The sequence below is a fragment of the Polaribacter sp. Q13 genome, from assembly GCF_016858305.2.
GTDB lineage: Bacteria > Bacteroidota > Bacteroidia > Flavobacteriales > Flavobacteriaceae > Polaribacter.
Genome location: NZ_CP074436.1, coordinates 4345364 through 4403034, shown reverse-complemented (window position 1 = coordinate 4403034; position 57671 = coordinate 4345364). Strand labels below are relative to the sequence as shown.

Sequence of the window (57671 nt, the reverse complement as noted above, 5' to 3'; positions counted from 1 at the left end):
TTTACCATCTTTCATAAAACCAATAAATTTTATATGAAAAAACTTTTAATAGCAAACAGAGGAGAAATCGCCATTCGTGTTATGCGAACCGCAAAAAAAATGGGTATAAAAACCGTTGCTGTTTATTCTACTGCAGATAGAAATGCACCACATGTTCGGTTTGCAGACGAAGCTGTTTTAATAGGAGAAGCTCCTTCCAATCAATCTTATTTATTAGGAAATAAAATTATTGAAGTTGCTAAAAGCCTAAACGTAGATGCCATTCATCCTGGTTATGGTTTTTTATCTGAAAATGCCGATTTTGCAGAAGCCTGCGAAAAGAATAACATCATTTTTATTGGTCCGAAATCTAAGGCTATTAAAATAATGGGAAGTAAATTGGCGGCAAAAGAAGCTGTAAAAGCATACAATATTCCGATGGTTCCTGGCACAGAAGAAGCCATTACAGACATTCCAAAAGCTAAAATGATAGCAAAAGAAATCGGGTTTCCTATTCTAATAAAAGCATCCGCCGGTGGCGGAGGAAAAGGAATGCGTGTCGTAGAACACGAAATGGAATTCGAATCGCAAATGCAAAGAGCCATCAGCGAAGCGTTAAATGCTTTTGGTGATGGGTCCGTTTTTATAGAAAAATATGTTGCCTCACCAAGACATATCGAAATTCAGATAATGGCAGATACACTTGGCAATGTAGTACATCTTTTTGAACGTGATTGTAGTATTCAACGGCGTCATCAAAAAGTAATTGAAGAAGCTCCTTCTACTGTTTTGACTCCAGAATTACGTAAAAATATGGGAGAAGCAGCCATTAAAGTTGCAAAATCTTGTGATTATGTGGGGGCTGGTACGGTTGAGTTTTTACTAGATGATCATCATCATTTCTACTTTCTAGAAATGAATACACGCTTGCAAGTAGAGCATCCGGTAACGGAACTCATTACAAATACAGATTTAGTAGAATTACAAATTCGTGTGGCTCGTGGTGAAGTATTACCAATTACACAAGAAAACTTAAAAATTCATGGACACGCTTTAGAGTTACGTGTCTATGCAGAAGATCCTTTAAATGATTTCTTACCAAGTGTGGGAAATTTAGAGGTTTACAAATTACCAGAAGGTAAAAACATTCGTGTAGATAATGGTTTTGAACAAGGCATGGACATTCCCATTTATTACGATCCCATGTTATCAAAATTAATCACCTACGGAAAAACAAGAGAAGAAGCTATTGAATTGATGATTACCGCTATTCAGAATTATCAAATAGAAGGTATTGAAACCACTTTGCCTTTCGGTAGTTTTGTCTGTGAACATGATGCTTTTCGTTCCGGAAATTTTAATACGCATTTTGTTAAAAAGCATTATTCTGCAGAAGCCATAAAAAACAAGCAGCAACAAGAAGCTAAAATTGCAGCAATTATTGCCGTGAAAAAGTATTTAGAAGATCAGAAATTATTGAGGATCCCAGTTTCTAGTAGCAGTAGTCAGTAGCAGTATTCAGTATTCAGTATTCAGTATTCAGTATTCAGTATTCAGTATTCGAAAAAATAAAATTTAGATGTGTAAATTATTATTTTACAAAAAAGTAATTCAAATAAAGTCAACAAACACAAAACACTAGCAGCAAAACCTTGCGCCTTTGCGTCTTTGCGAGAAAACAAATACAATAATGGAATCAAAAATAAAAATCCTTAACGACAAACTTGCTCAATCCTATTTAGGTGGTGGACAAGATAAAATTGACAAGCAACATCAAAAGAAAAAATTAACCGCAAGAGAGCGTGTTTTATATTTATTAGATGACGGTTCTTTTGAAGAAATTGGCGCTTTAGTTACACACAGAACAAAAGAATTTGGTATGGAATATCAAGTTTATTATGGTGATGGCGTTGTAACTGGTTACGGAACTGTAAACGGAAGATTAACCTATATTTTTGCGCAAGATTTTACCGTTTTTGGTGGCTCTTTATCTGAAACTCATGCAGAGAAAATTTGTAAAATTATGGACTTGGCGCTGAAAGTTGGCGCTCCATTAATTGGTCTAAACGATTCTGGTGGTGCAAGAATTCAAGAAGGTGTGCGTTCTCTTGGTGGATATGCTGATATTTTTTACAAAAATGTACAATCCTCAGGTATCATTCCGCAATTATCTGCCATAATGGGACCTTGTGCTGGTGGAGCAGTGTATTCGCCGGCCATGACAGATTTTACCATTATGGTAGAGCACACCAGTTATATGTTTGTAACCGGACCGAGTGTAGTAAAAACGGTTACTAATGAAGAGGTAACAAGTGAAGAACTAGGTGGCGCAAGTACACATGCTACAAAATCTGGAGTGGCACACAAAACTTCTTCTAATGACGTAACTTGTTTAGAAGATATTAAAAAACTTTTAAGTTATCTACCTCAAAATAATAAAGAAACTCCTGCCCTATTACCTTTTAAATTACAAGATGAAATTAGAGAAGAACTTACTAGCATTGTTCCTTTAGATGCCAATAAGCCGTACGATATGCACAAAGTCATATCCGGAATTATAGATGAAGATTCTTTTTATGAAATCCATAAAGATTATGCTGAAAATATTATTGTAGGTTTTGCTAGATTAGGTGGAAGAAGTATTGGTATTGTTGCCAATCAGCCAAAAATTTTAGCAGGTGTATTAGATGTAAATAGTTCTAAAAAAGGTGCACGTTTTGTACGCTTTTGCGATGCTTTTAACATTCCTCTTTTAGTACTTGAAGATGTTCCAGGATTTTTACCCGGAACCGACCAAGAATGGAATGGTATTATTGTACACGGAGCAAAATTACTCTACGCTTTTAGCGAAGCTACCGTGCCAAGAGTTACCGTAATTACACGTAAAGCGTATGGTGGCGCGTACGATGTTATGAATTCTAAACATATTGGGGCAGACATGAATTTTGCATGGCCAGGTGCAGAAATTGCCGTTATGGGAGCTAAAGGAGCTGTCGAAATTATTTTTAAAAGAGAAATTAAATCGTCTGAAAACCCAGTAAAAAAATTAAAGGAAAAAGAAGCTGAGTATGCAGCACTTTTTACCAATCCATACAGCGCTGCACAACGTGGTTTTATAGATGAAGTAATTACACCAAAAGATACCCGAAGAAAGTTAATAAAAGCATTTTCTATGCTAGAAAATAAGGAGATAGTAAAACCAGATCGTAAGCACGGAAACATACCTTTATAAACCACAACTATTTAGCACAAAAAACAGCGGAATCATAAAAACCTAAATCGGATTTTGTAAATAAGAATCATGAACACTATTGCAAAACGCATCTCAGACTTTTTAAAGGACTTCCCTCCTTTTAACATGTTGCCAAAAGATGAATTATTGGCAATCAGTAAAGCTGTGGACATTCTTTATTTAGAAAAAGATTCCGATTTATTTATCACAGGAACACCCATAAAAAATCAATTTTACGTAGTAAAAGATGGTGCCATTGGTTTGTTTGAAGAAGAAACAAATACCTTAGTTGATGAATGCGATGAAGGTGATATTTTTGGTTTGCGCGCGCTCATACGTAAAGACAGTTACAAATTAACTGCAAAAGCCTTAGAGGAAAGTATTGTGTATAGTTTGTCTGCTGAATTATTTGAAAATTATATCACCACAAACTCAGAAGCGAGTGCTTTTTTAATGACGAGCTTTGTTTCTAACACACGTTATACAGAACCCAATTCTCAAAAACAACATCAATCTTCAGAGAAGATACAAGATTTTTTTGAAGAACAATCCATCGATTTTTCTAAAAACCCAATTCACTGTTCTCCAGAAACGAGCATAAAAGCGGCGGCAATTATTATGACGCACAAACGGGTTGGTTCTATCATTATTACCGAAAACAACAAACCTTTAGGCATTATTACCGATAAAGATTTACGGATTAAAATTGCTACAGGATTGGTTTCTATCGAAGAATCTGTTACTAAAATAATGTCTTCTCCTATAATTACATATCCAGAAAACATTACCGTTGCAGAAGCACAAATTGCCATGTTAAAATATAAAATTACGCATTTGTGTATTACCAAAGATGGCACACCAAATTCCGATTTAACAGGTATTTTATCTGAACATGATATTATTGTGGTAAGAGAAAATAATGCGTCTGCATTGGTAAAAGAAGTAAAACGAACCTCAACTCCCGAACAATTACATCAGATTAGAAAACGCGCAGAACAACTTTTAAAACGGTATATAAAACAGCAAATTCCTATTGCATTTGCAACAAAAATACTTTCTGCAATTAACGAAAGTATTACGCAAAAAATTATTGATCAAGCGATAAAAGAAATGCCAACCCCTCCTCCAACTGCTTTTGCATGGTTAGCCATTGGAAGTCAAGGTAGAGAGGAACAACTACTATTAACAGATCAAGATAATGCACTCGTTTTTAATGATGTTGATGAAAATGAGTATAAAAAAACACAACAGTATTTTTTAACACTTGCCCAAAAAATAAATCAAAAATTAGAAATTGTTGGTTTTGAATTGTGTCCTGCTAATATGATGGCAAGCAATCCTGCCTGGTGTTTATCGGTTTCTCAATGGGAACAACAATTTAAAAAATGGATTACAACGCCAGATCAAGACAACTTGATGTTGTGCTCTATTTTCTTTGATTTTGAATTTGTTTATGGTGATAAAAATTTAGTCAGCTCTTTAGCAGAAAGTATTTTTGAGTCTATAGAATCTCGTGATATTTTTTTAACGTATTTAGGTTTAAATGCTTTAAAAAATCCGCCACCGTTAAGTTTCTTTAGACAATTTTTAGTAGAACGAGATGGAGAGCACAAAGATCAGTTTGATATTAAAGCACGTGCAATGATGCCTTTGGTAGATGCGGCTCGTTTATTAATCTTATCAAAAAATATAAAAACACACAACAATACCATTGTTAGATATGAAAAATTAGCTGAATTAGAACCACAAAATAAAGAGGTCTTTTTGGCCTGTTTAGAAGCATTTAAAAACTTACTCTATTTTAGAACACAACAAGGTTTACTACATAACGATTCGGGTAGATTTATAGACTTACAAACATTAAGCAAAGCCAATCGTTTGGAATTAAAAAACTGTTTTAAAGCCGTAAAAGAGGTGCAAGATTTAATTCAGACTCGATTTAAACTTTCTCAATTTTTGTAGTATGAGTTGGTTCAGAAAAAAGAAGTATCCACCATTTTGGGAAACCTATAAAGAATGTTTCAAAGGGAAACAAAATGCTGAATTTGAAAAAATTCGTTTTGTGATTTTTGACACAGAAACGACAGGTTTAGACATCAAAAAAGACAGAATATTATCTATTGGAACCATCGCTGTTATTGATAAAAACATAAAAGTTTCTGACAGTTTAGAATCTTATCTTACACAAGATTTATTCAACGTAGAAACGGTAAAAATTCATGGTATTCTAAAGCAAGGAACTATACATAAAGTAACTGAACAGGAAGGGATCATTCAATTTTTGGAGCATATTAAAAATGCTGTTTTAGTAGCACATCATGCCGCTTTTGATGTTGCCATGATAAACCAAGCTTTAAAGCGTTTAAACCTACCAAAACTAAAAAATAAAGTGTTAGACACTGGGCATTTGTTTGTAAAATCAAAATTAGATACTTCTAAAAAACATTTTAGTTTAAATGAATTATCACTTCGATTTAACATACCTCAACATGATAGACATACGGCCTCTGGAGATGCTTATATTACCGCAATCTTATTTGTAAAACTACTTTGTGTTTTAAAGAAAAAGAATACCGTTCTTTCATTATCCTACTTGCAAAGAAGTAATGAAAGAATTGGACTATTATAATACATATATTCTATTTTTAGCATAAAAAAAAGGTAGCTCCAAATCTAATTTGGAGCCCCTACAAAAAAAACTAACTTAACAATTAGCAAATTAGACCATATTATTTTTTAAGCTTTTATAATTATTAAGGTGTTCTATATATAAATTTCTATTTTTTTTATGCTCATTGTAAAAAAACAAATCACATTCTAAATCAATACACTCTGTTGGCTTATTTAAGACATTTTTATATTCTAAAAGTGTGTTTCGGATCATCTTATTATTTTCAATAATAGTAGAAAACTCATTCCTTAAATTCATTTCTTTAAGACGTTCTAATTCAAGATCATTGCATTCACTTGAGATTTCACTCAGATCTAACATCCATCTTTTTACTTCATTTATACTTCTATTTTGAATTATTTGACTTTCAGATTGCTCATTATTTACCTGCATAATAATTTTTTATTTTGTTACAATTTCTTGTTGCATTACTTCTAACACCTTTAATTCTTTTGCTCCTCCCGGAAAATCCCATAAAATCAAATCACCTTTAGCATAGCCCAAAACTGCCGTACCCATTGGTAGCAATAATGAAATTTTATTTTCTAAAACACTTCCATTAGAAGGCACAACCAACTCAAAAGTTTTTTCCCATAAACCATCTAAAGAACTCACGGTTACAATAGAATTAAGCCTTACAACATCTTTAGGGAAATCTTTTTCCGCAACCACTTTAGTTACATTTCTTAACTCTTCTTGCAGTTTTAAAATATGACTCTTTACCGTTTTGGTTTCTATAATTTTATTTAAATTCAAGAGTTTTTCTATTATTGAAAACTCTTTTTCTTCAATAATTAATTGACCATACTTCATCTCATATACATTTTATTCTAAGGAAAAACACTACGTTAAACCTAGGTTCTTTTTAATCGTTCTATTATCAAAATAAAGTCCGCAGAACTTATGTCTACTTGTTTATTTTAGCAACATTTAATACTTTAAAAAACTTCTACGTATTCATTATCCATACTTACAGGAAAATGAATAATTAGTTCATTATTAGTAACACATAATATCTTTTTTGTCTTCGGATTTAAGTTTACTAATTCCGTAGCGTTTTCAAACTACTTCAATATGTTTTCTAACATGCCTTGTTTAGACTGTTTTTTTTGTTTTAATTCTTTTGTTAAAGTCGCCATAATTAAATAATTTCAAACTCTCTTTCACTTTCTGTGAAACTAAAGTTTGGCGTTAAAATAGGTGTTGAATTGGTTTTTATAAAACTCCTTTTTTCATACTCGCTACATGACCAAATAAAACTTTTATTTGATGTTAAACTGCAATCACTTGTGTGCAGGCAAGTAGTACATAAACTATTACAATTCATTTTCATAATTATATTTTTAATTACGATTACCTATATGCAAGCCATGTGCCATATTTTTCAAAAAGACACAAAATAAACAACAACCACCTATATATAAGTAACTTACACAAAATCTACTTATATAACAAAAAATAACAGCTGAGGAATATTTCCTCAGCTGCTACTATTTTACTCGTTTTTAAAAATGACTTATTTTAATTTCTCTCGAAGTGTTTTTCTATCAATTTGAAGAATTTCTGCTGCTTTTGTTTTGTTGTTATTGGTAGCTTGTAATACTTTTAAAATATAGGTTTTCTCAAACTCTTTTAAAGACAACAATTTATCCGTTTTAGTAAAATCAATTTGATACTTTATATGTCCTGGCAAATGCTCTACATCCACAATTCTATCCGACATAATAATAGCTCTTTGTATTACATTTTCTAACTCCCTTATATTACCAGGCCAATAATAATTTTTCAAAATTTGTAAAGCTTCTGGAGTCATTTTTAAATATCGGTCTTTGTATTCTATTCCGTATTTAAATAAAAATTTATCTACCAATAAAGGAATGTCTGAACTTCTTTCTAATAACGTTGGTACATTAATTTCTACAACTGTTAATCTGTAATATAAATCTTCTCTAAACCGTTTTTTTTCGATTAAATCTTTTAGTTCAATATTGGTAGCTGCAATTACTCTAACATCAATTTTTTCTGCTTTTTGAGAACCAACTCGTACCACTTCCTTTTCTTGTAAAACACGTAATAATCTTAATTGGGTTGCTAAAGATGCATTGCCAATTTCATCTAAAAAAATAGTTCCATTATTTGCTGCCTGAAAAAAACCTTTTCTATCTTTTTCTGCTCCAGTAAAAGCTCCTTTAACATAACCAAACAATTCTGATTCTAACAAATTTTCTGGAATGGCACCACAGTTTACCACAACAAAGGGCGCTGAGGAATATTTACCCATATAATGAATAGAACGCGCTACCAGCTCTTTTCCTGTTCCGCTTTCTCCATGAATAAAAACCGTTGCTTTGTTATTTTTTAAACGTTCTATAACGTCTGTAACTTTTTTCATTGCAGGAGATGCACCTATTAATTCTCCATAAGGCTTATGAATTTTATCTTCTTTTACTTTGGTAATTTTATCACCTTTAGGTTTCATTTCTAAAGATTTTAAAATTGCCGTTTTTAGTTCTTCTTTTGTAAAAGGCTTTGTAATATAATCTGCAGCACCAGACTTCATAACCTCTAAAGCACCTTGTATAGAAGGGAAACCTGTAACCACCAATTTTGGTATTTTAGGATAATGTGCAGACGCATATTTAATTAACTCCAATCCGTCTACTCCGGGCATTTGCAAGTCTGTAATTAATAAATCTATAGAGGTATCTTTTAAAATCTCTAAAGCTTCTTTTACAGAAATTGCTTTGTATGTATGGTAATTTAAGGACTGTAAATGTCTTTGTATGAGTTCTAAAATAAGAACATCATCATCTACAATTAGTATATTTTCTTTGTTTAGCATCTTTTAACTTTTAGGAAAACTAACAACAAAAATAGTACCTTTTGGCGAGTTTGGTTGATGAATTATGGTCCCTTTATGACTTTTAATAATTCCATGTACAACACTTAAACCTAAACCAGAACCATCTCCAATAGGTTTGGTCGTAAAAAAAGGATTAAAGATATTTTCTGAATTAACGGATTGAATTCCTTCTCCTTCATCAGAAATTCTGATTTGAATCTTTTTTGAATTCTCTAAAACATCAATGTTGATTTTCCCTTTAACTGGTGAAAAATAAATAGCATTGATAACCAAATTAAAAATTACTTGGGTTAACTGAATTTTATCAACTTTTAAGTAAATTTCATCACTAGAAAAAGTAATAGTACAATGAATGTTTTTTTTCTTAAAATTAGGATTCAACAAACTAATTGCCTCGTTAATAATTAAATTGATATTTACAGAAGTCATTTGCTGAGGCATTTCGCAAGAAAAAAACATTAATTTCTTTACCACCTCTCTAGAATAAATAGCACTATTAATTATTTTTTTTAAATCTTCACTTGCTACTTTATCGTCTTTATATTGTTCTTTTAACAATTCTGAAAAGCCCAAAATATTTGCTAAAGGCGTATTTAATTCATGTGCAATTCCTGCAGTAATTTCTCCTAAAATAGTAAGCCTTCCTGCTCTTTCAATTTGTCTTTTAGCAATTTCCTCTTTTTCAATTATCTGCTTTCGTTCTAAAAAGTCCCCAATTTCAGTAGCTATTTTATGCAACAATAATTTTTCTTCTTCTAAAAAAGAATTTTCAGAAAACTTTTGTTTTGAATACCCTACCGTTAAAGATCCTTTAATTTTACCAAAAGCCTTAACGGCTGAAATAATAAAAATAGCATCTTGTATTTTTCTTCCTTCTACAAAAACAAAATCTTCAATTTTAATTTCTACAAATGCTTCTTCCGGAAATCTTATGGCCTCCTTTACACTTGCTGCAATTTCCTTAAAAAGTGTGTTTATATCACTAAAATTATTATTATTATTATTACGAATTAAAGAGCTAACTTTATACAAACAAGTTAGCTCTTTAATACGTTCTTTTAATTTATCTTCAATAGTAATGTGACTTCCCATCAAAAATTATTTATTTTACAATCGATTCTCAATAATACCTTTTACTACTTCTGGGTTTAAAAGTGTACTTGTATCTCCTAAATTATCCATTTCATTACAAGCTATTTTACGTAAAATACGTCTCATAATTTTTCCTGAACGTGTTTTTGGCAATCCATCTGTAAATTGAATTTTATCTAATTTTGCAATTGGCCCAATTCTATCTGTTATCAATTGGTTAATTTCCTTTTGTAAATTATTATGATCTCTATATTCACCGGCATCTTTTAAGGTTATATATCCATACAATGCACTTCCTTTAATATCATGAGGGAAACCAACAATAGCCGATTCTGCAATTGCAGGATGTTCATTAATAGCATCTTCAATTGGTGCAGTTCCTAAATTGTGTCCAGATACAATAATTACATCATCTACTCTACCTGTAATTCTGTAATATCCAACCTCATCTCTAAGTGCTCCATCACCCGTAAAATACATGTCTTTATAGGCCGAAAAATAGGTTTCCTTATAACGTTGGTGATCTCCCCAGATAGTTCTAGCAATACTTGGCCAAGGATATTTTATACACAACCTTCCTTCTACTTGATTTCCTTTTAATTCGCCTCCGTCTTCATCCATTATAGCTGGTTGAATTCCTATAAAAGGTAATGTTGCATACGTTGGTCTTGTTGGTGTTACGTAAGGGATTGGCGTAATCATAATTCCTCCTGTTTCTGTTTGCCACCAAGAATCTATAATCGGACTTTTTCCTTTCCCTACATTATCATTATACCAGTGCCATGCTTCCTCATTAATCGGTTCTCCTACAGAACCTAGCACTTTTAAAGATGATAAATCATATTTTTCTATCAATGCTGTTCCTTGTTTTGCCAATGCTCTTATGGCGGTTGGAGCTGTATAAAATTGACTCACTTTATGTTTATCTACAATATCCCAAAAACGTCCAAAATCTGGATAACTTGGTACACCTTCAAACAATAGCGTGGTTGCTCCGTTTGCTAACGGGCCATACACAATATAAGAATGCCCAGTAATCCAACCGATATCTGCAGTACACCAATACACATCGTTTTCTCTATATTGAAATGCATTTTTAAAAGTATATGCTGTATACACCATATATCCTGCAGTTGTATGTACCATTCCTTTTGGTTTTCCTGTAGAACCAGAAGTGTACAAAATAAATAACGGATCTTCTGCGTCCATAATTTCTGCACTGCACTCTTTAGAAGCTTCATCTAACAAAGGTTGTAGCCATTTATCTCTTCCTTCTTTCATGTTGATAGCTGCATTGGTTCTTTTTGCCACCAAAACATTATTAACTCCCGGACATTTTTCTAAAGCTTCATCTACAATTCCTTTTAAATCGATAGATTTTTTCCCTCGATAAGAACCATCTGCAGTAATTACCATTTTACAGTCAGAATCATTAATTCTTGTTGATAATGCGGTAGATGAAAAACCTGCAAAAACCACAGAATGAATAGCACCAATTCTAGCACAAGCCAATAAAGAAATTGCCAATTCTGGAATCATAGGAACATAAATACAAACTCTATCTCCTTTTTGAACTCCGTGTTCTTTTAAAACATTGGCAAACTGATTGACTCTTTCAGACAATTGTTTGTAGCTAATATGTTCTGCGGGCTCATTTGGATCATTCGGTTCAAATAAAATAGCCGTTTTGTCTGCTCTCGTAGCCAAATGTCTATCAATACAGTTTTCTGTAATATTTAGTTTTGCCCCTTCAAACCATTTAATTTCTGGTTTAGAAAAATCCCAATCTAAAACATTATCCCATTTTTTTCTCCATAAAAAATGCTCTTCCGCTATTTCTTCCCAAAATACTTCTGGCTCTCTAATAGATTTTCTATAGACTTTAAAGTATTCTTCTAAGTGTTTTATGTGGTAATTACTCATAATATTTTTATTTAATTTTTATAAGGCATTTTACTATTAATGCCAAGTGTAACAAGTTGGTTTTATATACTTTCTTTATTTATGAATACCTATATGATGCCTCTGGTAAACGCTTTTTATTTCGTTTATAATTGCGATATCATCAATTGTTGAGGGTACATTATACTGCAGATCATCTGCAATATTTCGTAACAATTTACGAAGAATTTTTCCACTTCTAGTTTTTGGCAAGCGATTAACAACTAATACATCTCTAAAAGAAGCCACTGCACCAATTTCATGACGCACATCTTTTAAAATTTCTTTCTGAATTTTTTCTTCATTATAATCGTCACCCGATTTCAAAACCACTAAACCTAAAGGTTTCTGACCTTTTAAATCACAATGCACTCCAAAAACAGCACATTCTGCTACTGCTTTATGAGAAGCTACAACTTCTTCCATTTCTGCGGTAGACAATCGGTGTCCGGCAACGTTTATAATATCATCTACTCTCCCTGTTATAAAAACATAACCATCTTCATCTTTGTATCCTCCATCACCAGAGAAATAATATCCTGGAAAACGATTTAAATAACCCGCTTTAAAACGTTCTGGATTGCCCCAAAGATTCATTAAAGTTCCGGGAGGTAAAGGCAATTTCACGGCAACAAAACCTTCTACACTAGAAGCAACTTCTTCTCCCTCTTCATTTAAAATTCGAATATCATAACCACAAACCGGAAAACTTGCAGATCCGGGTTTTACTTCCTGCAAGGCTACACCCACCATATTTGCCACCATAGGCCAACCACTTTCTGTTTGCCACCAATGGTCTATCACCGGAACTTTTAAATGCTCTTTAGTCCAAGTTAAGGTCGCTACATCACAGCGTTCTCCTGCCAAAAATTGATATTTTAAACTCGATAAATCATATTTTTTAATCATCCTTCCGTTAGGATCTTCTTTTTTAATTGCTCTAATTGCCGTTGGAGCAGTAAACATCACTTTAACATTATGCTCACTAATTACGCGCCAAAAAGTAGAAGCATCTGGAGTTCTAATAGGTTTTCCTTCAAAAAGAATGGTTGTATTTCTATTTAATAAAGGTGCATACACAATATAACTATGCCCTACAACCCAACCAACATCACTTGCTGCCCAAAATACATCTCCTTTCTTAACACCATAAATATATTTCATAGAAAATTTTAAAGCAGTTGCATAACCACCAGTATCTCTAATAATTCCTTTTGGTTTCCCTGTCGTTCCCGAAGTATATAGAATGTAAGACGGATCTGTAGATGCCAAAGAAACAGCTTCAATAGAAGGAGATTTTTCAACCAAATCAATATAGTCTACATCGTAGCCTTTCTTTGGTACTTCTACCCCTAATTCTCTATCGAAAACAATTACCTTTTCTGGTTTATTTTGAGATTTCTCTATTGCTTCATCTACATAAGGTTTATACGGAATTATCTTTTCTATTTCTACACCACTAGACGCAGTAATAATCACTTTTGGTTTACAATCATCTATTCTGATGGCCAACTCATGTGGAGCAAAACCACCAAATACCACAGAATGAATAACACCTATCCGAACACAAGCCAACATAGCGAATAAAGCTTGCGGAATCATAGGCATATAAATAATACATGTATCCCCTTTTTTTAAACCTAAATCTTGCAATCCACCAGCGAGTTTAGAAACTTCGTGATGTAATTGATGAAAGGTAATATGTTGTTTTGTATTGGTTACTGGGGAGTCATAAATAATGGCATTTTGATCTCCAAAACCATCTTTAATATGTTTGTCTATGCACAAATAACTTAAATTAAGTTCGCCATCTGCAAACCATTGATGGTAGTTATAGGCATCTTTTGATAAAATAGTTGTTGGTGTTTTAAACCAATCTAATTTATTTGCATGCTTGCTCCAGAATTTTTCTGGCTGAAGAATACTTTTTTGATAAAATTCTTGGTATTTCATGATCTCGCTTTTTTAGAATTAAATAAGCCAAACCAATTAGGGTTTAATATTTTAAGTTTTATAAGTGCCCAAATAATAGTTACAAAAGAAAGACCTAAAACTACAGATAGTATAGGATCTATATTTCCACTATTTTCAAACTTAAACCTAAAATACAAGGTACTGATTGCATAAATGCTGATAAAAACATCTGATGCAAGTGCATTCAATTGATATTTCATGTCTTTAAATTTTAATTAAACATTGTTTGTTTGCACACAAAATCAATATTTAATAGCGATAAAGACTATCTTTTAAGCTAAAAGTTCCAATATTTCTGAAACTAGTTTTTTTACTGAAAAAGGTTTTGTTAAATACTTATCTGCTCCAAGTTTTAAACCTTTTTCAACGTCTGAAGCTTTATTTTTTGCAGTTAAAAAGACCACTTTGGTATCTTTTAAACTTTTATTTTTTTTGATCTCTTGTAAGGTCTGATAACCATCTACATTCGGCATCATAATATCTAACAAAACGATGTTAGGTACTTGATGTTTTAATATCTCTAAAGCTTCACTCCCATCTCTTGCAATAAACACTTCAAAATCTTGTTTTTTAAAAGCGTATTCTAACGACATTACAATATTGGGCTCATCATCAACAATTAAAATTCTATTCTTCATACTTTAAGGCTACAATTTACTTAAAAGGGATGGTAAAAACAAATGTTGCACCATTTTTTATACCTTTTTTAGCCCAAATTTTTCCTTGGTGTTTTTCTACTATTTGTTTGGTTATTGCCAATCCTAATCCACTACCCTGTGGTTTAATGGTGTTTTGATGTTTAGATTGATAAAACTTATCAAAAACAAATGCATGATCTTCTTCCGGAATCCCTTTACCATTATCGGTTACAGAGATTTCTACCAAGGCATTTCCTAATTTATAATCTATGTAAATTTTCCCGGTTTGTGGTTGGCAAAACTTAATGGCATTGGACAATAAATTGGTTAATACTTGTAGAATTCTATCTTCATCATAATTTATTTTAAAAGAATGCACATTATTCACAACGATTTTCACTCCTTTTTTCGCAGCAATTTGAGAAATACTGCCAATTGCCTTCGCAATCGTCTTTTGAATGTCTAAATATTCTAAGTCTAAATTTAATCTTCCTGTTTCTAGTTTTTCAAAATCTAAAATATTATGAATTAAACGCCCTAAACGCTCAGAATCTTGCAGAATATTCTTTAAAAACTGGGCTTTCATTTCTTGAGGCATATCATCATCTTCATCCATCAATAGCTCAGTAGCTGCACGAATCCCTGTAATTGGTGTTTTCAATTCATGAGCAACCGTATCTAAAAATTCATCTTTTTGCTTGTCTTTACTTATTAATTCTTTATTTGCATCTTTTAATTTTGATGACAATTGAGACAATTCATTCGATTTTTCTAACAAAACCTTATTATTTACAATGTTCTCTTTAGATTCTTCTAAAATTTTTAACACCTCAACCAAACTAATTTGCTCTTCTTTTACCACACTTGCAATCAATATTTTTGCGGATGCAGAACCAATACTACCTGTTAATAATTTTTCTGAAAAATTAATTAATCTAGCATCTCCCAATTGGGTATCTAAAGGCAATTTATGCTTGGTGAAAAATATTTTAAGAGCACGTGTAGCGCGTTCTTCACCTAAAAAACGAACTAAAACATTTTTAACATCTGAAACATAAGCCTCTCCTTTCCAAACAAATGCATTTTCTTGAAGTGAGGTAAAACTCTTACTGTCTACAAACATTTCTGCATAATTACGCTCTCTATAATTTCCTTTAGAAACTAATGAAAACACTAAATAACTCATTAAATTAAACGAAATACTCCAGAAAAATGCATGAGCAGGCGGACTTAAAAAATCGATGCCTAACAAAGCATTTGGTTTTAATGCAGCAATACCAAATAATCCGTGTTGCGTAAAATAATCTGTTCCGGTATAGGCTTGTAATGTAAAAGGTAAAACTAAAGTGTAAATAGCAATAAGAAAACCAATAATCATTCCGATAATAGCCGCTTTTGAAGAACCACGATTCCAGAATAAACCAATAAAAAAGGAAGGTGCTAATTGCGCTATAATAACAAAAGAGATTAATCCAATAGAATACAAAGAAAGCTCTTTTGAAAACGAAACATAGAAGAAATACGCCGAAATAATAATGGTAAAAATAGAAATACGACGAATGCTTTTAATATATTTTGAATTTCGTTCTGGTTGATTTTTAATAAATTTATCTAAAAACCCATACGGAATAATTAAGTTATTACTAACCATGGTTGATAATGCCAAGGTAGAAACTACCACCATAGAAATAACCGCAGAAAAACCTCCTAAAAAAACAAGCGTTGCTAAAAGTGAATTTCCGTGTTCTAACGGAAGTAATAAAGAATAATACTCTGCATTTTGAGTAGAACCAAAGGTTAATTTACCTGCCCAAGCAATAAAAATAACAAAAATATTAAAAAGCAATAAGTACAATGGAAACAACCAAATTGCTTTCTTTAAATGTTTTTCTCTATTGTTTTCTAAAACCATAACTTGAAACTGACGTGGTAATAAAAATATAGACATAAAAGATAAAGCAATCATAAAAAACCAATTAAAACCATCTTCTATACCACTTAGTGTAGTTAGCTCTTTAAAATTTTCTGTATTTGAAATTTTATCATAAATATCTGTTGTACCATCAAACAAGTAAAATGTAATATACCCACCAATAATGGTGAAGAAAACCAATTTTAAAACAGACTCAAAAGCAACTGTAGCAACAATTCCCTTATGTTTTTCTGATGCATCTGTATTTTGGGTTCCAAAAAAAGCAGCAAAAACAGCTAATAATAAAGCAACGTAAAAAGTAGAATCGTCAATAATTGATGTAGAAATATAACTCGTATCATCAGACATAATTTCAAATGTTTCAGAAACTGCTTTTAATTGTAAAGAAATGTAAGGCAAAGTACCAAAAAGGCAAATAATTGTGACCAAGGCTCCTAAAAAACGATTGTTTCCGTAGCGCAAAGAAATAAAATCTGCAATGGAAGAAATTTTATGCTGTTTAGAAATTCTAATAATTTTTCGAAGCACAATAATCCATAAAGGCGCCGCAATAACAGGCCCTAAATAAATTGGTAAAAAGTTAATTCCGGAATTTGCTGCAATTCCTACACTACCATAATAGGTCCATGCAGAACAAAATACAGCTAAAGACAAAGTATAGACATAAGGATTATTTACCCACTTACTTTGTCGTTTTTTTTCAGCAAGAAAAGCAATGTAGAACAACACCGCTAAATAAATAATTATAATGACTATTAAAGTAAAACTATTCATAATGACGATTTAAGACGATAAATGAAATTACAATAGACAATAACCAAATAGAAAATATTGAAAAATAAAATGTAGGAATCCCCCAAATTGCTCCTTCAAAATTAAAAACAAGGACAAAGGGTATATTAAACATTAAAAACAATGCAATTGATAATACAATTAACTTCTGCTCATGTCTTTTTTTCATTGATTTACTTTGAACCTTAAAAATAATAAAAAAATCAGCACTACAAGTTGTAATGCTGATTTCTAACTAACTTATTTAAAACTATATTTTATATTTTAAAAGAAAACATAAAAATGGTTCTGTTTAATGATCAGAAGCTTCTCCTGCTCCAGATGGTATTCTTATACTTTCTACCATTTCTTGCACATTTTGTGGTGGCGCTGCCGTAACTCTAGAAACGACTACAGAAATAACCACATTAACAAACATTGCAATAGTTCCAAAACCTTCAGGAGAAGTACCAAACCACCAATCTTCTTGTGTACCGCCGCCAAACATGTCTAATTTAAATTTCATCATGTAAAAAAGCATCAATACAATACCTACAATCATTCCTGATATCGCTCCTTCTTTATTCATTTTTTTATCAAAAATCCCCAAAACAATCGCTGGAAAGAAAGAAGCGGCTGCCAAACCAAATGCTAATGCAACCACGGCGGCGACAAACCCTGGCGGATTAATACCAAAGTACCCTGCAATTAAAATTGCTACAAAAATTGCTATTCTTGCTGCCATTAACTCTGCTTTATCTGAAATATCTGGTTTTAATTGTTTTTTAATTAAATCATGAGAAACGGATGTTGAAATTACCAGCAATAAACCTGCTGCTGTAGATAAAGCTGCTGCTAATCCACCCGCTGCAACTAAGCCTATTACCCAATTTGGTAACTGTGCTATTTCCGGATTTGCCAATACCATAATATCTCTATCTACATACAATTCGTTTTTAGCAGACATATTAGAATTTGAAATCAATCTTTCTCCAAATGTACCTCTATCTTCAGTATATATAGGTTTTTTACCATCTAAGGCATTCCCTGCAACATATTGAATTTTACCATCACCATTTTTATCTGTCCAAGAAATTAACCCTGTGTTTTCCCAGTTTTTAAACCATACCGGAATTTCTGAATATTCTTTTTCACTTACTGTTTCTATTAAATTGGTTCTAGAAAAAACTGCAATTGCAGGTGCTGTAGTATATAAAATAGCGATTAAAAGCAACGCATATCCTGCAGATTTACGTGCATCTTTTACTTTAGGTACCGTAAAGAAACGAACAATAACATGCGGTAATCCTGCTGTACCGGCCATTAATGCTAATGTGATTGCAAAAACATCCCAAGTAGATTTAGAACCAGAAGTATATTCTTTAAACCCTAATTGTGTGTGTAAAGCATCTAATTTATCTAAAAGATAAGTACCATCTTCTACAGTACTTCCCATTCCTATTTGCGGAATTAAATTCCCCGTCATTTGTACAGAGATAAAAAACGCTGGTACCATAAAAGCAAAAATCAATACACAATATTGAGCTACCTGTGTATAAGTAATTCCTTTCATCCCTCCTAAAAGAGCAAATACCAAAACTACTGTCATACCAATTAAAACGCCATAAATAATATCTACTTGTAAGAACTGAGAAAAAACAATTCCTACTCCTCTCATTTGTCCTGCTACATAGGTAAAAGACACAATTAAAGCACATATTACGGCCACTGTTCTTGCTGTGTTTGAGTAATACCGATCTCCAATAAAATCTGGTACTGTAAACTTACCAAACTTACGTAAATAGGGAGCTAACAATAGCGCTAAAAGCACATATCCACCGGTCCATCCCATTAAATAAACAGAGCCATCATACCCTGCAAAGGAAATAATACCTGCCATACTAATAAATGAGGCGGCACTCATCCAATCGGCAGCAGTTGCCATACCATTTGCTAAAGGAGAAACACCTCCGCCAGCTACATAAAATTCTTTTGTTGAGCCCGCTCGAGCCCAAATTGCGATTCCAAAATATAGGGTAAAAGAAATCCCTACTAATATCCATGTCCAAGTTTGTACACTCATAATATTTTATTTTATTTTTAGTTAAGGATTAGATTTACTCGTCGAAACCGTATTTTTTATCTAGCTTATTCATTAATCGTATGTAAACGAAAATTAAAATCACAAATACATAAATCGATCCTTGTTGGGCAAACCAGAAACCTAGTTTAAAACCACCAAGCCTTATGGTATCTAATGCTTCTCTAAATATTATTCCGCATCCGAAGGATACTACAAACCATATTATAAGTAGTATTGTTAAATACTTAATATTTTCTTTCCAATACGCCGAGGCGTTTTTTTGTTCATCACTCATATTGTTCGTTTTTATAAATAGATCATTGCTTGTAAGGTTACAGCACTTGTTGAAGTTCCGAAATCTTGATTTTTATACTCTAAGGTTAATTTAGAATTATGTCCGCTCATATAGGCATTAATACCTAATCCTAAAATGTTTCTATTGTTAGAAGTAGCATCGTAGCTATTACTACCATAAGAAGCATAAGGTTGAAATCTTGTTTTTGTTTTATCACCAGCAAAAACATATCCTATGTGTGTATACACCATATTACCAGTACCATAAGCACTGTATAAATAATTTTCTCCGTAGTCATTAGATTGATATGTAGCGTACGCAGTTAAAGCGCTTCCATCATCACCCAATGGAGCGTCATAAAAAGCGTCTATAGCAAAAATGGAAACATCTTCTCCTACAGTATTTCCACTTTCTATTTTCACAGTACCTTTTGGATGTAAGAAAAATCCGGCACCTATATTAAATACTTTTTTTCCACCAAGATACGTTCCTACCTTATAAGGTAAAAAGTTAGATTCTTGATCTAATAGGTTGTATTCAAAATACCCTGCAAAAGTTTTACCAGCTTCTTTAGTGCCCAATAAGTTTGCGCCTCCATACACCGCTTGTCCACTTACGGCAGGTCTAGCGTCTAACCCGTTTATTATTGCGTCATTTACGGCAACTCTATATTGTAGTTTCCCAAATTTACCTTTCATAAAAATCCCCACATGTCTTGCAAATTGATCTGACAACCCAATGGTAGCCCAAGATTGACGATTATTATCTAAGGTCATCATGTTTAAGGTACTTTGATTGTTTAATCTAGAGATACCATTAAAATAATGCAAACCTCCACCTATAGCATGGTTTTTACCTAAATTATATTGTGCCCAAGCCGCATGTAAGAAAAGTTGAGATACTTCTCCTTTACCTGTTGGTGAGAGTGAACCTGCGTTTAAACTATTTAAACCAAAATGTGTTAAGAGTAAAAATTTATCTGTAATTTGAGAAAACATGAGAACACGCGCTCTTCTTAAATTAAAACTTGTTTTACTAGAAGTTGCAGGTGCATCATTATTATAAGTTGCTTGTACTTGCGCCCAAGAAATTAAACGAAGGTATTTTTTGCCGTCCTCATCAAATTTAATTTTTAGTCCGCCATTATAGTCTGGAGACCCTTGTGCTATAAGAAACTGAAAGGAGGCTAGAAAAAATCCTAGCAATAGTAATCTTTGCTTTTTCATGAAATTAATTGTTTAGTTAGTGAATCATTGATTTTGTGTGCACTGCTAAACTCCTAAAAACAATCTGTTTAAAAAAAATTACTATATTTTTATGTTAATTTTATATACTAATCTTTAAAACGCTCCCATTTAATAAGCATAAACTTGTCCCCTAACTCGGTGACTACAACGCCAGCTCCCTTTATATTTTCTGAATTACTAAAATAAACACCTAGTTCTCTTGCATTTAAAATCTTATACGTTGAATGATATTTAGAATTATAAGGTCTTTTAATATTATATTTTTTTACCCAATTCATAATACTTACGTGAGAAACTCCTAAAATTCGCTCAATTTCCCGATAGGTTAATCCCTCTAGATATAGCTGTAAAGATTTGTTAACATAATAGTCGTCTATCTTTTTACCAATCTTATTTACAGTAAAAAAGTAATTACATTTTTTACATTTATATCGCTGTCTATTATTAATAATACCACTTTTAATGTATTTATCTGAATTACAATTTGGACAACAATCTATCATAACATATATCAATTTAGCATAAATATAGTAATTTAGCAATATAAAATCAACATATTTGTTAAAAATTTAATTATTTAAAACAAAAAAAGCCCTACAATAATGAATATCACTAATTACTAAGACTTATTTTACTAAATTGAAAAAACAGGAAAATTAGCTTTGTATACATTTACAACGACTGCTACTTCATATAGTAAAACAAAGTTTTTTTAAATGTTAGTAATGTTTATAAAAATATCTGTAATAATTTCATCAATATTTATACTACCTTTATTTTTATTTAAAATTAAATAAAAACTACGAAACATCTAAACTTACAATTTGTTAATAGACTCATTTTTTACTTATTGGCACATTATATTATTATTTTTTACGGTAGCCATTTTATATTCTTCCGTAGGTTTTGGTGGTGGCTCTAGCTATTTAGCTATTTTGGCATTAACAGGAATCGTTTTTACACAAATTAGAGCAACTGCTTTGTTGTGTAATATTGTTGTAGTCTCTGGAAATGTATTTTTATTTTATCATCAAAAGAAAATTGATCGGAAAAAAGTAATTCCTCTTATATTACTTAGTATTCCGTTTGCTTTTTTAGGTGGAAAATTAAAAATTAGTCAGCATTTCTTCTTTATTCTTTTGGGCTTCACCTTATTATTTGCTGCAATAACCATGTGGATTTCTAAAAAAATTATTTCTTCGGATGAAAAAAAAGTCAATCTAAAACCTATTAAAAATGCTAGTTTTGGTGGAATTATTGGTTTTATATCTGGAATGGTTGGCATTGGTGGAGGCGTATTTTTAGCTCCACTTCTACATCTTACTAACTGGGATACCCCTAAAAAAATTGCCGCTACAGCTAGTGTTTTCATTTTAGTAAATTCTATAGCCGGTTTGTTGGGTCAATATTCAAATCCTGATTTTATAATTGACTGGAACTTAACTTCCATTTTATTAGTTACGGTTTTTATTGGAGGACAAATAGGTAGCAGAATGAGCAATAACTATTTTACACCTATTCAACTTAAAAAAGCTACTGCTATTTTAATTGCTTTTGTGAGCTTGCGTATTCTTTGGAAATACCTTTTTTAAAATAACCGCAGAGTGCTCGAATAATTAGAGCAGAGTACCAAAGAGAAAAACTTTCATTCGCTACATCATAAGATTTAGTCTCTTTTTCATGTTTCTTGTTTCTAAAACTTTAAAAACTAAACCCAATAAAAATTGTGTATTATCAACAATCAAAATATCTTTGGATTCATCAATTATAAAAAATAAAAAATGTTAGGAATTCTTTTCACATTATTAATGTTGGTTTTATTACAAGCCGTTCTTGGTTTCGATAATTTACTTTACATATCCTTAGAATCTAAAAAAGCACCAGAAGCAGATCAAAAAAGAGTAAGAAAGGTCGGTATTTTAATCGCTATTGTATTAAGAATTATTTTACTTTTTGTGTTAGTTTCTATTATCGATTTTTTTCAGGATCCTTTTTCTTTTTTATCCGGAGGAATAAAAGATGTTATTCATTTTGCTTTTAACGGACATAGTATCATTGTTTTATTAGGTGGAGGATTTATTATCTATACAGCTATTAAAGAGATTTGGCACATGATTTCTACCAAAGGCCTTGAAGTTTCTGATATGGCTACAGGCAAAAGCACCAAATCTGCAAATGCCGTTATTACAAGTATCGTTATTATGAATCTAGTTTTCTCTTTCGATTCTATTTTAGCTGCAATTGGTCTAACTAGCGAAATAGAAAGCGCTACAACTGCTTTTATTGTAATGGCCATTGCCATTGTTATAAGTGGTTTATTAATGCTTGTAATGGCTGATAAAATTTCTACCTTTTTGTCTAAAAACAGAATGTACGAAGTACTTGGTTTATTTATTCTTTTTATTGTAGGAATAATGCTAGTAACAGAAGGCGGACATTTAGCTCATATTAAAATATTTGGTGAAGAAATTGTACCAATGAGTAAAACAACATTCTATTTTGTTTTAGCTATTTTAATTATTGTAGATGTTGTGCAAGGAAAATATCAAAAGAACTTATTAGCAAAAGCAAAGAAATAACACCAAATTAAAACATATAAAAAGCCGCTGTAGTTAAATACAACGGCTTTTTTTATGTTTGCTTTTACCTAAATAACTATCTACTTTGCCTCCAAACCATGTCTATAGTAATTGCACTTGATAGTATTACAATCTTATTTGAATCATCAGCAAAATCAGTATTTAAATCTACTTTATATTTATCTGCTGTAGTAAAAACTTCTTTCAGAGGTCCATTCCATTTTTTGCTTATTGTTCCTATTTGTTTATCGGAAGAATCATTTATTTGAAAGTTCCAAGCTTTCATATCTCCAGTTATTACAGCTAAAAGCTCTTCTGATCTATTATAAATTTTAAAAGTTGGTTTTAATAATTTAAATTTTTGTTTGATTGTACCAATAGTATTGCCTTTAGGATCATCAATACGAATTGTAGACATATAGAAAGTCCAACCTCTAGATATAGATGCTAGTATATTTCCTTTTACATCTTTTATTTCTAGCAGAAAAGGCAACATACTCTTGTTTAATAATAATAACCTAAGCGCTTTTTCTCCTGAAGTTAGTGTTTGATTTACAGAACCAACCTCATTTCCTTTATCGTTAAATACTTTATAACAATTTTTAAACTTAAAAATATTGACTTTTTCGTCTATAAAGTATGTTTTTAAATCAAAAAAATTTGAATTCATTTATTTTATTTTTAATAATCGGAATAATGTTTTTCACCCAATGTTTATTATTATTCGTTGTTTTGTTTTTGAGGTAATCTCATTTTGCTCTAACGTTAAGCATGTTTTATTTATAAACAGAATGCAAGATATAACGTATTTGTAATAAAATTAGTCAGTTCTTTTAAGAAATTGTAGAAGCTATAACTAGAAATTCTGTCATTTTTATTTAAATGTAGATAACGGTTTATAGTTCTACAAAGTTGTGGTTTATGTGAATGGTTTTTTTTTAAGGAAATTGAAGTGTGCTAAATTGAAAATCCCTATACCAAATATAAAAACAGCAATTTCAAATATGCTTTATTGTTAGTAGTTTTTTATTTTCTCTCCTTTTATTGGTGAATAATTCTTTTTCAATTCTCCATTTACAAATATTTCAGAAAAATAGCTTTTTACTCCAGTAGCTTTATTAGTATTTTCTATATTTTGAATATGATAATGTAAATGTGGTTCTGATGAGTTTCCTGAATTTCCACAAAGCCCTAATAATCCCCCTTGCTTTACTTTTTGCCCCATTTTAACAGCAATAGAATTTTGCTTGAAATGCTCAAAGAATAAAAACTCATTATTTTCGGTTCTTAATATAACTGAATTTCCAGGAATATAAATTGGATTTAATTCACCAGGAATATTATCTTTTATTCCATTTACAGCCAGAACAACTTCCGCATCACAAGGTGCAATCAATTCTTTTCCAAAAGCATAATAATCTTCGTTTGTTTTTCCATCCGTTTTAAAAGACTTTCCATTTTCACCAGTAATCACAATGTCAAAAGCATTTTTTTGAGCTTCGTTTTCAACGTGATAATTTAAATCTTTTGTGTCTCCACCCCAAAATATTGTCCATTCTTCTTTGAATGGTAAAATCATTTCAGTTGTATTTCTTTCAAGATTTGGTAGATTACTTTCTTTAAAAGGTTTAACAAACAAACCGTCTATTTTTCCGTTTTTGTCAAGTGAAATATTTACAAGAAATAGAGCTTGCTCAAAATTTGTTTTGTAAGAAGCATAAGTTCCGTTTTCATATTTTATAAATTCTCTTTTTTCAATTTTCCCTGCTTGCCTTTTAAGTCTTTCAAGAAAGTTAGTCGTTCTTTCTATTGGTAAAGCTGATTTCATTTTTATTGAAAACAGTTCGAAAACATTGTGATATTCGTCTATATTATAAAATTTCTGAAAATCCGCTGAAACCTTTTTAGAAGTCTCTTTTTCTGTCTGTCCGAAACTCAATAATGGAATTAAAGTTAATAATATAAATCGTAATTTTTTCATCTCTGCTAATTGTCGTGTAATTACTAGAAAACGGCATTAAACCATATAAAACTTAACTTAATGTATTTTAAAACTCCTATCCTATTTCCGCAATACTATCTTTTAATCTTTGTGTAACAATTTGCAAAATTCTTCTATTTATTTCTGATGCTTTATCAGCATAAAAAGTAAATTCATCCGAAGAAAAATGACCAATAATTATCCCTAAAGTAAAGTTCTTATAATTATTATCCGTTTTAAAAACAGCAGTAATTTTACTTCTTCTTTTCTTATCCGTTAAATCTGTAAAATCTACTTTTCTTTTTATAAGATGGTGCTTAAATAAACTAATCAACAAGTTATGTTGCATTTTTATAACAGGTCTTAAAACTTCATTCTGAAATTTTTCCATTTCAGAAGTTCCTTCATTCACTAAATCCGTTAATACTGGTCTCTCTTTTTTATTCATCTAATAATTGATCTAATTCTAATTGATAATCATATTGTAAATCTTCATGCAACGTTGCAATTGCTTTTTTTATTAGAACAACTTGCCTATCAAAAGTATTTGTTAACCTTGGACTCTTTTTTATAGAAGGTTTAAATGCCTTTAATTTTACACAAAAATAAAGTAATAAAGCTACCTCGGTTTCCTTCTTCTTAGAATACCGAATAAACTTTTTAGTAAGGGTTAAAATCTTTCTTACACTTTTTCTAATATAGAAATAACTCTTGGTATTAATCTCAGAAAAAAGCACATCCATTTGATCTTTTACACTTTGTATATATTGCTCTTCATCATGAGATTCGAATAACAAATACGTTAGTAATTCTTTATTCTCTTTTTTAAATTTTGATAAATGCAAACACAACTCTTTCAGCTCATTGGCAGACTTATGAGAAAGTTCGTCTTTTAATTGTTTTAAGGTAACTGCTTTCATCAACTTTAATTTTTTACAAGATAAAAAAAACCTCACAATAGTTGCCGAAATAAATGCAGCATTAACTGTGAGGTTTGTATTTAAGTTTCCGCTATCGCGGGATAATAATCTTACTGAATACTTGGTACGTTTACTACTTCATTTACATCAGCATCATAATCTACACCAGCTACTTTAAAACCAAAAAGGTTGTAAAAATCGTTGCTATACCCTTCTAAATCTCCAATTTCTGATAAGTTTTCTGTAGTTGCAGTTTCCCAAAGTTTGTTCACTTCTGCTTGTACATCTTCTCTCATTTCCCAATCGTCAATTCTAATTCTTCCTTTTTCATCCAAAGCCAAATCACCTCCAAATAAACGCTCGCTATACAAACGCTGAATTTGTTCGATACAACCTTCGTGAATTCCTTTTGCTTTCATCACTTTATACAATAAAGAAATATATAAAGGAATTACAGGAATTGCAGAACTTGCTTGTGTAACTAATGCTTTATTTACAGAAACATACGCTTTTCCACCAATCGATTTTAAATCGTCTGTAATTGTAAAAGCAGTTGCCTCTAAATGATCTTTTGCTGCACCAATTGTTCCGTTTCTATATACTGGTTTTGTAACTTCTGGGCCAATGTATGAGTAAGCTACTGTTGTTGCTCCTTCTGCTAATAAGTTTTCAGATTGTAATGCATCCATCCACATTTTCCAATCTTCTCCACCCATTACGTTTATCGTATTTTCTACATCATCTCCTTCTGCAGGTTTTATAGAAATTTCTGAAACTTTACCTGTATGGAAATCTACTGTTTTGTTAGAAAAATCTCCTCCGATTGGTTTTAAAACCGATTTGTATCTTTTTCCTGTTACTGGATGTGTTCTTACTGGTGATGCTAAACTGTAAATTACTAAATCAATCTGACCTAAATCTTCTTTGATTAAGTTTACAACTTGTTCTTTTATTTCATTAGAAAATGCATCTCCGTTAATACTTTTTGCATATAAACCTGCAGCAATTGCTTGTTTTTCAAAAGCAGCTGTATTGTAAAAACCTGGTGAACCTGGTCTTCCTTCTGTTGCTGGTTTGTCAAAGAAAACACCAATTGTAGCAGCATCAGAACCAAATGCGCTAGATATTCTTGAAGCCAATCCAAATCCTGTAGAAGCACCTATTACTAATACTTTTTTTGCGCCTTCTATTTTTCCTTTCGATTTTACATATTCTATTTGATTGATCACGTTTTGCTCACATCCTGTTGGGTGCGATGTTAAACAGATAAATCCTCTTGTTCTTGGTTCTATAATCATGGTTGTTAGTTTTTTGCTACTAATAAAGACCTCACAAGTTTTTAAAACCTGTGAGGTCTAATCTAATCGATTTGCTTTTATTTCTGTGCTAAAAAAGAATTTACATTCTCTTCAATTCTATTTAATACATTATCTGTAGTCGCTTTTACAAAAGCTTCTCCAGTAATTTGTTCGTATAATTCTATATATCTGTTAGAAATTTCGATGACTTTATCATCTGTCATTGCCGGAATTTGTTGTCCGTCTTTTCCTTGAAAACCGTTTTCAATTAACCACTGACGTACAAATTCTTTAGACAATTGTTTTTGAGCTTCTCCTTTATCTTGTCTTTCTTGATACCCATCAGCATAAAAATAACGAGAAGAATCTGGTGTATGAATTTCATCAATCAATACAATTTTACCTTCTTTTGTTTTCCCGAATTCGTATTTAGTGTCTACTAAAATCAATCCTCTTTTTGCTGCAATTTCAGTTCCTCTTGCAAATAAAGCTCTTGTATAGTTTTCTAATACAATATAATCTTCTTCAGAAACAATTCCTTTTGATAAAATATCTTCACGAGAAATATCTTCGTCATGCTCACCATTATCTGCTTTAGTAGATGGTGTAATTAAAGCTTCCGGAAATTTATCGTTTTCCTTTAATCCTTCTGCCATTTCAACTCCACACAAAGTTCTTTTACCTAATTTGTATTCACGAGCTGCATGACCAGACATATAACCACGAATTACCATTTCTACTTTAAAAGGCTCACATAAATGACCAACGGCAACGTTTTCATCTGGGTTTGCAATTAACCAATTAGGAACAATATCTGCGGTATCATTCATCATTTTTGTGGCAATCTGATTTAAAATCTGACCTTTAAAAGGAATTTGACGTGGTAAAACAACGTCGAAAGCAGACAATCTATCTGTTGCAATCATTACCAAAAGAGCATCATTTATATTATAAACTTCTCTTACTTTACCTATATATACAGACTTTTGGTTCGGAAATTTTAAATTAGTATTGTTAATTGTATTCATTATATGTTATGTTGTTGTGGGCGCAAAAATAGGCTTTCAATTTCTTTTTTTTTCTGATTTGAAGTAGTTTTTTATCTGTTGTCTTTCTAAAGAATAAACTTTGGTATTATTTTCAATCTCTTCAAGGATAATTAATGCTGCTGTTTTTAAATTAGAATTATCTGAAATTAGCATTTCGTTTTTACTAATTTGATAAAAAACCCTTAATAATTCTTCTAAAACGAACACATTTAATCCTTCTATTTTCGTTTTTAAATCATCTATACTTAAATCTAATAATTCATAAAAGCCAAAATCTAATTTCCCCTTTAAATCCTCATTAAAAGATTGTAATGAAAAAACGTCATCATCATCTTTTGCTATTTTAGAGAGTGTTTTTCTTAAAAATAGGGTTATTTTCTGTATTTCTCTTTCTAAAAAATCATTTCTATACTCCATATCATATAAAAACTATTCTGTTTCTATACTTTTATAAGCACTAATAATTTTTCTAACCAATCGGTGTCTTACCACGTCTTTGTCATCTAAATGTACTTGCGCAATTCCGTCAATATCTTTTAAAGCTAATAAAGACTCTTTTAAGCCAGAAACCTGCTTTCTTGGTAAATCTATCTGACCAGGATCTCCCGTAATAATAAACTTTGCACTTTTTCCCATTCTTGTTAAAAACATCTTCATTTGATTATGAGTTGTATTTTGGGCTTCATCTAAAATTACAAATGCGTTGTCTAAAGTTCTACCACGCATAAATGCCAAAGGTGCAATTTGTATCACCCCTTTTTCTAAATAAGATTCTAAACGTTCATGCGTAATCATATCTCTTAAAGCATCATATAAAGGTTGCATGTAGGGATCTAATTTTTCTTTTAAATCTCCTGGAAGAAATCCTAAATTTTCACCAGACTCTACTGCGGGTCTTGTTAAAATTATTCTTCTAACTTCTTTCTCTTTTAAAGCTTTTACTGCCAAAGCAACCGCTGTATAGGTTTTTCCTGTACCGGCAGGACCAACGGCAAACAACATATCATTCTTTGCCATTAAAGTAACCATTTTACGCTGGTTTTCAGTTTGAGCTTTAATTAACCTGCCGCTAACACCATGTACCAAAACTTCTTTGGCATTTTTAGCAGCAGCTGTTTTTTCTTCGTTTCCGTTAGATGTTAAAATTTGTTCTATACTGTTTTCATCTAACTTATTGTATTTATTAAAATACTTTATCAAACGTTCTAACCGAGTTTCAAACTCATCTAAAATTTCTGGGTCTCCATAAATTTTTAATTTAGATCCTCTAGCAACGATTTTAATTTTTGGAAAGTATCTTTTTAACTGTTCAATAGTACTGTTTTGTGCTCCGAAAAAATCTTTAGGACTAATTTCTGTAAGCTCTATAGTGCGTTCGTTCAAATGATTAATTTTTATTAATAAATTACATTTTTATTTCAACTAAAAATAGCTAATAAATTTTCTAAAATGATTAGATTTGCGTAAAATAATTAACAACTTTTACACATTTAATTAACAGCCCTTTTTTAATGCCTATAATCACCTTAACAACAGATTTTGGAACAAAAGACCACTTTGTAGGCGCTGTAAAAGGAGCTATTTATTCTGAGCTACCCGATGCTAAAATTGTAGATATTACACATGAGGTTACTCCTTTTAACATTACCGAAACCGCATATATTTTAAAAAATTCTTATAAAAGTTTTCCAGAAGGAACCATACACATTGTTGGTGTAGATTCAGAATTAAGTGATGATAACAAACATATTGCTATTGAATTAGACAATCATTATTTTGTGTGTCCGGATAACGGATTAATCTCTATGATTGCTTCTGAAATCAATCCAACAAGAATTGTTGAAATTAATATTCATGACAGAGTAGAAAGTAGTTTTCCTGTATTAGATGTTTTTGTACAAGTTGCTTGTTTTATCGCCAGAGGCGGAAATTTAACGGTTATTGGCAAAGAAATTAAAGAATACAAAAAGTTAGTTGAAATTCAGCCAAAAGTAAATCAAGATAAAAATAAAATTATTGGTGGCGTTGTTTATATAGATAATTATGGAAACGTAATTAGTAATATTAGCACAAAAATGTTTAGTGAAATAGGCAAAGGACGCCGTTTTAAAGTAAGTGCTAGTCGTTATCATTTTACCAAAATATTTACAAAATATAATGAAGTAACAGGCGATAGTGCTCATGACAACATAAAATATGATGGAAGTAGATTAGCCATTTTTAATTCTGCTGGCTATTTAGAAATTGCGGTATACAGAAGTAATTTAGAAACGGTTGGTGGGGCATCTACCTTATTAGGATTAAATTATAGGGATTCGATTACCATTGATTTTATTAATGATTCTCAACCTGATTTTACACCTTTAACATAATAGAATGTTTGTACGAATAGTAAAAATGAGTTTTCATACAAAGAACATTAAAGAGTTTTTAATACTGTTTGAAGAAAAAAAAGCTTTGATTAGAGCTAGTAAAGGATGTAATTTATTAGAATTATATCAAGATAAAAAGAACCCAGAAATCTTTTTTACCTATTCTTATTGGGAACAAGAAAAAGATTTAGAAAATTACAAAAACTCGCTACTTTTTAAAGATGTTTGGGCAAAAACAAAATTATTTTTCAATGAGAAACCTCTTGCTTGGAGTGTGGATAAAAAAGTTAGCTTACAATAAACAATAAAGACAAATAATAATAAATAATGGATTTCGATTTTACTACATTCCCTGTTTTAGAAACAGACAGATTAACATTAAGAGCGTTAAACTTAGATGATGCAAAAGCAATTTTTGGTTTAAGAGCAAATAAAGAGGTAAATGAATATATACAAAGAGTACCACCAAAAAATCTTTCAGAATCTAGAGCTTTTATCGATGAAATTTCTAATTTAATTACTGATAACCAAGGTATATTCTGGGTTCTAGAATCTAAAAACAGTGCTGAATTATTAGGTACAATTGGTTTACGAAATTTTGATGTTGCAGATAATTATGCAGAAATTGGGTATGAAATTCATCCTGATTATCAAGAAAGAGGTTACATGACGGAGGCTTTTGAAGAAGTATTAGAGTATGCTTTTGAAAAAATGGAATTAAAAACTATTGAAGCTTTTACACACAAAAATAATCTTGCTTCTATTACGTTATTACATAAACTAGATTTTGACTTGCAAATAGAAAGAACAGACGAAGGTTTTGAAGATAATAGAATTTACAAGTTAGAGAAATAAAAACTAGAACCAAGAGACAAGATCAAAAAGTCTTCGACAAGCTCAGACTGACATCAAAAATATTAATTGGTTATTGAAATTAATTTAATAACATCTTAAAACCTAAGAACAATTAAAAAAAACAATGTCACACTGAGCCTGTCGAAGTGCTTTTGATGAAGAAAATTAGTCTTAGACAAGCCTCGAATGACATTTTATAAATTCATTATCATTTAAAATGAACATAATCGTATTTCTATCAACAAAATTAGAAATAAAAAGAACCAAGTAAACGTATAAACTATTTTACATTGATATCAATCCTTAAAAAAGAATTCAACTCATTTTTCTCAAGTACTATTGCCTATTTAGTTATTGGTGTTTTCTTGTTGATGAACGGTTTATTTTTATGGGTTTTTAAAGGAGACTTTAATATATTAAACGCAGGTTTTGCAGATTTAAATTCGTTTTTCTTTTTTGCTCCTTGGGTATTTCTATTTTTAATTCCGGCAATAACCATGAAAAGTTTTGCAGACGAATTAAACAGCGGCACCATAGAGCTCTTAAAAACAAAACCAATTTCCGACTGGCAAATTGTGTTGGGAAAATTCTTGGCTTCACTCCTATTGGTTGTAGTGGCTTTAATACCAACCCTAACCTATGTTTATACAATATACCAATTAGGAAACCCTATTGGAAACCTAGATTTCGGTAGCACAATTGGCTCTTATCTTGGCTTATTATTTTTAGCAGCAACCTATACTGCTATTGGTTTATTTACATCTACACTTTCTAAAAACCAAATAGTCGCTTTTATTTTAGGTGTTTTTATTACCTTCTTTTTGTATTATGGTTTCGATGCCATTTCCAATTCTCTTGGTAATGACTTAACCATTAAAAAAATGGGAATAAACGAACATTTTAAAAGTATTTCTAGAGGTATTATAGACTCAAGAGATATTGTATACTTTTTAAGTGTTACTATTTTCTTTTTATTCATTACTAAAATACGTCTAGACAATGAATAAGAAACTAAAAAATATAGCAATATTAATTATTGGATTGATTTTTTTAAATATTATCAATCAATCATTTTATAAACGTTTCGATTTAACTGCAGATAAACGTTACACTCTTTCTAAAACTACAGAAAAAATTATTTCTAAAGTTGATAAACCACTATTTATCTCTGTTTATTTAGAAGGTGATTTTCCTTCAGAATTTAAAAGACTTCAGGTAGAAACTCGTCAGTATTTAGAAGAGTTAGCCATTAAAAACCCAAACATAAAAATAAATTTTGAAGCTCCAGATAACCAGCGAGAAAACCTAATTAAACGAGGTATGCTGCCAAGTCAACTAACAGTAGAAGAGCAAGGGAAATTATCTGAAGCTATTATTTTTCCTTGGGCAGAAATAACTTACGGCAAAAAAGCCACCATTGTATCTTTGCTTCCAAATGCAATTGTGGCATCTCAAGACGAACAGTTGCAAAAAGCCATTGAAAATTTAGAATATAGTTTTTCTAATGCTATTAATTCCGTTACTCAAAAAAAACAAAAAAGTATTGCCGTAATTACCGGAAATGGAGAATTACCAGACATTTATCAATATAGTTTTTTAAGTGAAGTTGCTAAGAAATATAAGCTAGCAAAGTTTACCTTAGATTCTGTAACAACCAATCCGCAGCAAACATTAAAAGATTTAACCTCTTTAGATTTGGCTATTATTGCTAAACCTACTCAAAAATTTACAGAGAAAGAAAAACTAACTTTAGATCAATTTATCGCCAATGGCGGAAAAACATTGTGGATGTTGGATAATGTGCAAGCAGATCAAGACAGTTTGTTTACTTCCGGTAAAATGTTGGCATATCCAAGAGATTTAAACTTAACAGATCTGTTATTTTCTTACGGAATTAGAATTAACACTACGTTGATTAAAGATTTATATGCTGCTCAAATTCCATTAGCCACTGGTAAAGTTGGCAATCAAACGCAGTTTAAAAACTTAGACTGGTTTTATCACCCCTTGGTTGGAGGAAACCCAAATCATGCCATTACAAAAAACACTTCTCCTGTTCGTTTACAATTTGCAAATCAGATTGATACTTTAAAAAATAACATAAAAAAAACACCTTTATTACTAAGTTCTACATTAACAAAAAAAGTAGGTACTCCTAGTTTTATTGAACTCCAATCAATTGCTGATGAAGTAATTGAAGATGAGTACAAAGGCGGAAATCAATTGTTTGCTGTTTTATTAGAAGGTGATTTTAAATCGGCTTATAAAAATAGAGTAAAACCTTTTGAAACACCTTTATTTAAAGACCATGCTACCAACAATAAAATGGTAATAATTTCTGATGGTGATATTGGCAAAAACCAAATTTTAAAAGAAAAACCTTTCGATTTAAATAGAGATAAATGGACAAATCAACAATTTGGAAATAAAGATTTCCTATTAAACACTGTTGATTATTTATTAGATGATGCGGGCTTAATTCAACTTAGAAACAAAACATTACAGATAAGAACTTTAGACAAAAAAAAAGCTTTTAAAGAACGTACTTTTTGGCAGTTTTTTAATGTTGTACTTCCGCTAATACTTTTATTTGCTTTCGGATTTGTTTTTAATTACTTGAGAAAGAGGAAATATAGTTAGCAGTTAGCAGTTAGCAGTTAGCAGTTAGCAGTTAGCAGTTAGCAGTTAGCAGTTAGCAAAAATAAAAACTACTCGATACAATTATCTTCATCCATAAAAAAACAGAAAACACACTCCTTTTATCATTTCAAAATGAGCGCTTTTTAGCTTTCCGACTTCGCTCAAGATAAACTCACGCGAAAATTTACAAAAGTGCAACGTATTGTGTTATCTACTCTATGAGACTTCTCCAAAAGTCGAAGTGACAATTTATACTTATTTCTGGTTACTCTAAAAATTTTTCAATTTAGTTTATCAAAAAAAATACTCAAACTCACATCACAGCTCACTGTTATTTCAAACGAAGAATGAGGAGAAGTCTCATAGCAATTTACAAACTAAAAAGAGACAAACGTTTTGTTATTTCGAAATGAGCTTTTTTGCGATTGAGAAACCTCATATACATCGTCAATATCCTTTTACAATGAACATTTGATACTTAAATACTCAACAAATCATCATGAATAAATTCATACTCTAAAACCTCCTGGACTTTTTTAGAGCTGATAATTTTCCATTCGTACACTTCATTCTCTTCAAATTCGGGTACTTCAAAATCGTTACTTAATTTTGCTATTGTATAAAATTCTCTCCTTGTTGGATGGTGATTAGAACACGCATTAAAAGTTTCATTCCAACAATCTTGAGCGATGATTTCATGAATAATTTCAATACAATCTTCTTTATGAATCATATTTACAAATCCTTTTGGTTGCGGAATTTTTCGTCCGTTTTTAAACCAATTACAAGGTTGTCTTACATCACCAAACAAACCAGCAAAACGAATAATTGTAGTTTCGAAAAAAGTATTTTCTCTAAATAAATTTTCAATTTCTGTTAACGGAGTTTTTAAAACTTCATCTTCTTCTGTCATTACTCTATTCAATCGTCCATAGACACCAGTAGAACTGATAAAGATTACTTTTTGAATTTCAGAATTTTCAATTTGTGAAATTAAATTCTCAAAACCATCCACATCTTTAGACGTAATAGCAATAATTAAAATATCTGTATGCAAGAAATCATCAAACTCTTCAAATTCGGAAATATTAACAAGATAAGGTTCAATATTATTCATTTCTAAAAGTTCTAATTTCTCTTCTGTAGTAGTAGACCCTTTTACAAAATAACCTTCATCTAACAATGAAATTGCTAAAGACTTACCTAACCAACCACAACCTAAAACACTTATTCTCCTCATAAAACTGTATCAATAAACACAAAGATACATCCGTTTATTTTAAGGTTTTGTTAACGTTTACAGTATTTTGAAATTGTAATTTTGAAAATCAATTAAAACCTAAATAACCTATAATTATGAATAAAATTATACTATCATTATTTGTAGCCATTTTTACTTTTACCGTAAATGCACAAATAAAAACACCAGCACCTAGTCCTTCTCAAAAAATAGAACAAAAAGTAGGATTGACAGATGTAACTTTAGAATACTCTAGACCTGGAATAAAAGGGAGAACTATTTTTGGAGATTTAGTTCCTTTTAATGAAGTATGGAGAACTGGCGCAAATGAAAACACTAAAATTACTTTTTCTACAGATGTAACCGTTAATGGTAAAGATTTAAAGAAAGGAACGTATGCACTATACACAAAACCAGGAAAGGATTCTTGGAACGTATATTTTTATGCGGATACAACCAATTGGGGGAATCCTGCAAAATGGGATGATGCTAAAGTAGCTGCACAAGCAAAAGCGACTCCACAAACAATGCCTATGAAAATAGAAACTTTTACGATGACATTTGATAACATTACAAATAGTTCTGCTGTTTTAGGTATTTTATGGGAAAACACATATGTAGGTTTAAAGTTTGAAACACCAACAGAATCTTTAGTTTCTAAACAAATTACCGCTGTTATGAACGGGCCTTCTGCAAACGATTATTATGCATCTGCATCTTATTATTTAGAAGCTGATAAAGATATTAAAAAAGCACAAACGTGGATTGACAAAGCTATTGAAATGACTGCTGATGCACCAAAATTCTATTTTTTACGCAAACAAGCATTAATTCATGCAAAAGCAGGAGATAAAAAAGGAGCAATTAAAGCGGCTAAAGAATCTTTAAAATACTCAGAAAAAGCGGGAAATGCTGGTTATGTAAAAATGAACAAAGCATCTTTAATAGAATGGGGAGCGATGTAAATTGATTTCCTATTTTAATAAATTTTAAAAATCTCAAGTTATCACTTGAGATTTTTTTTATGGTCTATTTTTCTAAATGCTCCTCAATATCTTCAATATGATGTTGCAATGCTCGTATGGAAATCTGTAATTCCTTTATCAATAATCCAAGAGAAATCATTAATAAAATTAATGCAAAACCAAATACCCAAGCTGCCAATATCTTTAAATGTACATAAATTAAAAACATGGTTACCACACAAAATAACAAACTAGAAATCCCGAAAATTTGCATCCACCTGGTTAAGTTTAAACGCAATTTTAAATTTTTAATTTGTCTTAGTAAAGAATGATCTTGCTTTTCTAAATAAATATCATGTAAATTTCTAATCACTGCTGCATACGCCAAAAAACGGTTCGTATATGCCAACATAATTAAAGATATTGCAGAAAATAAAAGTGCTGGTGTTGTTAATGTTAATTCTTCCATATAAAGATCAAATTTAAGAAATAATCAACATCCAGTAAAAGAATAAAATTTTAATTTTTATCATTTAGATAACTAAAAATCTAGTATTTCTAAACCCAACAAAAATAGTACATTTGCCACATGCGAATAGATATTATCTCAGTTGCCCCAAATTTATTAGAAAGTCCGTTTAATCATTCAATCATTAAACGTGCAAAAGAAAAAGGTTTGGCAGAAATTATTATTCACGATTTACGTGAATACGGTTTAGGAAATTACAAACAAATAGACGACACTCAATTTGGTGGTGGCGCTGGTATGGTAATGATGATAGAACCGATTGCTAATTGTATTAAGAAATTGCAATTAGAAAGAACGTATGATGAAGTTATTTATATGACTCCAGATGCAAAAACGTTAAATCAAAGAACAGCAAACACACTTTCTTTAAAAGAGAATATCCTTATTTTAACAGGACATTATAAAGGTGTAGATCAAAGAATTCGTGATAAATACATTACTAAAGAAATTTCTATTGGAGATTATGTTTTAACTGGCGGAGAATTAGCTGCTGCAGTTTTAGTAGACGCAGTTGTACGTTTAATTCCAGGGGTTATTGGAGACGAACAATCTGCACTTACAGACTCTTTTCAAGACAATTTGTTATCGCCACCAGTATATACAAGACCTTCAGAATTTGAAGGGATGAAAGTTCCTGATGTATTATTGTCTGGTAATTTCCCTAAAATAGATGATTGGAGAAGCGACCAAGCTTATGAAAGAACTGAAAAAATAAGACCAGACTTATTAAAGTAGTTGTAATATATAAGAAAAAGCACTTTTTAAAAACAATAAAAAATAATGGTTATTAGTTTTATCAACAAAAAATAATGACTACTTTTGCAACCGCTAAATTAACCTCTGACGAAAAAATCGTGAATGTTGCTTTACAAAATCAATTAAATTATAATATTATGGAAGCTTTAGTAAAGTTTGTACAAGACGAATTTGTAACTAGAAAAGAATTTGCAGAATTTGCAGCAGGAGATACAATCACTGTTTATTACGAAATTAAAGAGGGAGATAAAGTACGTACTCAGTTTTTTAGAGGTGTAGTTATTCAAAGAAAAGGAGTTGCAGCTTCAGAAACATTTACAATCAGAAAAATGTCTGGTACTGTAGGTGTAGAAAGAATTTTCCCTGTAAACTTACCTTCTATTCAAAAAATTGAAGTAAACAAAAGAGGTAAAGTACGTAGAGCTCGTATTTTCTACTTTAGAGGTCTTACTGGTAAGAAAGCTAGAATTACTGAAAAAAGAAGATAATTTCTTTTACATAAAAGTATTAAAAAGCGTTGTGAGAAATCACAACGCTTTTTTTAGTTCACAAATGTTTATAACTACGGTTAATAAAATGTTAATAATCAAAATGTTAAAAACCAAATAGAACTGTAGATTATTTGTATATTTATATCAGAATTTACAAAGTAATTGAAAATTGTATGTAAATACATAAAGCAACGTTCTTTATATACTATTGTTATCAGAAAAAAATAAACAAGAATTTCTTCTTATTTGAAAAAATAACATAGAAAATCAAAGCAAGATTTACGCATTGTGTAAATAGTAACTAAATCGAGGCAAGTTTAATTTTTAATGATTACAATCGAAACATTCATAAAAATTTTAAAAATAGCAGCATGCTTTCTTAAAATTAAGGATGTTTCAAAACTGAAATAGTAATAAGTAATTTCTTTCTAAAAAAAGAAATATAAAAGGAAACTTTTATTTAACCTTGTAGCAATACAAACAGTACAAAAATACTATTTCGAAAAAGCCATATCACTGCAAGAAATTGTATGATATGGCTTTTATTTTGTTTTAAACTCACATTCTTAACAATAACGTAACTTTATTATTAAATACTCATAAAAATGATATAATTAATGGTAATTAATCAACAAAAGTGTCGTTATTAATTCATAAATTTGTTCCACTTTTTTACGAAAAGCATTTCGTTAAAAAACAAATAACTTATAAAAAAATATCTCAAAATGAGTAAAATAGCTAAAATTATATACACAAAAACTGATGAAGCTCCGGCTTTAGCAACACGTTCTTTCTTACCTATAGTAAAAGCTTTTACAAAATCTTCTAACATAGAAATTGAAGTAAAAGATATCTCTTTATCTTCAAGGATACTTGCTAATTTCTCAGAATATTTAACTCCAGAACAAAAAGTAGAAGATGCTTTGGCTTTTTTGAGTGATTTTGTTAATAAGCCAGAAGCTAACATTATTAAATTACCTAATATTAGTGCTTCTGTTCCTCAGTTAAAAGAAGCAGTCTTAGAATTACAAGAAAAAGGATATGCACTTCCAAATTATCCGGATGAAATAAAAACAGATGAAGACAAAGCTGTATTAGCACTTTATAATAAAGTAAAAGGTTCTGCTGTAAACCCAGTTTTACGTGAAGGTAATTCTGACAGAAGAGCACCAAAAGCAATAAAGAATTATGCGCGTAAAAACCCACACTCTATGGGTGCTTGGTCTGCAGATTCTAAAACACATGTTGCAACAATGACAGAAGGAGATTTTAACAATAATGAAAAATCTGTAACTGTAAAAAATGCAACATCAATAAGTATTGTTCATATAGCAGAAAATGGAACTAAAACCGTTTTAAAAGAAAAATTAGATCTACTAGACGGAGAAATTATAGATGCTACTATAATGAGTAAAAAAGCATTAATTGCTTTCTTAGAAGAACAATATGAAGATTCTTTAGATAAAAATGTGTTGTTTTCTTTACACATGAAAGCAACGATGATGAAAGTGAGTGATCCAATAATTTTTGGTCATGCTGTTCGTGTATATTTTGCAGATTTATTTAAGAAACACGGAAAAACTTTTAAGAAAATTGGTGTAGATGTAAACAATGGTTTAGGAAACCTACTTTCTAAACTAAGCGAATTACCAAAAGAAAAACGTGATGAAATTAGACAAGAAATAAGATATGCTATAGATCATGGTCCTGAATTAGCTATGGTAAATTCTGAAAAAGGAATTACTAATTTACATGTACCGTCTGATGTTATTATAGATGCTTCTATGCCTGCTATGATTAGAACTTCTGGACGCATGTGGAATGCAGATGGAAAATTACAAGACACCAAAGCTATTATACCTGATAGTGCTTATGCAGGTATTTATTCTGCAACTATCAATTTCTGTAAAAAACATGGTGCTTTAGATCCTACAACTATGGGAACTGTTCCTAATGTTGGTTTAATGGCTCAAAAAGCAGAAGAATATGGTTCTCATGATAAAACTTTTGAAATAGCAGCTGACGGAAAAGTAGTTGTTATAGACGCTTCTGGAAAAACACTTTTACAACATACTGTTGAAGAAGGAGATATCTGGAGAATGTGCCAAGCGAAAGATTTACCAATTCAAGATTGGATTAAATTGGCAGTTACAAGAGCGAGAGTTTCTAGTACTCCTGCCGTATTTTGGTTAGATAAAGATAGAGCTCATGATGCTGAAATTATTAAAAAAGTAAAAAAATATTTACCAGAACATGATACTTCTGGATTGGATATTAGAATTTTATCTCCAATAAAAGCAACTGAATTCACTTTAGAAAGAATTGTAAAAGGAGAAGATACTATCTCTGTTTCTGGAAACGTTTTACGTGATTATTTAACAGATTTATTTCCAATATTAGAAGTTGGTACTTCTGCTAAAATGTTATCTATTGTTCCTTTAATGAGTGGTGGTGGATTGTTTGAAACTGGTGCTGGTGGTTCTGCTCCAAAACATGTTCAACAATTTTTAGAAGAAGATCACTTACGTTGGGATTCTTTAGGTGAGTTTTTAGCACTAGCCGTTTCTTTAGAGCACTTAGGTACTTCTAATGATAACTCTAAAGCCTTAATTTTAGCTGAAACGTTAGATGAAGCTACAGATAAATTCTTAGAAAATGATAAATCTCCTTCAAGAAAAGTTGGTGAATTAGATAACAGAGGAAGTCATTTCTACTTAGCAACCTACTGGGCAGAAGGATTGGCTGCACAAGATAAAGATGCAGAATTAAAAGCTGCTTTTTCTAAAGTTGCAACTGAATTAAAAAATAACGAAGCTAAAATTGTAGCTGAATTAAATGAAATTCAAGGAAATGCTGTAGATATGGGAGGTTATTATTTACCAAACGAAAATTTAGCTGATGCTGCAATGAGACCAAATTCTACTTTAAATATTATTTTAAACGCTATTTAGATTTCTAAATACAAATATTTTAAACAAAAGCCGATGTATAAACATCGGCTTTTGTTGTTTATAAATCTTATATAAAATCATTAGTGTCCTATAAAAAATATAAGACCTCTTCGCTTTTAGAATCAAGAACCAAGACTTTACTCTAACCACCTGAAAAACCAATCTAACTTAAACTAAAATTAGTCTACCTTTTCTCAATAAAATTATTTCAAAAAAGCAAGGGTATCATTTATAAAATACGTGAAGCCCCTTATTTTAAAAGGGATTAATAATCTAAAAAAAAATAATCGGACACTAAAACTATAAAATATTTATTTTTTTACATTATATTAAAAATTAGTATTGTATTTTTGTTTATTATTTATTTTAAATCATTAAACAAAATGTTTTATTTGAAAAAACTACTTTTCGTAACACTATTATTATTAAGCATTACTGCTTTTTCTCAAGAAAGATATACAATTAGTGGTACTGTTTATGACGATAGTAATAATGAAACTTTAATTGGAGTTTCCATATACTTTCCTGAATTAAACTCTGGAACCACAACCAATCAATATGGGTTCTTTTCTATAACCCTACCAAAAGAAATATACAAAATACAGGTAAGTTATATTGGTTTTAGTACTATAATGGAAACGATCAACCTAAAAGAAAAAACATCTAAAAACTTCTACTTAAAAGAAGAATCTGAAAATTTAGATGAAATTATTATAGAAGGTAATGTAGAAAACTTGAATGTGAGAACACCTCAAATGAGTGTTAACAGACTTACATCTGCAACTATAAAACAAATACCCGTTGTATTGGGAGAAGCAGATATTATTAAATCTTTAATCTTATTACCTGGAGTTACAAGTGCGGGAGAAGGCGCTTCTGGTTTTAATGTAAGAGGTGGTGCTGCAGATCAGAATTTAATTTTATTAGACGAAGCAATTGTTTTTAATTCGTCTCATTTATTTGGATTTTTCTCTGTTTTTAATCCAGATGTAATCAAAGATGTTAAACTATATAAAGGAGGAATTCCTGCAAAATATGGCGGAAGATTATCGTCTGTTTTAGATATTTATCAAAAAGAAGGAAACAGTAAAGAGTTTAAAGCAACCGGAGGAATTGGTTTGGTTTCATCTAGATTATTAATTGAAGGTCCTATAAAAAAAGAAAAAGTATCTTTCTTAGTTGGCGGAAGATCTTCTTACGCTCATTTATTCTTACCGCTTTTTGATAATGATAACACCGCTTATTTTTATGATTTAAACACAAAGGTAAACTACCGAATAAACGACAGAAATAGTATTTTCTTTTCTGGTTATTTTGGAAAGGATATTTTTGGAATTAGTGATAGCTTTGTAAATGAATATGGAAATAAAGTAGGAAACCTGCGTTGGAATCATCTTTTTTCTGATAAATTATTCTCTAACTTATCTTTAATTTATTCTGATTATTTCTATGGATTAACGCTAGATTTTATTGGTTTTGAGTGGGATTCTGGTATTACAAATTACAATCTGAAATACGATTTTAATCATTACATTAATAATAAATTTAAATTGAGTTATGGAATAAACAATATCTATACAAAATTTAATCCAGGAGAGATTTTGCCAAATAGAGAAGATTCTGGAATTGTTCCTAAAAAATTAATTGACAAATACTCCAATGAATTTGCTGCCTATATAGATGCTGAACACAAAATTAGCGACAAATTAAGATTGCAATACGGAATTCGTTTTAGCAACTTTACAAGATTAGGACAAGATGAATTAAATGTATACGCCAATGATGAAGCTGTAATTTATAATGAAGAATTTAAAAAATATGAATCTGCAGAGGCAATAGATACAGAATCTTTTAATAGAAGTAATGTTATTAGAAGTTTTAACAACTTTGAGCCTAGAATTTCTATGTCTTACATTTTAGATAATCATACGTCTATAAAAGCAAGTTACAATAGAATGGCACAGTATTTGCATTTATTATCTAACACCTCATCTCCTACTCCATTAGATGTTTGGACGCCAAGTGGAAAATATATAAAACCTCAACTTTTAGATCAATATGCCGTTGGGTATTTTAAATCCTTAAAAAATGGTGATTATTCCATAGAAACAGAAGTATTTTATAAAGACATTCAAAATAGAATAGATTACATAAATGGGGCCAATTTAATTGCTAATAATGAAATTGAAACCGTAATTTTAAACGGAAAAGCAAGAGCTTATGGCTTAGAATTCTTACTTAAAAAGAACGCCGGAAAGTTTAAAGGTTGGTTTGCTTATACATTATCTAAGTCAGAACAATTAACACAAGGAAGAACGGCCACCGAACCCGGAATTAACAGTGGAGAATGGTATAATACTCCGTATGATAAAACACATGATTTCTCTATAAATGCAAGTTACGAGTTGAATGAGAAATGGAAATTCAATACTAATTTTGTTTTTCAAACAGGACAACCTACAAATTACCCTGTAGGTCAATATGAAATACAAAGTTTAAATGTACCAATTTATGATGATAATAGAAGAAATGCAGATAGATTACCTGCTTATCATCGATTAGATGTTTCTGCAACCTTAACTCCTGAAAAGAATAAAAACAGAAGGTGGCAAGGAGAATGGGTTTTTGGAATTTATAATTTATATGGCCGTCAAAATGCAGCATCTATAAACTTTACACAGAATGATGAAACCTACAGAAACGAAGCGATACAAACTTCTATTTTTGGTTTAGTGCCTTCTGTAACCTATAATTTTAAATTCTAACGAGGGGTTTAAACTCCTTGAAAATAAAATATATAAAATGAAAAAACAATTTATACTTCCTTTTTTATTTATATTACTTTTTTCTAATTGTGAAAAAGTAATAGAGGTTGATGTTCCTTCTATTGAACCAAAATTAGTAATTGATGCTAGTTTTGAAGTATTCTTTGATGAAAACCCGGTAACAGCAAATACCACTGTAAAACTAAGTTTATCTGCAGATTATTTTGAAGATGAAATTCCCCCTGTTACAAATGCAACCGTTACTTTAACTAACTTATCTGATAATACTATAATTCCTTTTGTAGACACAAATGCTGATGGGAATTTTAAACCTATAAATCCTTTTATTCCTGCGGATGATATAACGTATGAATTGACTGTTATTTATGAAAACGAAACTTATAAAGGAAAAGCTACAAAAATAAAATCTACCGTTATTAATACTATTACACAAGGAGATGATACCCTTTTTTCTGATGACGAAATAGAGTTGAAAATTTTATTTTCGGACAATATAGAAGAAGATAATTACTATCTTTTTAATATTGATACCTATAATTTTGTTAATATTGAAGACACCTATTTTAATGGATCTAAATATAATTTTTCTTATTTTTATGAAGACGAAAATATTGAATTACCTAAAGAAATAGAGGTCAAATTATCTGGAATATCTAAAGAATATAACACCTATTTTTCCATTTTATTAAATCAAAGTGGAGAAAGTGGTGGTGGTCCGTTTCAATCTGCTCCAACCTCTTTGTTAGGAAACATAATTAACACCACAAACGAAACTAATTTTCCTTTAGGCTATTTTCATATTTCTGAAACAGATACTTTTACTATAAATTTAATAGATAAAGAATAGTTATTAAAAAATTAAGGGATTTAACCCCCTTGTTAAAATATCACAAAGTCCGTTTGCGTTAGGGATTGAAACCTTTCGACTTCGCTCAAGACAAGCTCTATCCTTTTTTTTTATTATTTAGATTTCTGTATTTCCTATAAATAATACCTAGAAATTGATTAGGGAAATGTTAAAATAAATGTAACCCAAAAAAAAGATATAGAGGAAAGCCGGTTAAAACGCCCAAAAAATAATTAAAAATATAGCTAAGAATTCAGTATTTTTGGCCAATGACATTTATTAAAACAACCGAGCAAGATTCTAAGTACAATCATCTAGAAAAGATGTCTGTAACAGAACTTTTAAGCAACATAAATAACGAAGACAAAACGGTACCTTTAGCTGTAGAAAAAGCATTGTCACAAATTGAAGCTTTAACCGTACAAATTGTAAATAAATTACAAAACGGCGGGAGACTTTTTTATTTAGGAGCAGGTACTTCTGGTAGATTAGGTGTTGTAGATGCCTCTGAATGTCCACCTACTTTTGGTGTTTCTCCTCAATTAGTTGTTGGTATTATAGCCGGCGGAGATATTGCTATTAGAAACGCAGTTGAGTTTGCCGAAGATTCTACGAACCAAGGTTGGTTAGATTTACAAGCACACAACATTACTAATAAAGATGCTGTTGTTGGTATTGCGGCTTCGGGTACAACGCCTTATGTAATTTCTGCTTTAGAAGAATGTAATAAAAACAATATTATAACGGGTTGTATTGCTTGTAATAAAAATAGTCCTTTAGGGCAAGTTGCACAGTTTCCTATAGAAGTTATTGTGGGACCAGAGTTTGTTACTGGAAGTTCTAGAATGAAAGCCGGAACTGCACAAAAATTAGTTCTAAACATGTTGTCTACCGTTACCATGATTCAATTAGGAAAAATTAAAGGGAATAAAATGGTAGACATGCAGCTTTCTAACAATAAACTGGTAGAAAGAGGCCAAATAATGTTAGCTAAAGAATTAAATATCGACCAAAAGAAAGCAAGTGAGTTGTTAATTAAATTTGGTAATGTTAGAAACGCTATTAAAAATTATAAAAAATGAGTACTAACTATGACTTATTAGGAAAAGGTTTAAAGTATTTAAGTATTTTACTTTTCCTTTTTATAGCTTCTCCCATAACACTTACTATGGGGTTTAAAGCTTTAAAAAAGTTTGATAATACACCTAAAGAATATCTTGCTTATCTTATTTTATTGGCAGCAGCTATCTTAGTTGTTTTTACTATTTACTTTGCTTTTAAAACGTTTAATATTCTACTTAAAGCCATTTTTAATAATTAATGAGCAATCAAAAGACTGACGGAATTATAATAATTCTCTCTTATCCTGATACGGTTGTGAGACCTGCTTATTGGGAGCCTTCAAGTAAAATTTGGCCTCTAATTGGTATTGGAGGCAAACATGCTGTACAGGCTGGACATGCAGCCTTATTATTGATTAAAAAAGAAGAACCTGAAATCAGTTATTTCGATTTTGGTAGATATATTACCACTTATAGTAACGGACGGGTTAGATGTAAAAAAACAGATCCGGAACTTGAAGTTTCTATAAATGCTAAATTTAAAAATGGAACCTTAACCAACTTAAAAGATATTTTACTTTGGATAGAAAAGCATCCAGAAAAAACGCATGGTGACGGCAGATTAGTAGCTAGTGTTCATAATGAAATTGACTTTAGCAAAGCGCATCAATTTATTCATCAATTAATTGATGAAAAAGAAATTCCTTATGGTGCTTTTATAAAAAAAGGAACCAATTGTGCCAGATTTGTAACGGATGCTATTATTACTTCTTCTTCAAATAAAAAAATTGGTAAACAACTAAAAAAGTCGAATCTATTAACACCGAGTCCTATTGGAAATGTTATTAAAGGAAATACAAACAACATAATTTATACCATTTATAAACAAGAAATTAAGGTTTATAAAAATAGATCCATTCTAAAAGAATACAAAGCTTCTTTTTTTAAGAAATTTAATAATGAACCTAATTTAATTGGCACAGAACACCCGAATATAAAAGTTTTTGAATTAAAAAAAGGAACTTGGCTAGGTGGAATTGGAAGTGGTGCATGGTTTAAAATTGAACAACAAGTAAATCTTGAAATATATAAAATAGCCAGATATACAGCCGAAGGAAAGAAAGATTTTGAGGCTTTATTTTCTATAAACAAAACCTGTTTTAACCCATCAATTGCTCATAATTTTATGCATCCTACCAATTGTAAAGAGGTTTTTATTCAACAAAAAGATAAAAAGTACTATTTTAAAAAAAATATTTAACTCTTTATGCATGTACCTTTTTAGGTGTTGTAGGGTTGTAACCAAAATCTGTGTTTGGCAACTCAATTCCTAATTGGTAAACGATATAACCAATACTTGCAAAATGATGAGTTGTATGGCTTTGTGCCTGCATTAACATTGCTGCAATTGTATAATTAGCAGTTACTTTGCCCAAGCCCATATCATCAGAAACCTTAATTACAGTATTATAATCTTCTTCTGATATTTTTTTAAGTTGATGAATTACAGTTTCAAAATATTCGATTCCTAAACTGGTTTCTTTTTCTGCACATCCATTTCGTTCTCTCACAGACAAATCTATAAACTTAGCATCTAACCCTTTTATTAGACAAGAAAAAACATCTAAAATATGACGCATATGGCAACCAATACTAGCATTATAGGGAGCCACAGAGTTGTTTGAATATTGTTCGTCTGAAATATTTTTTAATAATTGAATCCCTTTTTGTAAATTTTGCTCAATCGCTTTAATCATAAATTACTTGTTAAGTGTTTTAAGTCGTTAAAATAACACCAAATTTACGCGTTCTAAAATATTATTACTAAAATAATCATAAACCCCTATATATCAACTTTATAAAATTAATTATTCACCAAATTACAAATAATTATAATAGTACTATAATTTTATGGCACGTTGTTTGAATATATTATAATCAAATACGGATGCTGAAAAGTATATTAGAGTAAGCAAAACCCTAAAACCATACATTATGAAAAAAGGTGTACTTATATTAATAGGAATGTTCTTAATTGTTACAACTATTAAAGCGGAAAACAACAAAGAAATACCTAACACAATTGGGTTTAATTACTCATATAACAATTCTGTAAATTTTGAAGAACGAGGTGTTGAATTCTTCATCTTTACCAATGGTGAATTTGATTTTAATACACACTATAATTCTTATGAAAACCAAAGGGGTATACAAATAACTAGAGATTACAGAGGAAGAATTGAAAGAATTGGAAACTCTTTTATAAACTATGATAGCTATGGAAATGTAACCAGAATAGGAAACGTTTTTATGAGGTATTATAGAGGAAAACTAACCGATGTTGGTAATTTAAAAGTGAAATATGACCATTGGGGAACCCCTAGGTTTTACGGAAACGTAAAGGATAATTACTATAATGGTGTAAGATTTAACTTGAGTATTGGAGACATATTTGATTACAACAATTCTTATTTTTATCACAGAGATTTTTCTAGAAATTATTCTAGAATAAGAGAAGACAATCACTACTTTTATTACAGAGCAAATACAAATGCTAAAATTGGTAACAGAAGTCAAATTTTAAGACGAAGAAAACCAGCTTCATCAATATCAAATAAAAGGCCAAATACCATTACTAGAAGAAGTAATACTACTTATAGAAAACCTAGTACAATAGACGCAAGAAGAAGTACTAATACTACCACCAGAAGACCCTCTACTGTAAATACGAAAAAAAGTATAGACAGAAGAAGTAGTACAAGTACCTCTAAAAGACCTACTAACGTAACTAGAGGAAATACAGCATCCGAAAAACGAAATAGCACCAGCACTAGTAGAAAACCTACTACCGTTAAAAGAAGCACAAAAAACACGGAAAGAACCGCTAGTAGTAGAAGAAATTAAATCTGGTATTTACGCGTAAATTACATTCCGAATATTTTTATAAAATTGTAATTTAATTATTTAAATATCAACATATTGAATAAGAAAAAGCTGTAATTAAAACCTCATTTCCAAACAGAAATGAGGTTTTTTATTGTATTTATATTTTTAGATTGAATAGCATTATTTAACAAAAAACGTTGTAAAAACTTAAGCCCTTTTGGTCTAAATAAGCCCAAGGTCTTTGGCAATAGCTACTAAATGCGCTGGGTTATTAGCATTAAAATGTTCTTTTAAAAGCTTTAACCTTTTTTCAATAGCACTAATGCTAGAGGGTTTAATTCCTTTTTCTTTTAATTTTTTACTGATAGCTTCTTGAAGCAAACCTTTAGATAAAAAATCTATTAAAAAAATATCAACATCAGTAATTTCAATGGTTTTTTTAGGGTGAATAGTTGTATTTAATTCGGGAGAAATATAAAATTGATCTGAGCTAGAAACGAAGTCTATCGCTTTTTTTAATTCTTTTAATCCATTACGATTCTTCCAAATATAGGCTTGAATTTTTAAATTCTTATATAAATTCTGAATTCGATATGATTTGTCTTCCACAGAAAAAACAATGATTTTTAATTTAGGAAATTCTTGTCTTATTTTTTCTATAAGTTCATCGCCCGATTTTAATTCTTGAGGAGTTCCATCATTCTCAAAAGATAAATCAGAAATAATTAATTGGTAAGGAGTACCCATTAAAAAAGCATTTTTAATTTTTAAAAAAGCTTCATCGCAATAAGAGATATAATCTACCTCTTTTATGTTAAGCCCTTCTAACGCCATTTTAATTCCGCTATTAATAACATCAAAATCTTCTACAACTAAAACTTTTTTAAACATTCTTAATTTTTAAAATGAATATTTACTTTTAAACCTTTGTTAGGCTTATTTTCAAAGTTAATGATTCCATTAATAGATTTTATACGGGTTTCCATATTTTTAAGTCCATTTTTAAAAATAATTACATCTTCTTTAAATCCTACTCCATTATCTGCATAGCTAATTTCTACATTATGGTTTGTTTTCTTGCAAGCCAAAACTACTAAACTTGCTTTGCTATGCTTTTTCATGTTTACAAAAAGCTCATTAAAAACTCGATACATAACAATCTGTTTGCCTTTCTTTAAATTATTTAAATCTAAACAAGACAAGTCTTTTAATATAATTTTACAACTATCAGAATTATAACTTGCTACTAGATTTCTAAAATATTTTTCAAAATTAGCCCCCGTTTCAATAGAGTCATTTTCATGAGAAATTGCCCGAGTTTGAAGATATATTTTATCTAAATCATTTATAATTTCTTCGGAATTAATTTCAGGATTTTGAACTTTTGTAAGTGTATTATAAATATCGTTCCCTAATTCATCATGTAATTTTTTTGCGATCCTTATTTCTGTATTATAACTTTCTTGTAAAATTCGTTTTTTATGTTGTTCTTTTCTTCTGTAAATTAAAAACAATAAACCAGAAGTTAAAAATACTCCAGAAATTAAAATGTTTTTTTTCTGACTTTCTTCTTTTTCTGCAACTAACTTATTTTCTATGGCAAGTGTTTTAAATTTCAGTTTTTCCTTTTCCTCTTCTTCATAATTGTATTTAATTTTAGCAAATTTATATTTTTTTTGGGTTTCTACTTCTTTTAAACTATCTCTTAACCGAATACTTTCTTTATAGTACTTAATAGATTTTTGAGGAGTTTGAAGTGTTGTAATTATATCTATAGCTTCTATTTGATCTTGTGGGTTTTTTTCTGTTTTAGACATTTTGTACATCTTATTCGCATAAAATAATGACTTAACTTTATTCTTTTCAAAATAGAATTCCGACAAATGACTGTAACTTGCTATCAATCCATAACTATCTTTTTCTTTATTTCTAATGGATTCTGCTAATAAAAAATCTTTTAAAACAGTATCCATTAGAATTATATAACCATTTAGAATATGCTAAATTATCAATAACTTTGGCTTTGGTTTTTTGATTTGTTATGGAGTCTTTTAATAAATTTTCTAGCATTAAAATTGACTTAGAATAGTCCTTTAGTTCTTTATATACAATAGAAATATTATTTTTTATTGATATTTCAAATCGATGAGAAGTATTATAAAATAAAGCTTTTTTATAATTATATATTGCCTCTGTAAATAGTTTTTGTTTTTTAGAATTTATGGCCAAACAATTATATATAGAAGTCATTAATAATTTGCTCGTACCATTTAGATATTTTAAACCTTTAATACCACTTATATCACTATTTGTATAATCTCCAAAATCAGATTCCAATATCGCTTTGTTTAATAAAGCTTTTGCTAAGCCAATACTATCTTTTTCTAATAAATAAAATTTTATAGCATTATTATAGCTATAATAAGAGCTATCTTTTAAATTACTTCTGCCATAATACAGCCCTAACCTATAATGTGATGTAGCTATTTGAGTGTTATTATTATTTAATTTTGCTAAATGAAGCAATTTTTTAACAAGTAAAACTGCTTTTTTATTTTCCTTTAACCTTCCTAACTCACTTGCTTTTTTAGATAAGCTATCATACGTACTATTATTAGATTTTTCTTGAAAACAAAACAAGTTATTATTTAAAAAAAAGATAAAAAATAAGAGGAATAAAATTTTTAATTTCATTCCTCTAAAATAATACTATTCTATACTTTTTTAATTATAAAATAGGAATTTAATTAACGAATTTCCCTCATTTTATTCTCCTGCAGGTAGTTGATCTTCTTCACCTCCTGTGGCAGAAACCTCTACCTTTAAAGGTTGCTTTTCTATGTTTTCATCTAAATCTGTACAAGATGTAAATACACTGTTTGCAAATATTATTACAACTACTAAAAACACTTTTTTCATGTTACTTTCTTTTAAAAATTAAACAATAGTGTTGCTCTCCGAATTTTTAGAGTTCGGCTTATTTGTTATTCACAACACATTAAAATTTAAAAGAGTCGCGCGCCTCTTTAGCGGGAAGTTGTAGCATGAAATAGCGTTATAATTTTGTTTTCCCAATCAAAAAAACACCACTATGTCATTCTTATTTTTAGTAATAATTTTCTTTCATCTTTAAAAAAACTATTACTACTGCAAATATCTGAAGTGTTTTAAAGCTTGTTATAACCAAGGTTTAGATAATTTATAACCAGTCCAAAATTGTCCATTTTTAGACAGTTTTAATCATATTCTGTCTAAAATGTCTATTTTTGGACAACCAAATAACCAACGATGATTAAAGCTCTTGTGACTGAATTTTTCAATGAAATTGAAAAAAAAGAACTAAAGAAAAATAAAAATGCACAGGCCACTTTTTGGGTAGAAGAACTACAAGAGGTTGGTTCTAATGATAAAAATTATATCAGTGTAAGAAAAGCTACACGATTATATAATAAGTACATTGAAGAAAGAGAGCAGGTAATTGTTAAAGAGCCAAATAAATACATTTTAGACTTTATGGCTCAGTATTTAGGTTGGACAGACTTTGAAACATATCAATCTAAAAAATAATCACCAACTGAGATTACTGAAGAAAATGGAAATATTATTTCTAAAGTCATTAAAAAGGAATCAGTGCTAAAAAAACACAAGAAAAAAATTATTGGAAGTTCTATTTTAATCCTTTTTCCTGTATTATTTATTTTTAATAAGTACAATACAAACAATACTGAAATGTGTATTATGTGGAATGAAACTCATTTTGAAAAGAGTAATTGCAGACTAAAAAACACCATAGATAATTCTTTTTATAATATCAATATCGAAAATTTTAAAAAAATTAAAGTCACCAATAAAACGCCGTTTTTTAAAAATGGAAAGCCATTAATTTGGTATGGAAAATCATCCAACAGAAAAATGGAGTATTTTACACAAAGAGGTATTCATCCAGAGACTTTGAAAGAATTAGATCCTATTACAAAATATATTATCGATAAATATGTTCTCACTGAAAAAAGTAATAAAACGATTACAAACTAGAAAGAGGGCGTCTAAAAAGCAATAAACCTTGTCATACTGAACTTGTTTCAGCATCTCAACACAATGATAATCAAGTACTATTAGAACCTAAAAAAAATTAGGTTGACAAAAAAAAGCAGCTAATAAAATTAGCTGCTTTATGTAAAATATAATTTCGAAAAATTATCGAATTAACTTTCTATATTTAATTCGTTTTGGCATTAAATCTCCACCTAAACGTTTCTTTTTGTTTTCTTCATATTCAGAGAAACCACCTTCAAAGAAATAGACTTCACTATTCCCTTCAAAAGCTAAAATATGTGTACAAACTCTATCTAAAAACCATCTATCGTGACTAATAACTACACCACAACCAGCAAAATTTTCTAGACCTTCTTCTAATGCTCTTAGTGTATTTACATCCAAGTCGTTTGTTGGCTCATCTAACAGTAAAACGTTTCCTTCTTCTTTTAAAGTCATAGCTAAATGCAAACGGTTACGCTCTCCACCAGAAAGCGCACTTACTTTTTTATTTTGCTCACTACCAGAAAAATTAAAACGACTTAAATAAGCACGAGAATTTACTTGCTTACCTCCCATCATTACTAAATCTTGACCGTCAGAAAAGTTTTCCCAAATTGTTTTTTCTGGGTCGATGTCTGAATGTGCTTGATCTACATAAGCTATTTTAGCAGTTTCACCTACATTAAAGCTTCCTGCATCCGGAGTTTCTTCTCCCATTATCATTTTAAAAATAGTAGTCTTACCTGCTCCATTGGGACCAATAATACCTACAATTCCTGCTTGCGGAAGATTAAACTCTAAATTATCATATAACAACTTATCTCCAAATGCTTTAGAAACACCTGTTGCTTCAATAACATTGGTTCCTAAACGTGGTCCATTAGGAATGTAGATTTCTAATTTTTCGTCCGTTTGTTTTTGGTCTTGACTCATTAATTTGTCATAATTTTTCAAACGTGCTTTTTGCTTTGTTTGACGACCTTTTGCTCCTTGACGAACCCAATCTAATTCTCGTTCTAATGTTTTTTGATGTTTAGAAGCAGTTTTGCTCTCTTGTGCCATTCGCTTAGATTTTTGATCTAACCACTCAGCATAATTTCCTTTCCAAGGAATTCCTTCTCCTCTATCTAATTCAAGAATCCAACCAGCAACATTATCTAAGAAATATCTATCGTGCGTTACCGCAATTACAGTTCCTTTATATTGTGCTAAATGGTGCTCTAACCAGTGTACAGATTCAGCATCCAAGTGGTTGGTAGGCTCATCTAATAACAAAATTTCTGGTTCTTGTAATAACAATCTACATAAGGCAACACGTCTTTTTTCACCACCAGAAAGTACTCCAATTTTCTTATCAGAATCTGGAGTTCTTAACGCATCCATTGCTATTTCTAATTTGGTATCTAACTCCCAAGCATTTGCTGCATCAATTTTATCTTGCAAAACTGCTTGTTGTGCCATTAGTTTATCCATCTTATCTGCATCAGAATAGACTTCTTCTAAACCAAACATGTCGTTTATTTTATTGTATTCATCTAAAATTGCAACCGTTTCTGCAACTCCTTCTTTTACAACTTCTAAAACTGTTTTCTCTGGATCTAATTGTGGCTCTTGCTCTAAGTACCCAACCTTATAACCTGGTGCAAAAGTAACTTCACCTTGAAAATTCTTTTCTACACCTGCAATAATTTTTAATAAAGTTGATTTTCCTGATCCATTTAAACCTAGAATACCAATTTTTGCTCCATAGAAGAAGCTTAAATAAATATCTTTTAAAACTTGTTTACCTGTTGATTTATAAGTTTTAGACAACTTATTCATCGAAAAGATTACTTTCTTATCGTCGCTCATTTGTATAATATATTAAAAAATTGAAAATTAAAGGTTTTTAGGCAATTGCCTAAAAACTAAAACTACTATTGTAAACTAAGACTGTTTACTTTTTTATACTCTTCCTTTTAAGGCATTAAAAACCCATGCAATACAAAAGAAACCAATACCTACAGTGGCAAAACCCCATCCTGCTACATCCTCGTATCTATAAGCTCCCATTAAAATTAGAATAATCCCCATCAATAGCATTAACATGGTTGCCCATCCTAATACCGTATTTTTATTCATTCCCATAATTCGTAATTCATTAGTTTGATTGGCAAATATCGGTATTTATTTGATATTGCCCAATTAAAGGCTTTAGTAAAAACCTTTAAAATTAGTAAGTAATAAAGTAATTCCTAATAAAGACTTAGTTTCTTCCAAGTTTACGCACTGCTACCCATTGTTTCATTTTTTCTCTAGAATCACATGCAGGATAACCAACAACTGATTTACCAGCAGGAACATCTGCAATAACACCAGAACCAGCACCTACTTTTGCGCCAGAATGTATGGTAACATGATCTTTTATAGAAGCACTTCCACCAATAATTACACCATCTCCTAAAGTTACAGAGCCCGCTAAACCACTGTGTCCTGCCATGATACAACATCTTCCTAAAATAGAATTATGACCTATTTGAACTAAGTTATCAATCTTACAACCATCACCTAAAATAGTAGAACTAAATTTACCACGATCTACACAAGAGTTCGCACCAATTTCTACTGCGTTTCCAATTACAACATTTCCAATATGTATAATTTTCACCAAACCTCTACCATCCGGACTTGGTCTATAACCAAAGCCGTCTGCTCCAATACTCACATTTATATGAAAAATACAATGACTACCTATTTTACTGCGCTCTCTTATAACGGTTCCAGACCAAATTACAGTCTCGTTGCCAATTGTGGTATCATCAAAAATTGAAACATTAGGATAAATGGTTACATTATCTCCCAATACTACATTTTTACCAACATAAGAATTGGCTCCTATTTTACAACCTTTTCCTAATTTTACCGTTTTATCTATCACCGCCGTTGGATGAATATCTGTTTCAAAATAAGGAGATTCTGGTTCAAAAGCTTCTAATAAAATGGCCATTGCCAAATCTGGACTCTTCACTTTTATAAATGCTTTTCCTTCTTCTGGTTGTATTTTTATTCCTTCATACACAATAGCAATACTGGCGTTTGAGTTTTCCCACAAACGTGCATATTTAGAATTCCCTATAAAAGTAACATTCCCTTTTATAGCATTCTCTATTTGCTCTGGAGCGTGAATACTATCTTTACAATTTCCAATTTGTTCACCTTTTACAAGTGATGTTATTTCTTCAACAGAGAATGATTTCATAGATAATTTTAAATTTTTTCTAAATGTACTATAATAATTGTTAAAACAAGAAAATCCTATGATAACATAGGATTTTTTTAAACTTATTGTCTGCTCATTCCGCCACTTCTGCTTGGTCTAGAACCTTCATTATTATTTTGTGGTTTTTTAGGTTGTAGGCTTTCAACTTTTTTCTTTTGATATTTTAACCACTTCTTATTTTGTTTTTCTGATAAAAGACCTTCTAAAATTTCATTGAGTTCTTTTTCATGTTCATGAACATTCTCTTTAATAGGTCCAGTGACTTCTCTTACCTTTTCTCTTATGTTTTTACTACTTTCACTATCTCTTTCTTTAGACATTGCGTTCATTAAAAGATCTAAGTCTGTAAATTTGGTAGCATTTAAGAATAAAATTTCTTTTACTTTAAAATTATAATTTCTTAATGCTTTGGTTACTGAATATTTTTTGTCATCACCTTTAATCTTAACTTTCTTTATCACCTCATCAACATCATAATAAAAAATACCCGCAATTTCTTTTGCACTCAGTTTTTTAACCTCTTTTGTTTGATTCAATTCTGGGCTTTGTCCTTGTCCCTGTCCTGATGCTCCTCCTCTTCTTCCTCCTGAATGTTGAGCACTAAATTGAACACTTACTAACAACATCGCAACTAATAATAGATTTTTCATAAATAATATTTCATAATTATTATAATTATTATAATTATATGCAAATATTGAAAAAAACTTGTTTTAATCGATCTACTCAATCTACTTTAACATTTATTTAAAGGTTTGCTGCTAATACTGCTCCTTGATTGATAGCTCTCTTTGCATCTAATTCACTTGCAAAATCTGCGCCTCCAATAACATGTACCTTTTTACCCGCATCTAATAAAGGTTGATATAATTCTTTAAAAGGAACTTGCCCCGCACAAATAACAATGTTGTCTACTTTTAAAATTTTTGCTTCTTCATTCTGAACATAATGCAAACCTTCGTCATCTATTTTGGTGTAGGAAACCTCACCAATAAATTGGACTTTCTTTTTCTTTAACGTAGATCTATGAATCCAACCGGTGGTTTTACCTAGATTCCCACCAAATTTCCCTTTGCTTCTTTTAAACATAAAGACTTCTCTTGGTGACGGCTCAAATTCTGGTTTCACTTCTTCAATTCCTGCTCTAGCTTCTAAACTTTTATCTATTCCCCATTCTTTTAACCAAGCATCAATATTTAAGGATGTAGCTTCTCCTTCATGAGTTAAATATTCCGAAACGTCAAAACCAATTCCACCTGCTCCAATTACGGCAACACGTTTTCCTACTGGTTTTTTCAATTTCAAAACATCAATATAACTTAATACTTTTGAGTGATTGATGCCTTCTATTTTTAATTCTCTCGGTTTAATTCCCGTAGCAATCACAATTTCATCAAAATCTGACTCTTTTAAGCCTTCTACAGAAACCCTGGTATTTAAAACTACCGT

General features: G+C 30.5%; 57 protein-coding genes (1 of these 57 cut by a window edge). 23 read left to right on the top strand and 34 right to left on the bottom strand.

Going from position 1 to position 57671, the window contains the following annotated elements; all coding sequences use genetic code 11:
* The first annotated feature begins 33 nt into the window (after positions 1–33).
* From accC to JOP69_RS18505, 4 genes are all read left to right on the top strand, one after another.
* The gene (accC, locus tag JOP69_RS18520) at positions 34–1491 is read left to right on the top strand and encodes an acetyl-CoA carboxylase biotin carboxylase subunit (protein WP_203394679.1); all 1458 of its coding nucleotides are present in this window, start codon (positions 34–36) and stop codon (positions 1489–1491) included.
* Between the two features lie 178 nt (positions 1492–1669).
* Positions 1670–3211 (top strand): acyl-CoA carboxylase subunit beta, encoded by a 1542-nt coding sequence (locus JOP69_RS18515; RefSeq protein WP_203394680.1) that lies wholly within the window; start codon positions 1670–1672, stop codon positions 3209–3211.
* 69 nt (positions 3212–3280) lie between these two features.
* Positions 3281–5173, top strand: a complete 1893-nt coding sequence (locus JOP69_RS18510; RefSeq protein ID WP_252191149.1) for a DUF294 nucleotidyltransferase-like domain-containing protein — start codon at positions 3281–3283, stop codon at positions 5171–5173.
* A gap of 1 nt (position 5174) precedes the next feature.
* Positions 5175–5840, top strand: coding sequence for a PolC-type DNA polymerase III (locus JOP69_RS18505; protein ID WP_203394681.1), 666 nt, complete (start codon positions 5175–5177; stop codon positions 5838–5840).
* A gap of 90 nt (positions 5841–5930) precedes the next feature.
* Here the strand turns inward: JOP69_RS18505 and JOP69_RS18500 are convergent, their stop codons facing one another.
* The 14 genes from JOP69_RS18500 to JOP69_RS18435 all read right to left on the bottom strand — a co-directional run bounded on the left by JOP69_RS18500 (position 5931) and on the right by JOP69_RS18435 (position 21222).
* Positions 5931–6275, bottom strand: a complete 345-nt coding sequence (locus JOP69_RS18500) for a hypothetical protein (protein WP_203394682.1) — start codon at positions 6273–6275, stop codon at positions 5931–5933.
* Positions 6276–6284: 9 nt separating this feature from the next.
* The gene (locus tag JOP69_RS18495; protein WP_203394683.1) at positions 6285–6695 is read right to left on the bottom strand and encodes a GreA/GreB family elongation factor; all 411 of its coding nucleotides are present in this window, start codon (positions 6693–6695) and stop codon (positions 6285–6287) included.
* 703 nt (positions 6696–7398) lie between these two features.
* Positions 7399–8724, bottom strand: coding sequence for a sigma-54 dependent transcriptional regulator (locus tag JOP69_RS18490; protein ID WP_203394684.1), 1326 nt, complete (start codon positions 8722–8724; stop codon positions 7399–7401).
* Between the two features lie 3 nt (positions 8725–8727).
* Positions 8728–9837: a sensor histidine kinase gene (locus tag JOP69_RS18485; protein ID WP_203394685.1), complete on the bottom strand. Its 1110-nt coding sequence runs from the start codon at positions 9835–9837 to the stop codon at positions 8728–8730.
* Between the two features lie 15 nt (positions 9838–9852).
* The gene (gene acs / locus JOP69_RS18480; RefSeq protein ID WP_215602628.1) at positions 9853–11760 is read right to left on the bottom strand and encodes an acetate--CoA ligase; all 1908 of its coding nucleotides are present in this window, start codon (positions 11758–11760) and stop codon (positions 9853–9855) included.
* Between the two features lie 75 nt (positions 11761–11835).
* The gene (locus JOP69_RS18475; RefSeq protein WP_215602626.1) at positions 11836–13731 is read right to left on the bottom strand and encodes an acetate--CoA ligase; all 1896 of its coding nucleotides are present in this window, start codon (positions 13729–13731) and stop codon (positions 11836–11838) included.
* Positions 13728–13952, bottom strand: a complete 225-nt coding sequence (locus JOP69_RS18470; protein ID WP_203394686.1) for a hypothetical protein — start codon at positions 13950–13952, stop codon at positions 13728–13730. The genes JOP69_RS18475 and JOP69_RS18470 overlap by 4 nt, the downstream gene beginning before the upstream one ends.
* 72 nt (positions 13953–14024) lie before the next feature.
* On the bottom strand, positions 14025–14390 hold the full coding sequence (locus JOP69_RS18465; protein WP_203394687.1) for a response regulator transcription factor: 366 nt from the start codon (positions 14388–14390) through the stop codon (positions 14025–14027).
* Positions 14391–14406: 16 nt separating this feature from the next.
* A complete protein-coding gene (locus tag JOP69_RS18460) occupies positions 14407–17097 on the bottom strand; it encodes an ATP-binding protein (RefSeq protein WP_203394688.1) in 2691 nt (896 codons plus the stop codon).
* Positions 17090–17284, bottom strand: coding sequence for a hypothetical protein (locus JOP69_RS18455; RefSeq protein ID WP_203394689.1), 195 nt, complete (start codon positions 17282–17284; stop codon positions 17090–17092). The genes JOP69_RS18460 and JOP69_RS18455 overlap by 8 nt, the downstream gene beginning before the upstream one ends.
* Positions 17285–17407: 123 nt before the next feature.
* Entirely contained in the window at positions 17408–19177 is a 1770-nt protein-coding gene (locus JOP69_RS18450) for a sodium:solute symporter family protein (RefSeq protein WP_203394690.1), read from the bottom strand.
* A 34-nt stretch (positions 19178–19211) separates the two neighbouring features.
* Positions 19212–19472, bottom strand: a complete 261-nt coding sequence (locus JOP69_RS18445; RefSeq protein WP_203394691.1) for a DUF4212 domain-containing protein — start codon at positions 19470–19472, stop codon at positions 19212–19214.
* An 11-nt stretch (positions 19473–19483) separates the two neighbouring features.
* On the bottom strand, positions 19484–20698 hold the full coding sequence (locus JOP69_RS18440) for a hypothetical protein (protein WP_203394692.1): 1215 nt from the start codon (positions 20696–20698) through the stop codon (positions 19484–19486).
* 107 nt (positions 20699–20805) lie between these two features.
* Positions 20806–21222 (bottom strand): helix-turn-helix domain-containing protein, encoded by a 417-nt coding sequence (locus JOP69_RS18435; RefSeq protein WP_203394693.1) that lies wholly within the window; start codon positions 21220–21222, stop codon positions 20806–20808.
* A gap of 321 nt (positions 21223–21543) precedes the next feature.
* Here JOP69_RS18435 and JOP69_RS18430 point away from each other — a divergent pair, with 321 nt between their 5' ends.
* Positions 21544–22311, top strand: a complete 768-nt coding sequence (locus JOP69_RS18430) for a sulfite exporter TauE/SafE family protein (protein ID WP_203394694.1) — start codon at positions 21544–21546, stop codon at positions 22309–22311.
* Positions 22312–22500: 189 nt separating this feature from the next.
* Positions 22501–23298, top strand: coding sequence for a TerC family protein (locus JOP69_RS18425; RefSeq protein WP_203394695.1), 798 nt, complete (start codon positions 22501–22503; stop codon positions 23296–23298).
* 76 nt (positions 23299–23374) lie between these two features.
* Here JOP69_RS18425 and JOP69_RS18420 read toward each other — a convergent pair whose 3' ends face one another.
* The 8 genes from JOP69_RS18420 to JOP69_RS18385 form a co-directional block, all read right to left on the bottom strand.
* Positions 23375–23968 carry a phospholipid scramblase-related protein gene (locus tag JOP69_RS18420; RefSeq protein WP_203394696.1) on the bottom strand — a complete coding sequence of 198 codons (594 nt, stop codon included), beginning with the start codon at positions 23966–23968 and terminating at the stop codon, positions 23375–23377.
* 345 nt (positions 23969–24313) lie between these two features.
* Positions 24314–25279 carry a M23 family metallopeptidase gene (locus JOP69_RS18415; protein ID WP_203394697.1) on the bottom strand — a complete coding sequence of 322 codons (966 nt, stop codon included), beginning with the start codon at positions 25277–25279 and terminating at the stop codon, positions 24314–24316.
* A gap of 76 nt (positions 25280–25355) precedes the next feature.
* Positions 25356–25727: a glyoxalase gene (locus tag JOP69_RS18410; protein ID WP_203394698.1), complete on the bottom strand. Its 372-nt coding sequence runs from the start codon at positions 25725–25727 to the stop codon at positions 25356–25358.
* Entirely contained in the window at positions 25720–26199 is a 480-nt protein-coding gene (locus JOP69_RS18405) for a hypothetical protein (RefSeq protein ID WP_165733584.1), read from the bottom strand. Before JOP69_RS18405 ends, JOP69_RS18410 begins: the two co-directional genes overlap by 8 nt.
* A gap of 110 nt (positions 26200–26309) precedes the next feature.
* Positions 26310–27497 (bottom strand): enoyl-ACP reductase FabV, encoded by a 1188-nt coding sequence (fabV, locus tag JOP69_RS18400; RefSeq protein ID WP_203394699.1) that lies wholly within the window; start codon positions 27495–27497, stop codon positions 26310–26312.
* A gap of 77 nt (positions 27498–27574) precedes the next feature.
* Positions 27575–28525 (bottom strand): phosphoribosylaminoimidazolesuccinocarboxamide synthase, encoded by a 951-nt coding sequence (locus tag JOP69_RS18395; protein WP_203394700.1) that lies wholly within the window; start codon positions 28523–28525, stop codon positions 27575–27577.
* Positions 28526–28561: 36 nt separating this feature from the next.
* A complete protein-coding gene (locus JOP69_RS18390) occupies positions 28562–28963 on the bottom strand; it encodes a hypothetical protein (RefSeq protein ID WP_203394701.1) in 402 nt (133 codons plus the stop codon).
* Between the two features lie 12 nt (positions 28964–28975).
* Positions 28976–29929, bottom strand: a complete 954-nt coding sequence (locus tag JOP69_RS18385) for a PhoH family protein (protein ID WP_203394702.1) — start codon at positions 29927–29929, stop codon at positions 28976–28978.
* 128 nt (positions 29930–30057) lie between these two features.
* Here JOP69_RS18385 and JOP69_RS18380 point away from each other — a divergent pair, with 128 nt between their 5' ends.
* The 5 genes from JOP69_RS18380 (at position 30058) to gldG (ending at position 34413) form a co-directional block, all read left to right on the top strand.
* The gene (locus tag JOP69_RS18380) at positions 30058–30918 is read left to right on the top strand and encodes an S-adenosyl-l-methionine hydroxide adenosyltransferase family protein (RefSeq protein WP_203394703.1); all 861 of its coding nucleotides are present in this window, start codon (positions 30058–30060) and stop codon (positions 30916–30918) included.
* Positions 30919–30922: 4 nt separating this feature from the next.
* A complete protein-coding gene (locus JOP69_RS18375) occupies positions 30923–31219 on the top strand; it encodes a putative quinol monooxygenase (RefSeq protein WP_203394704.1) in 297 nt (98 codons plus the stop codon).
* A gap of 26 nt (positions 31220–31245) precedes the next feature.
* Complete coding sequence (locus tag JOP69_RS18370) at positions 31246–31773, top strand: GNAT family N-acetyltransferase (RefSeq protein ID WP_203394705.1); 528 nt, start codon at positions 31246–31248, stop codon at positions 31771–31773.
* A gap of 290 nt (positions 31774–32063) precedes the next feature.
* On the top strand, positions 32064–32780 hold the full coding sequence (gene gldF, locus JOP69_RS18365; protein ID WP_203394706.1) for a gliding motility-associated ABC transporter permease subunit GldF: 717 nt from the start codon (positions 32064–32066) through the stop codon (positions 32778–32780).
* The gene (gldG, locus tag JOP69_RS18360) at positions 32773–34413 is read left to right on the top strand and encodes a gliding motility-associated ABC transporter substrate-binding protein GldG (RefSeq protein ID WP_203394707.1); all 1641 of its coding nucleotides are present in this window, start codon (positions 32773–32775) and stop codon (positions 34411–34413) included. The genes gldF and gldG overlap by 8 nt, the downstream gene beginning before the upstream one ends.
* Positions 34414–34891: 478 nt before the next feature.
* On the opposite strand, the gene JOP69_RS18355 is transcribed toward gldG, so the two are convergent.
* A complete protein-coding gene (locus JOP69_RS18355; protein ID WP_203394708.1) occupies positions 34892–35653 on the bottom strand; it encodes an NAD(P)H-binding protein in 762 nt (253 codons plus the stop codon).
* A 116-nt stretch (positions 35654–35769) separates the two neighbouring features.
* Here JOP69_RS18355 and JOP69_RS18350 point away from each other — a divergent pair, with 116 nt between their 5' ends.
* Positions 35770–36618 (top strand): DUF2911 domain-containing protein, encoded by an 849-nt coding sequence (locus JOP69_RS18350; RefSeq protein ID WP_203394709.1) that lies wholly within the window; start codon positions 35770–35772, stop codon positions 36616–36618.
* 64 nt (positions 36619–36682) lie between these two features.
* On the opposite strand, the gene JOP69_RS18345 is transcribed toward JOP69_RS18350, so the two are convergent.
* Positions 36683–37087: a DUF2721 domain-containing protein gene (locus JOP69_RS18345; protein ID WP_203394710.1), complete on the bottom strand. Its 405-nt coding sequence runs from the start codon at positions 37085–37087 to the stop codon at positions 36683–36685.
* 120 nt (positions 37088–37207) lie between these two features.
* Here JOP69_RS18345 and trmD point away from each other — a divergent pair, with 120 nt between their 5' ends.
* From trmD to JOP69_RS18305, 8 genes are all read left to right on the top strand, one after another.
* A complete protein-coding gene (gene trmD, locus JOP69_RS18340; protein ID WP_203394711.1) occupies positions 37208–37882 on the top strand; it encodes a tRNA (guanosine(37)-N1)-methyltransferase TrmD in 675 nt (224 codons plus the stop codon).
* A gap of 158 nt (positions 37883–38040) precedes the next feature.
* Positions 38041–38391, top strand: coding sequence for a 50S ribosomal protein L19 (gene rplS, locus JOP69_RS18335; RefSeq protein WP_203394740.1), 351 nt, complete (start codon positions 38041–38043; stop codon positions 38389–38391).
* 728 nt (positions 38392–39119) lie between these two features.
* Positions 39120–41345 (top strand): NADP-dependent isocitrate dehydrogenase, encoded by a 2226-nt coding sequence (locus JOP69_RS18330; protein WP_203394712.1) that lies wholly within the window; start codon positions 39120–39122, stop codon positions 41343–41345.
* Positions 41346–41728: 383 nt separating this feature from the next.
* The gene (locus JOP69_RS18325) at positions 41729–44110 is read left to right on the top strand and encodes a TonB-dependent receptor (protein WP_203394713.1); all 2382 of its coding nucleotides are present in this window, start codon (positions 41729–41731) and stop codon (positions 44108–44110) included.
* 37 nt (positions 44111–44147) lie between these two features.
* On the top strand, positions 44148–44978 hold the full coding sequence (locus tag JOP69_RS18320; protein WP_203394714.1) for a DUF4249 family protein: 831 nt from the start codon (positions 44148–44150) through the stop codon (positions 44976–44978).
* Positions 44979–45247: 269 nt separating this feature from the next.
* Entirely contained in the window at positions 45248–46060 is an 813-nt protein-coding gene (gene murQ / locus JOP69_RS18315; RefSeq protein WP_203394715.1) for an N-acetylmuramic acid 6-phosphate etherase, read from the top strand.
* Positions 46057–46299 (top strand): DUF6095 family protein, encoded by a 243-nt coding sequence (locus tag JOP69_RS18310; protein WP_203394716.1) that lies wholly within the window; start codon positions 46057–46059, stop codon positions 46297–46299. The genes murQ and JOP69_RS18310 overlap by 4 nt, the downstream gene beginning before the upstream one ends.
* Positions 46299–47300: a DUF6695 family protein gene (locus JOP69_RS18305; RefSeq protein ID WP_203394717.1), complete on the top strand. Its 1002-nt coding sequence runs from the start codon at positions 46299–46301 to the stop codon at positions 47298–47300. The genes JOP69_RS18310 and JOP69_RS18305 overlap by 1 nt, the downstream gene beginning before the upstream one ends.
* 4 nt (positions 47301–47304) lie before the next feature.
* On the opposite strand, the gene JOP69_RS18300 is transcribed toward JOP69_RS18305, so the two are convergent.
* Positions 47305–47796, bottom strand: coding sequence for a DinB family protein (locus JOP69_RS18300; protein WP_203394718.1), 492 nt, complete (start codon positions 47794–47796; stop codon positions 47305–47307).
* Between the two features lie 238 nt (positions 47797–48034).
* Here JOP69_RS18300 and JOP69_RS18295 point away from each other — a divergent pair, with 238 nt between their 5' ends.
* Positions 48035–48943, top strand: coding sequence for a hypothetical protein (locus tag JOP69_RS18295; RefSeq protein ID WP_203394719.1), 909 nt, complete (start codon positions 48035–48037; stop codon positions 48941–48943).
* A 204-nt stretch (positions 48944–49147) separates the two neighbouring features.
* On the opposite strand, the gene JOP69_RS18290 is transcribed toward JOP69_RS18295, so the two are convergent.
* From JOP69_RS18290 to JOP69_RS18275, 4 genes are all read right to left on the bottom strand, one after another.
* On the bottom strand, positions 49148–49816 hold the full coding sequence (locus JOP69_RS18290) for a response regulator (RefSeq protein ID WP_203394720.1): 669 nt from the start codon (positions 49814–49816) through the stop codon (positions 49148–49150).
* 2 nt (positions 49817–49818) lie between these two features.
* Complete coding sequence (locus tag JOP69_RS18285; RefSeq protein ID WP_203394721.1) at positions 49819–50898, bottom strand: sensor histidine kinase; 1080 nt, start codon at positions 50896–50898, stop codon at positions 49819–49821.
* A complete protein-coding gene (locus JOP69_RS18280) occupies positions 50855–51619 on the bottom strand; it encodes a hypothetical protein (RefSeq protein WP_203394722.1) in 765 nt (254 codons plus the stop codon). The genes JOP69_RS18285 and JOP69_RS18280 overlap by 44 nt, the downstream gene beginning before the upstream one ends.
* 72 nt (positions 51620–51691) lie before the next feature.
* Positions 51692–51844, bottom strand: a complete 153-nt coding sequence (locus tag JOP69_RS18275; protein ID WP_203394723.1) for a hypothetical protein — start codon at positions 51842–51844, stop codon at positions 51692–51694.
* A gap of 369 nt (positions 51845–52213) precedes the next feature.
* On the opposite strand from JOP69_RS18275, the gene JOP69_RS18270 reads away from it, so the two are divergent.
* On the top strand, positions 52214–52492 hold the full coding sequence (locus tag JOP69_RS18270) for a hypothetical protein (protein ID WP_203394724.1): 279 nt from the start codon (positions 52214–52216) through the stop codon (positions 52490–52492).
* A gap of 63 nt (positions 52493–52555) precedes the next feature.
* Entirely contained in the window at positions 52556–52960 is a 405-nt protein-coding gene (locus JOP69_RS18265) for a hypothetical protein (RefSeq protein WP_203394725.1), read from the top strand.
* Between the two features lie 162 nt (positions 52961–53122).
* On the opposite strand, the gene ettA is transcribed toward JOP69_RS18265, so the two are convergent.
* From ettA to JOP69_RS18240, 5 genes are all read right to left on the bottom strand, one after another.
* Positions 53123–54814 carry an energy-dependent translational throttle protein EttA gene (ettA, locus tag JOP69_RS18260; protein ID WP_203394726.1) on the bottom strand — a complete coding sequence of 564 codons (1692 nt, stop codon included), beginning with the start codon at positions 54812–54814 and terminating at the stop codon, positions 53123–53125.
* Between the two features lie 93 nt (positions 54815–54907).
* The gene (locus JOP69_RS18255) at positions 54908–55090 is read right to left on the bottom strand and encodes a CAL67264 family membrane protein (RefSeq protein WP_158838407.1); all 183 of its coding nucleotides are present in this window, start codon (positions 55088–55090) and stop codon (positions 54908–54910) included.
* A gap of 118 nt (positions 55091–55208) precedes the next feature.
* On the bottom strand, positions 55209–56201 hold the full coding sequence (lpxD, locus tag JOP69_RS18250; RefSeq protein WP_203394727.1) for a UDP-3-O-(3-hydroxymyristoyl)glucosamine N-acyltransferase: 993 nt from the start codon (positions 56199–56201) through the stop codon (positions 55209–55211).
* Between the two features lie 83 nt (positions 56202–56284).
* Entirely contained in the window at positions 56285–56872 is a 588-nt protein-coding gene (locus JOP69_RS18245; RefSeq protein ID WP_203394728.1) for a hypothetical protein, read from the bottom strand.
* Between the two features lie 97 nt (positions 56873–56969).
* Positions 56970–57671 carry the end of an FAD-dependent oxidoreductase gene (locus tag JOP69_RS18240; protein ID WP_368378391.1) on the bottom strand. It continues 1326 nt past the right edge of the window, so only the last 702 of its 2028 coding nucleotides appear in the window; its start codon lies beyond the right edge, outside the window; its stop codon occupies positions 56970–56972.

Coding starts and splice junctions, on each gene's coding strand:
- JOP69_RS18280 (WP_203394722.1), bottom strand. CDS start 51,619: ATGAAATTAAAAATTTTATTCCTCTTATTTTTTATCTTTTTTTTAAAT.
- JOP69_RS18450 (WP_203394690.1), bottom strand. CDS start 19,177: ATGAGTGTACAAACTTGGACATGGATATTAGTAGGGATTTCTTTTACC.
- JOP69_RS18495 (WP_203394683.1), bottom strand. CDS start 6,695: ATGAAGTATGGTCAATTAATTATTGAAGAAAAAGAGTTTTCAATAATA.
- JOP69_RS18465 (WP_203394687.1), bottom strand. CDS start 14,390: ATGAAGAATAGAATTTTAATTGTTGATGATGAGCCCAATATTGTAATG.
- acs (WP_215602628.1), bottom strand. CDS start 11,760: ATGAGTAATTACCACATAAAACACTTAGAAGAATACTTTAAAGTCTAT.
- JOP69_RS18415 (WP_203394697.1), bottom strand. CDS start 25,279: ATGAAAAAATTACGATTTATATTATTAACTTTAATTCCATTATTGAGT.
- JOP69_RS18425 (WP_203394695.1), top strand. CDS start 22,501: ATGTTAGGAATTCTTTTCACATTATTAATGTTGGTTTTATTACAAGCC.
- trmD (WP_203394711.1), top strand. CDS start 37,208: ATGCGAATAGATATTATCTCAGTTGCCCCAAATTTATTAGAAAGTCCG.
- fabV (WP_203394699.1), bottom strand. CDS start 27,497: ATGATTATAGAACCAAGAACAAGAGGATTTATCTGTTTAACATCGCAC.
- JOP69_RS18330 (WP_203394712.1), top strand. CDS start 39,120: ATGAGTAAAATAGCTAAAATTATATACACAAAAACTGATGAAGCTCCG.
- JOP69_RS18435 (WP_203394693.1), bottom strand. CDS start 21,222: ATGATAGATTGTTGTCCAAATTGTAATTCAGATAAATACATTAAAAGT.
- JOP69_RS18305 (WP_203394717.1), top strand. CDS start 46,299: ATGAGCAATCAAAAGACTGACGGAATTATAATAATTCTCTCTTATCCT.
- JOP69_RS18350 (WP_203394709.1), top strand. CDS start 35,770: ATGAATAAAATTATACTATCATTATTTGTAGCCATTTTTACTTTTACC.
- JOP69_RS18470 (WP_203394686.1), bottom strand. CDS start 13,952: ATGAAATATCAATTGAATGCACTTGCATCAGATGTTTTTATCAGCATT.
- JOP69_RS18455 (WP_203394689.1), bottom strand. CDS start 17,284: ATGAAAAAAAGACATGAGCAGAAGTTAATTGTATTATCAATTGCATTG.
- JOP69_RS18395 (WP_203394700.1), bottom strand. CDS start 28,525: ATGAATACAATTAACAATACTAATTTAAAATTTCCGAACCAAAAGTCT.
- JOP69_RS18390 (WP_203394701.1), bottom strand. CDS start 28,963: ATGGAGTATAGAAATGATTTTTTAGAAAGAGAAATACAGAAAATAACC.
- gldG (WP_203394707.1), top strand. CDS start 32,773: ATGAATAAGAAACTAAAAAATATAGCAATATTAATTATTGGATTGATT.
- JOP69_RS18255 (WP_158838407.1), bottom strand. CDS start 55,090: ATGGGAATGAATAAAAATACGGTATTAGGATGGGCAACCATGTTAATG.
- JOP69_RS18460 (WP_203394688.1), bottom strand. CDS start 17,097: ATGAATAGTTTTACTTTAATAGTCATTATAATTATTTATTTAGCGGTG.
- JOP69_RS18325 (WP_203394713.1), top strand. CDS start 41,729: ATGTTTTATTTGAAAAAACTACTTTTCGTAACACTATTATTATTAAGC.
- JOP69_RS18510 (WP_252191149.1), top strand. CDS start 3,281: ATGAACACTATTGCAAAACGCATCTCAGACTTTTTAAAGGACTTCCCT.
- JOP69_RS18300 (WP_203394718.1), bottom strand. CDS start 47,796: ATGATTAAAGCGATTGAGCAAAATTTACAAAAAGGGATTCAATTATTA.
- JOP69_RS18310 (WP_203394716.1), top strand. CDS start 46,057: ATGAGTACTAACTATGACTTATTAGGAAAAGGTTTAAAGTATTTAAGT.
- JOP69_RS18290 (WP_203394720.1), bottom strand. CDS start 49,816: ATGTTTAAAAAAGTTTTAGTTGTAGAAGATTTTGATGTTATTAATAGC.
- JOP69_RS18295 (WP_203394719.1), top strand. CDS start 48,035: ATGAAAAAAGGTGTACTTATATTAATAGGAATGTTCTTAATTGTTACA.
- JOP69_RS18505 (WP_203394681.1), top strand. CDS start 5,175: ATGAGTTGGTTCAGAAAAAAGAAGTATCCACCATTTTGGGAAACCTAT.
- JOP69_RS18380 (WP_203394703.1), top strand. CDS start 30,058: ATGCCTATAATCACCTTAACAACAGATTTTGGAACAAAAGACCACTTT.
- rplS (WP_203394740.1), top strand. CDS start 38,041: ATGGAAGCTTTAGTAAAGTTTGTACAAGACGAATTTGTAACTAGAAAA.
- JOP69_RS18245 (WP_203394728.1), bottom strand. CDS start 56,872: ATGAAAAATCTATTATTAGTTGCGATGTTGTTAGTAAGTGTTCAATTT.
- JOP69_RS18345 (WP_203394710.1), bottom strand. CDS start 37,087: ATGGAAGAATTAACATTAACAACACCAGCACTTTTATTTTCTGCAATA.
- JOP69_RS18500 (WP_203394682.1), bottom strand. CDS start 6,275: ATGCAGGTAAATAATGAGCAATCTGAAAGTCAAATAATTCAAAATAGA.
- ettA (WP_203394726.1), bottom strand. CDS start 54,814: ATGAGCGACGATAAGAAAGTAATCTTTTCGATGAATAAGTTGTCTAAA.
- JOP69_RS18270 (WP_203394724.1), top strand. CDS start 52,214: ATGATTAAAGCTCTTGTGACTGAATTTTTCAATGAAATTGAAAAAAAA.
- JOP69_RS18485 (WP_203394685.1), bottom strand. CDS start 9,837: ATGGGAAGTCACATTACTATTGAAGATAAATTAAAAGAACGTATTAAA.
- JOP69_RS18275 (WP_203394723.1), bottom strand. CDS start 51,844: ATGAAAAAAGTGTTTTTAGTAGTTGTAATAATATTTGCAAACAGTGTA.
- JOP69_RS18475 (WP_215602626.1), bottom strand. CDS start 13,731: ATGAAATACCAAGAATTTTATCAAAAAAGTATTCTTCAGCCAGAAAAA.
- JOP69_RS18445 (WP_203394691.1), bottom strand. CDS start 19,472: ATGAGTGATGAACAAAAAAACGCCTCGGCGTATTGGAAAGAAAATATT.
- JOP69_RS18285 (WP_203394721.1), bottom strand. CDS start 50,898: ATGGATACTGTTTTAAAAGATTTTTTATTAGCAGAATCCATTAGAAAT.
- JOP69_RS18355 (WP_203394708.1), bottom strand. CDS start 35,653: ATGAGGAGAATAAGTGTTTTAGGTTGTGGTTGGTTAGGTAAGTCTTTA.
- JOP69_RS18420 (WP_203394696.1), bottom strand. CDS start 23,968: ATGAATTCAAATTTTTTTGATTTAAAAACATACTTTATAGACGAAAAA.
- JOP69_RS18320 (WP_203394714.1), top strand. CDS start 44,148: ATGAAAAAACAATTTATACTTCCTTTTTTATTTATATTACTTTTTTCT.
- JOP69_RS18370 (WP_203394705.1), top strand. CDS start 31,246: ATGGATTTCGATTTTACTACATTCCCTGTTTTAGAAACAGACAGATTA.
- JOP69_RS18490 (WP_203394684.1), bottom strand. CDS start 8,724: ATGCTAAACAAAGAAAATATACTAATTGTAGATGATGATGTTCTTATT.
- JOP69_RS18375 (WP_203394704.1), top strand. CDS start 30,923: ATGTTTGTACGAATAGTAAAAATGAGTTTTCATACAAAGAACATTAAA.
- accC (WP_203394679.1), top strand. CDS start 34: ATGAAAAAACTTTTAATAGCAAACAGAGGAGAAATCGCCATTCGTGTT.
- JOP69_RS18410 (WP_203394698.1), bottom strand. CDS start 25,727: ATGAATAAAAAAGAGAGACCAGTATTAACGGATTTAGTGAATGAAGGA.
- JOP69_RS18405 (WP_165733584.1), bottom strand. CDS start 26,199: ATGAAAGCAGTTACCTTAAAACAATTAAAAGACGAACTTTCTCATAAG.
- JOP69_RS18440 (WP_203394692.1), bottom strand. CDS start 20,698: ATGAAAAAGCAAAGATTACTATTGCTAGGATTTTTTCTAGCCTCCTTT.
- lpxD (WP_203394727.1), bottom strand. CDS start 56,201: ATGAAATCATTCTCTGTTGAAGAAATAACATCACTTGTAAAAGGTGAA.
- JOP69_RS18515 (WP_203394680.1), top strand. CDS start 1,670: ATGGAATCAAAAATAAAAATCCTTAACGACAAACTTGCTCAATCCTAT.
- murQ (WP_203394715.1), top strand. CDS start 45,248: ATGACATTTATTAAAACAACCGAGCAAGATTCTAAGTACAATCATCTA.